Annotated in this window: 55 protein-coding genes, 2 tRNA genes and 1 riboswitch (1 of these 58 running past the window's edge); of the genes, 21 read left to right on the plus strand and 36 right to left on the minus strand. The window is 32.2% G+C overall.

The window, feature by feature from the left end; translation table 11 throughout:
* Window positions 1–304: 304 nt before the first annotated feature.
* Window positions 305–1,462 (plus strand): MFS transporter, encoded by a 1,158-nt coding sequence (locus CBR30_04915; GenBank protein PMQ01530.1) that lies wholly within the window; start codon window positions 305–307, stop codon window positions 1,460–1,462.
* Between the two features lie 24 nt (window positions 1,463–1,486).
* Entirely contained in the window at window positions 1,487–2,356 is an 870-nt protein-coding gene (locus tag CBR30_04920; protein PMQ01531.1) for an MBL fold metallo-hydrolase, read from the plus strand.
* 49 nt (window positions 2,357–2,405) lie between these two features.
* On the opposite strand, the gene CBR30_04925 is transcribed toward CBR30_04920, so the two are convergent.
* Window positions 2,406–3,398, minus strand: a complete 993-nt coding sequence (locus CBR30_04925; protein ID PMQ01532.1) for an aldo/keto reductase — start codon at window positions 3,396–3,398, stop codon at window positions 2,406–2,408.
* Window positions 3,399–3,516: 118 nt separating this feature from the next.
* Here CBR30_04925 and CBR30_04930 point away from each other — a divergent pair, with 118 nt between their 5' ends.
* The gene (locus CBR30_04930) at window positions 3,517–4,875 is read left to right on the plus strand and encodes a beta-glucosidase (GenBank protein PMQ01533.1); all 1,359 of its coding nucleotides are present in this window, start codon (window positions 3,517–3,519) and stop codon (window positions 4,873–4,875) included.
* Window positions 4,876–4,888: 13 nt separating this feature from the next.
* Here the strand turns inward: CBR30_04930 and CBR30_04935 are convergent, their stop codons facing one another.
* Together CBR30_04935 and CBR30_04940 are read right to left on the minus strand one after the other, a co-directional pair.
* Window positions 4,889–5,668, minus strand: coding sequence for a hypothetical protein (locus tag CBR30_04935; protein ID PMQ01534.1), 780 nt, complete (start codon window positions 5,666–5,668; stop codon window positions 4,889–4,891).
* 252 nt (window positions 5,669–5,920) lie between these two features.
* On the minus strand, window positions 5,921–7,108 hold the full coding sequence (locus CBR30_04940; GenBank protein PMQ01535.1) for a transcriptional regulator: 1,188 nt from the start codon (window positions 7,106–7,108) through the stop codon (window positions 5,921–5,923).
* Window positions 7,109–7,246: 138 nt separating this feature from the next.
* On the opposite strand from CBR30_04940, the gene CBR30_04945 reads away from it, so the two are divergent.
* The 6 genes from CBR30_04945 (at window position 7,247) to CBR30_04970 (ending at window position 13,300) form a co-directional block, all read left to right on the plus strand.
* Window positions 7,247–7,321: transfer RNA gene (locus CBR30_04945), tRNA-Ala, on the plus strand.
* Window positions 7,322–7,398: 77 nt separating this feature from the next.
* Entirely contained in the window at window positions 7,399–8,505 is a 1,107-nt protein-coding gene (gene dprA / locus CBR30_04950) for a DNA-protecting protein DprA (GenBank protein PMQ01536.1), read from the plus strand.
* Window positions 8,498–10,594 carry a DNA topoisomerase I gene (locus CBR30_04955; GenBank protein PMQ01537.1) on the plus strand — a complete coding sequence of 699 codons (2,097 nt, stop codon included), beginning with the start codon at window positions 8,498–8,500 and terminating at the stop codon, window positions 10,592–10,594. Before dprA ends, CBR30_04955 begins: the two co-directional genes overlap by 8 nt.
* On the plus strand, window positions 10,582–11,898 hold the full coding sequence (locus CBR30_04960) for a methylenetetrahydrofolate--tRNA-(uracil(54)-C(5))-methyltransferase (FADH(2)-oxidizing) TrmFO (GenBank protein PMQ01538.1): 1,317 nt from the start codon (window positions 10,582–10,584) through the stop codon (window positions 11,896–11,898). The genes CBR30_04955 and CBR30_04960 overlap by 13 nt, the downstream gene beginning before the upstream one ends.
* A gap of 5 nt (window positions 11,899–11,903) precedes the next feature.
* Window positions 11,904–12,791 (plus strand): recombinase, encoded by an 888-nt coding sequence (locus CBR30_04965; protein ID PMQ01539.1) that lies wholly within the window; start codon window positions 11,904–11,906, stop codon window positions 12,789–12,791.
* 17 nt (window positions 12,792–12,808) lie between these two features.
* Window positions 12,809–13,300: a hypothetical protein gene (locus tag CBR30_04970; GenBank protein ID PMQ01540.1), complete on the plus strand. Its 492-nt coding sequence runs from the start codon at window positions 12,809–12,811 to the stop codon at window positions 13,298–13,300.
* Here CBR30_04970 and CBR30_04975 read toward each other — a convergent pair.
* The 14 genes from CBR30_04975 to amrB all read right to left on the minus strand — a co-directional run bounded on the left by CBR30_04975 (window position 13,288) and on the right by amrB (window position 28,284).
* Window positions 13,288–13,986: a hypothetical protein gene (locus CBR30_04975; GenBank protein PMQ01541.1), complete on the minus strand. Its 699-nt coding sequence runs from the start codon at window positions 13,984–13,986 to the stop codon at window positions 13,288–13,290. The two genes, CBR30_04970 and CBR30_04975, sit on opposite strands and share 13 nt — an antisense overlap.
* Window positions 13,958–15,358, minus strand: a complete 1,401-nt coding sequence (locus CBR30_04980; protein PMQ01542.1) for a poly-A polymerase — start codon at window positions 15,356–15,358, stop codon at window positions 13,958–13,960. Before CBR30_04980 ends, CBR30_04975 begins: the two co-directional genes overlap by 29 nt.
* Entirely contained in the window at window positions 15,334–16,290 is a 957-nt protein-coding gene (locus CBR30_04985; GenBank protein ID PMQ01543.1) for a radical SAM protein, read from the minus strand. Before CBR30_04985 ends, CBR30_04980 begins: the two co-directional genes overlap by 25 nt.
* On the minus strand, window positions 16,287–17,087 hold the full coding sequence (locus CBR30_04990; GenBank protein PMQ01544.1) for a radical SAM protein: 801 nt from the start codon (window positions 17,085–17,087) through the stop codon (window positions 16,287–16,289). Before CBR30_04990 ends, CBR30_04985 begins: the two co-directional genes overlap by 4 nt.
* Window positions 17,078–18,514, minus strand: a complete 1,437-nt coding sequence (locus tag CBR30_04995) for a glycine dehydrogenase (aminomethyl-transferring) (GenBank protein PMQ01545.1) — start codon at window positions 18,512–18,514, stop codon at window positions 17,078–17,080. The genes CBR30_04990 and CBR30_04995 overlap by 10 nt, the downstream gene beginning before the upstream one ends.
* Window positions 18,511–19,860, minus strand: coding sequence for a glycine dehydrogenase (aminomethyl-transferring) (locus CBR30_05000; GenBank protein ID PMQ01546.1), 1,350 nt, complete (start codon window positions 19,858–19,860; stop codon window positions 18,511–18,513). Before CBR30_05000 ends, CBR30_04995 begins: the two co-directional genes overlap by 4 nt.
* Before the next feature lies 1 nt (window position 19,861).
* On the minus strand, window positions 19,862–20,239 hold the full coding sequence (gene gcvH / locus CBR30_05005) for a glycine cleavage system protein H (protein ID PMQ01547.1): 378 nt from the start codon (window positions 20,237–20,239) through the stop codon (window positions 19,862–19,864).
* A gap of 1 nt (window position 20,240) precedes the next feature.
* Window positions 20,241–21,323 carry a glycine cleavage system protein T gene (gene gcvT / locus CBR30_05010; protein PMQ01548.1) on the minus strand — a complete coding sequence of 361 codons (1,083 nt, stop codon included), beginning with the start codon at window positions 21,321–21,323 and terminating at the stop codon, window positions 20,241–20,243.
* Window positions 21,324–21,380: 57 nt separating this feature from the next.
* Entirely contained in the window at window positions 21,381–21,656 is a 276-nt protein-coding gene (locus CBR30_05015; protein ID PMQ01549.1) for an integration host factor subunit alpha, read from the minus strand.
* On the minus strand, window positions 21,653–22,444 hold the full coding sequence (locus tag CBR30_05020) for a nucleoside triphosphate pyrophosphohydrolase (GenBank protein PMQ01550.1): 792 nt from the start codon (window positions 22,442–22,444) through the stop codon (window positions 21,653–21,655). The genes CBR30_05015 and CBR30_05020 overlap by 4 nt, the downstream gene beginning before the upstream one ends.
* Window positions 22,445–22,609: 165 nt before the next feature.
* Window positions 22,610–23,680, minus strand: a complete 1,071-nt coding sequence (locus tag CBR30_05025; protein PMQ01551.1) for a foldase — start codon at window positions 23,678–23,680, stop codon at window positions 22,610–22,612.
* Between the two features lie 58 nt (window positions 23,681–23,738).
* The gene (gene mfd, locus CBR30_05030) at window positions 23,739–26,921 is read right to left on the minus strand and encodes a transcription-repair coupling factor (GenBank protein PMQ01552.1); all 3,183 of its coding nucleotides are present in this window, start codon (window positions 26,919–26,921) and stop codon (window positions 23,739–23,741) included.
* Complete coding sequence (locus tag CBR30_05035; GenBank protein PMQ01620.1) at window positions 26,909–27,487, minus strand: aminoacyl-tRNA hydrolase; 579 nt, start codon at window positions 27,485–27,487, stop codon at window positions 26,909–26,911. Before CBR30_05035 ends, mfd begins: the two co-directional genes overlap by 13 nt.
* 2 nt (window positions 27,488–27,489) lie before the next feature.
* Window positions 27,490–28,284 carry an AmmeMemoRadiSam system protein B gene (gene amrB, locus CBR30_05040; GenBank protein PMQ01553.1) on the minus strand — a complete coding sequence of 265 codons (795 nt, stop codon included), beginning with the start codon at window positions 28,282–28,284 and terminating at the stop codon, window positions 27,490–27,492.
* A 115-nt stretch (window positions 28,285–28,399) separates the two neighbouring features.
* On the opposite strand from amrB, the gene rpmB reads away from it, so the two are divergent.
* Genes rpmB through alr form a run of 11 tightly spaced genes read left to right on the plus strand, consistent with a single transcriptional unit; the run spans window position 28,400 to window position 38,009 of the window.
* A complete protein-coding gene (gene rpmB / locus CBR30_05045; GenBank protein ID PMQ01554.1) occupies window positions 28,400–28,591 on the plus strand; it encodes a 50S ribosomal protein L28 in 192 nt (63 codons plus the stop codon).
* A gap of 3 nt (window positions 28,592–28,594) precedes the next feature.
* Window positions 28,595–28,912, plus strand: a complete 318-nt coding sequence (locus CBR30_05050; protein PMQ01555.1) for a hypothetical protein — start codon at window positions 28,595–28,597, stop codon at window positions 28,910–28,912.
* Between the two features lie 2 nt (window positions 28,913–28,914).
* Window positions 28,915–30,870, plus strand: coding sequence for an ATPase (locus CBR30_05055; GenBank protein PMQ01556.1), 1,956 nt, complete (start codon window positions 28,915–28,917; stop codon window positions 30,868–30,870).
* Window positions 30,871–30,885: 15 nt separating this feature from the next.
* A complete protein-coding gene (locus CBR30_05060; protein PMQ01557.1) occupies window positions 30,886–31,359 on the plus strand; it encodes a permease in 474 nt (157 codons plus the stop codon).
* A gap of 2 nt (window positions 31,360–31,361) precedes the next feature.
* Window positions 31,362–31,922, plus strand: a complete 561-nt coding sequence (locus tag CBR30_05065) for a V-type proton ATPase subunit E (protein ID PMQ01558.1) — start codon at window positions 31,362–31,364, stop codon at window positions 31,920–31,922.
* 2 nt (window positions 31,923–31,924) lie between these two features.
* Complete coding sequence (locus CBR30_05070) at window positions 31,925–32,836, plus strand: hypothetical protein (protein PMQ01559.1); 912 nt, start codon at window positions 31,925–31,927, stop codon at window positions 32,834–32,836.
* Window positions 32,829–33,158 carry a V-type ATP synthase subunit F gene (locus tag CBR30_05075; GenBank protein ID PMQ01560.1) on the plus strand — a complete coding sequence of 110 codons (330 nt, stop codon included), beginning with the start codon at window positions 32,829–32,831 and terminating at the stop codon, window positions 33,156–33,158. The genes CBR30_05070 and CBR30_05075 overlap by 8 nt, the downstream gene beginning before the upstream one ends.
* Window positions 33,139–34,905, plus strand: a complete 1,767-nt coding sequence (locus CBR30_05080; protein ID PMQ01561.1) for a V-type ATP synthase subunit A — start codon at window positions 33,139–33,141, stop codon at window positions 34,903–34,905. The genes CBR30_05075 and CBR30_05080 overlap by 20 nt, the downstream gene beginning before the upstream one ends.
* On the plus strand, window positions 34,898–36,271 hold the full coding sequence (locus CBR30_05085; GenBank protein ID PMQ01562.1) for a V-type ATP synthase subunit B: 1,374 nt from the start codon (window positions 34,898–34,900) through the stop codon (window positions 36,269–36,271). The genes CBR30_05080 and CBR30_05085 overlap by 8 nt, the downstream gene beginning before the upstream one ends.
* On the plus strand, window positions 36,271–36,879 hold the full coding sequence (locus CBR30_05090; GenBank protein PMQ01563.1) for a V-type ATP synthase subunit D: 609 nt from the start codon (window positions 36,271–36,273) through the stop codon (window positions 36,877–36,879). Before CBR30_05085 ends, CBR30_05090 begins: the two co-directional genes overlap by 1 nt.
* On the plus strand, window positions 36,876–38,009 hold the full coding sequence (alr, locus tag CBR30_05095; protein ID PMQ01564.1) for an alanine racemase: 1,134 nt from the start codon (window positions 36,876–36,878) through the stop codon (window positions 38,007–38,009). Before CBR30_05090 ends, alr begins: the two co-directional genes overlap by 4 nt.
* Here alr and CBR30_05100 read toward each other — a convergent pair.
* The 19 genes from CBR30_05100 to cysE form a co-directional block, all read right to left on the minus strand.
* Window positions 37,969–40,488, minus strand: coding sequence for a poly(A) polymerase (locus tag CBR30_05100; protein PMQ01565.1), 2,520 nt, complete (start codon window positions 40,486–40,488; stop codon window positions 37,969–37,971). The two genes, alr and CBR30_05100, sit on opposite strands and share 41 nt — an antisense overlap.
* Window positions 40,479–41,474, minus strand: a complete 996-nt coding sequence (locus CBR30_05105) for a tRNA 4-thiouridine(8) synthase ThiI (GenBank protein PMQ01566.1) — start codon at window positions 41,472–41,474, stop codon at window positions 40,479–40,481. Before CBR30_05105 ends, CBR30_05100 begins: the two co-directional genes overlap by 10 nt.
* The gene (locus CBR30_05110; protein PMQ01567.1) at window positions 41,471–42,535 is read right to left on the minus strand and encodes a peptidase M28; all 1,065 of its coding nucleotides are present in this window, start codon (window positions 42,533–42,535) and stop codon (window positions 41,471–41,473) included. Before CBR30_05110 ends, CBR30_05105 begins: the two co-directional genes overlap by 4 nt.
* A gap of 2 nt (window positions 42,536–42,537) precedes the next feature.
* Complete coding sequence (locus tag CBR30_05115) at window positions 42,538–43,746, minus strand: threonine ammonia-lyase (GenBank protein PMQ01568.1); 1,209 nt, start codon at window positions 43,744–43,746, stop codon at window positions 42,538–42,540.
* A gap of 3 nt (window positions 43,747–43,749) precedes the next feature.
* A complete protein-coding gene (gene ispE / locus CBR30_05120; GenBank protein PMQ01569.1) occupies window positions 43,750–44,616 on the minus strand; it encodes a 4-(cytidine 5'-diphospho)-2-C-methyl-D-erythritol kinase in 867 nt (288 codons plus the stop codon).
* The gene (rsmA, locus tag CBR30_05125) at window positions 44,606–45,442 is read right to left on the minus strand and encodes a ribosomal RNA small subunit methyltransferase A (protein ID PMQ01570.1); all 837 of its coding nucleotides are present in this window, start codon (window positions 45,440–45,442) and stop codon (window positions 44,606–44,608) included. The genes ispE and rsmA overlap by 11 nt, the downstream gene beginning before the upstream one ends.
* Before the next feature lies 1 nt (window position 45,443).
* Entirely contained in the window at window positions 45,444–46,289 is an 846-nt protein-coding gene (locus tag CBR30_05130; protein ID PMQ01571.1) for a hypothetical protein, read from the minus strand.
* Window positions 46,286–47,500, minus strand: a complete 1,215-nt coding sequence (locus tag CBR30_05135; protein PMQ01621.1) for a tyrosine--tRNA ligase — start codon at window positions 47,498–47,500, stop codon at window positions 46,286–46,288. The genes CBR30_05130 and CBR30_05135 overlap by 4 nt, the downstream gene beginning before the upstream one ends.
* The gene (locus tag CBR30_05140; GenBank protein ID PMQ01572.1) at window positions 47,500–47,985 is read right to left on the minus strand and encodes a hypothetical protein; all 486 of its coding nucleotides are present in this window, start codon (window positions 47,983–47,985) and stop codon (window positions 47,500–47,502) included. The genes CBR30_05135 and CBR30_05140 overlap by 1 nt, the downstream gene beginning before the upstream one ends.
* On the minus strand, window positions 47,976–48,329 hold the full coding sequence (locus CBR30_05145; GenBank protein ID PMQ01573.1) for a hypothetical protein: 354 nt from the start codon (window positions 48,327–48,329) through the stop codon (window positions 47,976–47,978). The genes CBR30_05140 and CBR30_05145 overlap by 10 nt, the downstream gene beginning before the upstream one ends.
* Before the next feature lie 10 nt (window positions 48,330–48,339).
* The gene (locus CBR30_05150) at window positions 48,340–48,891 is read right to left on the minus strand and encodes a phosphohydrolase (GenBank protein PMQ01574.1); all 552 of its coding nucleotides are present in this window, start codon (window positions 48,889–48,891) and stop codon (window positions 48,340–48,342) included.
* A 19-nt stretch (window positions 48,892–48,910) separates the two neighbouring features.
* Window positions 48,911–49,549 carry an MBL fold metallo-hydrolase gene (locus CBR30_05155; protein ID PMQ01575.1) on the minus strand — a complete coding sequence of 213 codons (639 nt, stop codon included), beginning with the start codon at window positions 49,547–49,549 and terminating at the stop codon, window positions 48,911–48,913.
* A 19-nt stretch (window positions 49,550–49,568) separates the two neighbouring features.
* On the minus strand, window positions 49,569–51,218 hold the full coding sequence (locus tag CBR30_05160; GenBank protein ID PMQ01622.1) for an arginine--tRNA ligase: 1,650 nt from the start codon (window positions 51,216–51,218) through the stop codon (window positions 49,569–49,571).
* A gap of 114 nt (window positions 51,219–51,332) precedes the next feature.
* Entirely contained in the window at window positions 51,333–52,337 is a 1,005-nt protein-coding gene (locus tag CBR30_05165) for a GTP-binding protein (protein ID PMQ01576.1), read from the minus strand.
* A 2-nt stretch (window positions 52,338–52,339) separates the two neighbouring features.
* Complete coding sequence (locus CBR30_05170) at window positions 52,340–52,756, minus strand: protein archease (GenBank protein PMQ01577.1); 417 nt, start codon at window positions 52,754–52,756, stop codon at window positions 52,340–52,342.
* Window positions 52,743–55,178 carry a DNA gyrase subunit A gene (locus tag CBR30_05175; GenBank protein PMQ01578.1) on the minus strand — a complete coding sequence of 812 codons (2,436 nt, stop codon included), beginning with the start codon at window positions 55,176–55,178 and terminating at the stop codon, window positions 52,743–52,745. Before CBR30_05175 ends, CBR30_05170 begins: the two co-directional genes overlap by 14 nt.
* Before the next feature lie 6 nt (window positions 55,179–55,184).
* Window positions 55,185–55,826, minus strand: a complete 642-nt coding sequence (locus CBR30_05180) for a thiamine diphosphokinase (protein ID PMQ01579.1) — start codon at window positions 55,824–55,826, stop codon at window positions 55,185–55,187.
* On the minus strand, window positions 55,823–56,632 hold the full coding sequence (locus CBR30_05185; GenBank protein ID PMQ01580.1) for a thiamine transporter: 810 nt from the start codon (window positions 56,630–56,632) through the stop codon (window positions 55,823–55,825). The genes CBR30_05180 and CBR30_05185 overlap by 4 nt, the downstream gene beginning before the upstream one ends.
* 52 nt (window positions 56,633–56,684) lie before the next feature.
* Window positions 56,685–56,794: riboswitch (TPP riboswitch) on the minus strand.
* Window positions 56,795–56,835: 41 nt separating this feature from the next.
* Window positions 56,836–57,510, minus strand: coding sequence for a serine O-acetyltransferase (cysE, locus tag CBR30_05190; protein PMQ01581.1), 675 nt, complete (start codon window positions 57,508–57,510; stop codon window positions 56,836–56,838).
* A gap of 113 nt (window positions 57,511–57,623) precedes the next feature.
* On the opposite strand from cysE, the gene CBR30_05195 reads away from it, so the two are divergent.
* Window positions 57,624–57,671: transfer RNA gene (locus tag CBR30_05195), tRNA-Met, on the plus strand; it runs 27 nt beyond the window's last position.

Below are 57,671 nucleotides of genomic sequence, written 5' to 3' on the forward strand. Positions count from 1 at the left end.
CTTTTATTAAACTCATTATTAACACAATTAAAATTTCTTTTATCTTTTTTCTTAAAGAAAAATCTGGTAGAATATTAATGACCATAGTTTTCACCTCCCGGGGTTTGGATGTTATCTCTTTCTAATCTAATTCTAACCCTGGGAGGTTTTTCTTTTCAAAAACTGATTACAGGTCAGTATCACCTAATTATTGACTTGGAGTTTACTCTAAGAGTTATATTTTTAATGTTAATTTTTCCTTAAGGGAGGAAGAGATTATGAAGAAGAAATTTACTGCTGGGAGAGATGCGTTAGGAGGAGATTTATGAAGAGGGTAAGAAATAATGAGCTATTATTGTTAAAAATATTTCTTTTTGTTTATTACGCTAATTGGACTTTTATCTTTTTCTTCGTTCCAGTATATTTGAGAGAGGTCAAGAATTTTTCCATTGGGATGATAGGAACTCTTGGTGCAATTTCTGCCTTTTTGGGAGCTATCTCCCAGATTTTTGTGGGGTATTTGTCTGATCGAATAAAGAAAAGAAAGCCCTTTTTAATATTAAGTGCATTAGGACTTCTCTTTCTTTATCTTTTTATATTTCCTAAATTAAATTCTTTTATCGCTTTTATTCTTGTTTATGCTTTTATAGGTATTTTTATGAATACTTTAACCACTTTATCTAATGTATTAACTTTTGATTACTCTTCTTCAGAAGGAACAGGAAAGTCTTTTGCCAGTGTGAGGGTTTGGGCCCCAATTGGGTTTTTAACAATGATGCTCACCATAGGCTTTTATCCAAAACTGGCTGAGCCAAACATCATGTTTACATTAATTCCTTTGATATTTTTATTAAATTTAATTGTAATACTTCTTTTAAAAGAGCCTGAGTTAAAAACAGGTATAAAAACAATTGAATTAAGAGATTTGCAAAGATTTATTTCACAACCTAAGGTAAGAAAGTTTTTATTATTTTATATGTTTTACTTATTTGCTATGTCAGGAGCTGCAGGGAATGTAAATCTTTTGATTAGATATCTTGGTGGTTCTAATAGTGATATTAGCTGGGCTCTTTCTGTATGCTCTATTACTGAAATACCTACCACCTTTTTGTGGGGATATTTGGCAGATAAAATTGGAAGATTGCCTCTGCTAATGTTTACTTCAATTGTTTTACCTATAAGAGTTTTTCTTTATTCATTAACAAGTAAAGCATTAGATGTAATCCTTATTCAACTTTTTACTCATGGATTAACTTTTGCTATAATGATTACAGTTTCTGCAGTATATATAAATGATTTGGTCTCGGAAGAGGAGAGGGCAAGTGCACAAGGAACTTTGAGCATGGCAGGTGCCTTTTCTCAAACCTTATCCGCATTAGTATCTGGTAATGTGGCGGATATGGTAGGTCTAAAAGGTATGTATGTTTTTCTAACCTTTATAGCTCTAATTTCCACATTTTTGGGATTGAGATTAAAAAAGTAGAAGATTAAAAGGAGAGTAAATAAAATGGATACATTAGATAGTCTTTCAGTTAGAGTGATCGTTGAGAATTCAGTGATGCAGGGGAGTTCCTTTTGGGGACTTCATGGAATTTCCTTCTATGTAACTGCAATAAAAGATAATTTTGAAAAACATTTTTTAATAGATGTGGGTCAGAGTCATGAAGTGCTTCTTCATAATATGAAACTTATGGAGATAGATCCAAATAAAATAGATGCGATCATTCTCACTCATTGCCATTACGATCATACTAATGGTTTAGCAGGATTACTTAAAGAGATTGGGAAAAGCAATATTCCTATTATTGCTCATCCTGATCTTTTCAGGATTAATTTTGCTGACAAGCCTTATTTAAGATACATAGGAATGTCAACAGAAAATGCAGAATTAAATCTGGAAAAACTTGGTGCAACTTTTTTCCTTACATCAGATTCACTACAGCTTATGCCAGGACTTATAACTACTGGATATGTACCACGCATAACAGATTTTGAAGAGGGTACATCTTTTAAAACAATTGATATGTCAAATCGTATTGTACAGGATTATATGAATGATGATATATCAGTTGTTGGGGCTATAAAGGGGAAAGGGTTGGTTATTCTTACTGGATGTGGTCATGCTGGCATAGTAAATATAGTAAAGCATGCTATTGAGCTAACTGGTATATCTAAGGTAGTTTCAATTATTGGAGGCTTACATCTTGTTGATGCATCTATGGAAAGAATTATGAAAACTGTAGATACTCTTTATTCCTTAGGAGTTGAATCTATATATGCTGGTCATTGTACTGGGTTTAATGCTCAGGTAGAACTAAGGAAAAAGTTTGGAACACAATTTATGCCTTTACAGGTAGGAAACTATTTTAAATTTTAAAAAAGTATTTATTTGGATGCCCTCCCTATATAGGGAGGGCATAAATATATTACTGTGGGGGAAGTAGGGGTCCTACGATAGGATGAGGAATATAAGGCTCTTCTAAATATTTAATCTCTTCTTCTGTTAATTCAATATCTACTGCTTTTACAGCATCTTCAAGCTGTTCTAATTTTGTTACTCCTACAATGGGAGCCACGACAGGTTCTTTATAAAGAAGCCAGGCTAAGGCAACCTGAGCTCTACTAATACCGCGATTTTTAGCAATCTCACCAACTCTGTCGATTATTGCCTTATCAACATCTTTCATGGAATCGTATTTACCTTTTGCAATTTCGTCGGTCTCATAACGTATAGTATCTCCCTCCCATGCTCTTGCTAATCTTCCTGCAGCAAGTGGGCTATATGGAGTAAGTCCTATACCCTCTTCCTTACATAGAGGGATAAGTTCCCTTTCATCTTCCCTATAAATCAGGTTATAGTGATTTTGCATAGATATAAATCTTGTCCAGCCGTGTTTTTCTGCTACGTAGAGGGCTTTTTGAAATTGCCATGCAAACATGGCGGATGCTCCTATGTATCTTACTTTTCCAGACTTAACAAGGTCATGAAGGGTTTCCATAGTTTCTTCAATAGGAGTATTATAATCCCAGCGGTGAATAATGTATAAATCTATGTAGTCAGTTCCAAGTCTTTTTAAACTTTGGTCTACCTGACTCATAATATGTTTACGGGAAAGTCCTGCACCGTTTGGACCTTCAAACATACGAGAAAAAACTTTTGTTGCGATGACCACTTCATCTCTTTTTGCAAAATCTTTTAATGCTCTTCCCAAGATCTCTTCACTTCTTCCCAGAGAGTATACATTGGCGGTATCAAAGAAGTTAATTCCAAGTTCAAGTGCTCTTTTAATTATGGGGCGACTATTTTCTTCGTCTAAAACCCATTTATGAAGCCAGACATTTCTATCTCCAAAACTCATACATCCAAGACATATTCTTGATACTTCTAAGCCTGATCTTCCCAATTTCATGTATTTCATCTTTATTCACCTCCAAATTTTTTTATAGTTTAAATTTTAGAGTAAACTCTAAGTCAATGCTTTTATAAGTTGAAAAATTTTTATATTCTAAATAAAATAATCTGTATTTAATTTTAAGATGGAGGTGATTTTTTTGGGAAAGCTGGTTTTTCCAGATGGTTTTCTTTGGGGTACTGCTACGGCATCCTATCAAATTGAAGGAGCAGTGGATGAGGATGGAAAGGGCGAAACTGTATGGGATAGGTTCTCTCATACTCCAGGAGCAATTTTTGAGTCACAAAATGGTGATATAGCTTGTGATCATTATCATTTATGGAGAGAAGATGTTGAACTTATGAAATTTATTGGTCTAAAAGGTTATAGATTTTCAATTTCATGGGCAAGAATCTTTCCAGAAGGAAAGGGACCTGTTAATTATAAAGGGTTGAATTTTTATCGCCAGTTAATTGATACTCTTATAAAAAACAATATAAAGCCTGTGATAACTCTATATCACTGGGATTTACCACAAGCATTAGAAGATAAAGGTGGATGGTTGAATAGAGATACTGCGAAGTATTTTGCAGAGTATGCCAACTTTATTTTTAAAGTATTTGGTAACAGGGACATAATATGGATTACTCTAAATGAGCCTTGGGTTAATGCTTTTCTTGGATATGGGTTTGGGGTTCATGCTCCTGGAAAAAAAGATATGAAGGGAGCCTTTATTGCATCTCATAATCTTTTATTAGCGCATGGATTGGCAGTGCAAGCCTTTTATGATAATGGAGTAAAAGGAGAAATAGGAATAGCTTTAAACCTGAGTCCAGTATATCCTGCATCAGATTCTGAAGAAGATTTAGAGTGTGCAAAGTTGCAAGATGCGTATACCAATAGGTGGTTTTTAGATCCATTATTTAAAGGCAAATATCCAGAAGAGGTAGAAAATCTTCTTCCAAAATTTAGATGGAACTTCAATTATGATCCAGAGGACTTCAAGATTATAACCACTCCAATAGATTTTGTGGGAGTAAATTATTATACAAGAACAATAGTAAAGTATGATCCATCCAATCCTTTCCTCCCATTGAAACATGTTGAGGGACCAAATGAAAAAACGGAAATGAATTGGGAAGTATATCCAGAAGGCTTATACTATCTTCTTTTTAGATTATCAAAGGATTATATTAACAACATAATAATTACCGAAAATGGAGCAGCCTTTAAAGATGAACTAAAAGATGGTAGAGTAGAGGATCAAAAGAGAATTGATTATTTAAGAGAACATATTTATCAATGTTACAGGGCTATTAAAGATGGAGTTAATTTAAGAGGCTATTTTATCTGGACTCTCATGGATAATTTTGAATGGGCTTTTGGTACCAGTAAAAGGTTTGGAATAATATATACAGATTACTCAACTCAGAAGAGGATATTAAAGGATAGTGCATATTTCTATAAAAAGGTGATTGAAGAAAATGGTATAGAGGGGAGATAAGCTCCCCTCTCTTCTAATTTATAGATACATCTCCCATCTTGCAAAAGATCTCTATTTTACTTTCTTCTTCATTCCCAAATACATATTTTTTATCTTTAAATCTATAGCCTTCTTTTGAGATACTTAAGTCTCCTAAAGAAATGTGTGGGATAATGGTCCCATTATAATTTTCTGGTAAGTTTATACTTAAATCTCCCATATTACAATTCAATGTGGCATTTTTTGGACTTTTCAAAAATTTTATATCCATGTCTCCCATGTTTACCACTCCATTTAGATCATCACAACTAATGTTGAGATCCACATCTCCTGCATTTAGTATAATCTCTATTTTTTCACAAGATACACTTCCATCTAAATCTCCTGCACTTACTAATATTCTTAGTTTTTTAAGATCAGAGGGAAGAGTTATAGAAAAGTCTCCTCCTGCAAGTTTAATTTTTCCTTCCTCTAAATGGAATTTACCTTTCCCTTCAATATTTATCTCATTTGTATTCTCCTCAGTTTTTATATCTAAGTCACCGCCAGAAAGAGAAATTTCAAGTAGTTCATCTTTATTCCATTCTATTTTTTCTCTTATTTCTTTTGAGGAAGGTGTAAAGACACTTTCTAAAATAGAAGGTACAATTGAAAGAGCAGAGGAAACTGATTCTCCAATAATTTTACCTAAACTATCTATGTTTTTTATTTTTGATCTCCTTTCTTCTAAAGCATTTATTAGTCTTTCCGCTTCTTCTGCATTTATTTTTCCTTCTTCCAACATTTTTAAAATTTTTCTTATTTCCTCTTCCATTTTATTTAACCTCCCTTTATAAATTATAAACTATATTTTTATAAAAGTATAATTCATATATTAATTTTTGGCAATATCTTTCTAAAAATTAGAAAAATAGCTTTGTAAAAAAGTTGGAGTAAATGTACTCACATAGGAACCAATACAGATAGTATATGCGGGGAAAACGCATTCAAGGTAGAATGAAATAGGTTCATAATGGAGTGATAAACTTTAGTTTACTGAATAGTGGATAGAAAGGATATATTTATATTAAACTGTTGATAAGACGGGACCTTCAAAGATATCCCAAAATGCCCAGATCCCAGCACCTAAGAGTTCTGCAGGATATTTTAAGAAGGAGGTTAGTTCTATCCTAACTTCCCCTGCCTCCTTAGTAATACTGAATTTTCTTACTTGTTTTATAACTTCTTTTCTTACATCATCCCAAAAGTTTGTGTTTGCACCAGTAACTAATGGACCACCAAGTATAATAACATCTGGGTTTAATCCATTCACAATATTAATGATTCCAAAGGCTATTTCGTTTGCAAATTCTTTGATTAATTCCTTGTTCTCTACATAAATTTCTTCCTTATTTATATCAATTCCCATCTCTTTTGCGATAGGACTGGAAAGAGATGCATATCTTTCCCAACATCCTTTCTTTCCACATTTACATAGTATTCCATCCTTAGAAATAGTCATATGACCAAATTCACCTGCTGTATTTTTCTTTCCTCTATATAGTTTTCCTTCTAAGATCAAGCCTGTTCCAATTCCTTCTCCAATATATACATAAACTATATTTGAATCTTCGAGTCCAATCCTTTCTCCTAACATCCCTTCTGCAACTACCGCCAAATTAGCCTCATTATCCAATTTTACAGGTATGTTAATATTGAATTTGCTTTTTATTTTTCTATTGAGTAAAGTAGCTAATGGTATATCCTTCCACTTTAAGTTTGGAGCTATTACTATCTTTTTGAAAGTACTATTAACAATCCCTGGAACACCGATTCCAACAGCATGTATTTTTTCTTTTCCAGTTGGGAATAATTTTTCTATGCCTTCTGCCACCTTTTCTATGAATTCTTCATGATTTTCAGGAGTATGAAAATCAATACATTCCTCAATTCTCATGGCGAAATTTACTTTTGCAATGGTAGATATAGTAACTCCTATTTTTATTGCCATAGCCTTTTTATATTCTGGATTTAGGCTTAAAATGACAGCTTTTCTTCCTAAACCTTTTGAATAACTACCAACCTCTATGAGAACTCCTTCCTCTAAAAATTGGGTTACAAGGCGTGTGACTGTGCTTTTGCTTAAGTTAAATTTCCTTGCAATATCTGCCCTTGATATATTTTTATATCTTAAAAATCCATTTAAAATTATTGTCTTGTTAATCTCTCTTTGTTGAGTGACCTTACCAGTTTTTCCCGTTTTTATAAATACCATAATTATACCTCGTTGGATAATATTATTTCTTTAAGAAATAAAATTTATAATTAATTTTAGGATTTTAGTTTAAACATGTCAATATTAAAATTTGACATGGAGCTTAAGTATGAAGTAAACTATCATATAGTTGAAGGTGGGGGCGTAGCTCAGTGGGAGAGCGCTTGCTTCGCATGCAAGAGGTCGTGGGTTCAAATCCCATCGCCTCCACCAAGAGAATAAAATTAAACCAAATTCTATTTTCAACCACAATATGATTTTCTAATCAATTTTATGGTAAAATACCAAGAGTGTTTAATAATAGTTTTAATTTTTTAAAAGAGGATAAGCCATATTTGTATGCACTAAGTCATTTCCCTCCACTATTTAGAAGATGGAGGGAATGGATAAATTTTATTAATGTAAAAGATTTATTTTTACTATCAGACAGTGATTTGCTTCATGCTTTTTCAAACTCTTCAATTATTCAAGAATTCATATTATTTAGAAGAAAAAATTCTTGGGAGAAATTTTGGGAAGATCTTATAAAAAAGGGAATTGATATGGTTGTAATTGGGGAAGAAAATTATCCCCCTCTTTTAGCAGAGATTAAAAATCCTCCTTTATTCTTATTATATAAGGGAAGATTAGAAGGAGATTTGTTTATTTCTATAGTAGGAACAAGAAAGCCTACAAGTTATGGAATAAAGATGGCTTTTGAATTTTCTAAAGAATTGGCAAGTTTAGGATTTGTAATAGTGAGTGGACTTGCTTATGGTATAGATACATATGCCCATAAAGGAGCTTTGGAAGTAAAAGGTAAGACCTGGGCTGTTATAGGGTCAGGTTTTGATCATATATATCCTAAGGAGAATATAGGTTTGGCGGAGGATATTGTTGAAAATGGTGGTGCAATCATTTCTGAGTATCCTTTGAATACAAAGCCAGCCTATTATACATTTCCTCAAAGAAATAGAATAATTAGTGGAATATCAAGAGCAGTTTTGGTTGTAGAGGCAGGAGAAAAAAGTGGAGCATTAATTACTGCAGGCTTGGCTTTGGATCAAGGGAGAGATGTATATGCTATACCGGGAAGAATTATTGATGGAAAAAGTAAGGGAACAAATAGACTAATTCAAGATGGAGCCAAGATGATTTTGGATATTAGAGATATATTAGATGATTATGGTTTATCATATGAAAAAAGTAAGAGAGAAGAAATTAAATTAAGTGAAGAGGAAGAGAAATTACTTAGGTTCCTTTCCTTTGAGCCTAAGTTTATAGATGAGATAGCGGAGGAAAGTAATATACATGTTTCAAGATTAATTTTTTTATTAATATCTCTTCAGAGTAAGGATATAATAGAGGAATATCCAGGACAAAGATATGCAATAAAAAGGAGTGTTTGGAATGAGTAAGGAATTGAAATTAGTCATAGTAGAGTCACCTGCAAAGGCAAAAACAATTGAAAAAATTTTGGGAAAGGATTTTAAAGTAGTAGCTTCTTATGGTCATATAAGGGATTTGCCAGAAAAAGAGATGGGAGTAGATGTGGATGATAATTTTAAGCCAAAGTATAAAGTCTTACCTGGAAAAGAAAAAGTTATAAAAGAATTAAAGACTTTATCGAAATCTGCAACCCATCTATACTTAGCAACAGACCCTGATAGAGAAGGAGAAGCAATAGCTTGGCATATAGTAGAGACTTTAAAATTGGATAGTGACGAATATTCAAGGATTGAATTTCATGAGATTACTCCAAGAGCTATAAAACTTGCTTTGCAGTCACCAAGAAAGTTAGATTGGAATAAGATAAAAGCTCAGCAAACGAGAAGAATCTTAGATAGATTAGTTGGTTATGAGTTGAGCCCATTCTTATGGGATAAGGTAAGAAAGGGACTTTCTGCAGGAAGGGTACAGTCTGTTGCTTTAAGATTGATTTGTGAAAGAGAAAAAGAAATAGAATCTTTTGTCCCAGAAGAATACTGGGAAATTTATGCCTATCTCACTAATAGTGATAAGAAGAAGGAAATAAAGGCAAAGCTTTTTTCATATAAAGGGAAAGAAGTAAATATAAAGGATGAAGAAACTGCCTTAAAGATAATAGAAGAAATTAAAAATGAGCATTTTATAGTAAAAAGTCTAACACCAAAGGAGGAGAAAAAATCTCCACCACTGCCTTTTATTACGAGTACACTTCAGCAATCTGCAAGCAAATTATTGGGCTTTCCGGTAGAGAAGACAATGCGTATTGCCCAAAAGCTTTATGAGGGTGTGGATATAGGTTCTGAGAGAGTAGGTTTAATAACCTATATGAGAACAGATTCTACTCGAATTGCAGAAGAAGCCAGGCAGGAAGCGGAAAATTATATAAAGGAACATTTTGGTAAGGATTATGTGGGAAAGGAAAGAAAAGAAAAGAAAAAATTAGGTGTACAAGGAGCTCACGAGGCTATACGTCCCACTTCTGTATTAAGGGAACCCGAAAGTGTCAAAAATTATTTAACCTTAGATGAGTTTAAGCTTTATAACTTGATATGGCATAGATTTTTAGCAAGTCAAATGTCAAATGCTATATATGATGTTTTGGATGTAGAAATTTCAGCAGGAGATTACATTTTTAAAGTAAGAGGTAGAAGTTTGAAGTTTCCAGGGTATTTGATTTTATATAAAGAGGAAGAAGAAGAAAATGAAGAAAATGTTATGTTTCCATTTCCTCTTAAGGAAGATCAGGAATTAATCTTAAAAAATTTGGAGCCAAAACAATTCTTTACACAACCACCAGCAAGATATACAGAAGCAACCTTAGTGAGAACTTTGGAAAAATACGGAATAGGAAGACCAAGTACTTATGCTGTGATTATATCAACATTAAAAGAGAGAAAGTATGTAGTATTAAATAATAAGTACTTAGTACCTACAACCTTAGGAAAAACAGTGAACGATCTTCTTATAAATAAATTTCCCTCTTTAATAAATATAAAGTTTACTGCTCATATGGAGAAAGATTTAGATGAGATAGAGGAAGGGAAAAAAGATAGTGAGGAGGTTTTAAAAGAGTTTTATCCTACTTTTAAAAAAGAATTAGATAAAGCTTATAACGAGACAAAAAAAGTTGAAGTTGCTGAAAAAACGGATAAAGTTTGTCCAAAATGTGGAAGCCCCTTACTGCTAAAGGAGAATAAATTTGGCAAATACTATGCATGTTCGAAATATCCAGAGTGTAGTTATACAGAGCCTATTTATGAATATGCAGAAGGGAAATGTCCAATTTGTGGTGGAGATGTGGTAAAGAGATTTTCAAGGAAGAATAAAGAAAAGCCAAAGGCTTTTTGGGGCTGTATTAACTATCCAAATTGCAATTTTACCTCCTCTTTAGAACCATTGAATGAGAAGTGTCCAAAGTGTGGTAACATTCTTTTGAAAGGGAAGGGATATAAAAAGTGTAGTAATAAAGAATGTGATTATATTGAATGGAATAGGAGGAGTAAAAAGTGGAAAAAGTAATAATTATAGGAGGAGGACTTGCTGGGTGCGAATCCGCCTGGCAGATTGCCAAGAGAAAAATTCCCGTAGAGATATATGAAATGAGACCTAAGGTTATGACTCCTGTACATAAAACAGGTTACTTAGCAGAGCTTGTTTGTAGTAATTCACTAAAATCGAAGGAAATTACAAATGCAAGTGGTTTATTAAAAGAGGAAATGCGACTTCTTGATTCTTTAATTTTAAGAGTAGCTGAAGAGACCCAAATTCCTGCAGGAACCTCTTTGGCAGTAGATAGAGAGCTTTTTGCAAGAAGAGTAGAAGAGATTCTTTCAAGTAACCCTTATGTATCAATAATTAGAGAAGAGATCAAAGAAATACCAAAAGAAGGAATAGTTATAGTTGCTACTGGTCCTCTAACATCTGATGAATTTGCAAAACATCTCCAAGACTTGTTAGATACAGACTTTTTATATTTCTACGATGCAGTATCTCCAATAGTATTAGCTGAATCCTTAGACATGAGGAAGCTTTATTTTGCAAACAGATATGGAAAAGGAGAAGAGGAAGTATATCTAAATGCTCCTATGAGTAGAGAAGAATATTATAGATTTGTAGAGGAATTAATAAAAGCGGATACTGTAGAATCCCATTTCCCAGATGAGGAAAGATATTTTGAAGGATGTTTACCCATTGAGGTTATGGCAAAGAGAGGAGTTGATACCCTTAGATTTGGTCCTATGAGACCTGTTGGTCTTCCAGACCCTCGTACAGGAAAAGAGCCTTTTGCTGTTGTTCAACTACGTCCAGAAAACAAGTATAAGACAATGTATAGTCTTGTTGGTTTTCAAACAAGATTAAAATGGTTAGAACAAAAGAGAATTTTTAGAATGATACCTGGATTAGAGAATGCGGAGTTTGCAAGATATGGAGTTATGCATAGAAATACATATTTTTATTCTCCAAGATTTCTTGAGCCAACTTTACAGTTTAAGAAGGATAAAAGAATATTTTTCGCAGGGCAAATTATTGGAGTAGAAGGATATATGGAATCTGCAAGTACTGGAATTATTGCTGGAATCAATGCATACCGTCTTATAACAGGAAAACCATTGATAACACTGCCCCCAGAAACAATGATAGGAGCATTAATAGGCTATGTTACTTCTCCTATTTCTGTAAAGGATTTCCAGCCTATGAATGCTAATTGGGGGTTAATGCCACCCATTGAAAAGAGAGTAAAAGATAAGAAACTTAGAAATGAGATTTATGCAAAAAGATCTTTAAATACTTTATCAGAAATTATAAAAAGGTTTAATATTTAAAAGCTATGAATGTACATGAGGAGTTAAAAGAATTCTTAAATTATCTAAGGTTTGAAAAAAACTACTCAGAAAATACTGTGAGAAGCTATAAGGCGGATCTTATTGATTTTGCTGAGTATTGTGAAAAATCTGGTCTCTATTTTGCGGATAGGAAAACAATTAGAAGTTTTCTCCACTACTTAGCAGAGAAGGAGTATAAAAAATCAACTTTAGCAAGGAAAATAATAAGTCTTAGAAATTTTATGCTTTACCTTTTAAAAGAGGAAAAAATTAATGAGGATCTTACAATATTTTTATCTACCCCAAAGGTAGATAAAAAGCTTCCAAATTTTTTATCTCAGGAGGAAGTAATAAGGCTTTTAGAAATACCTTCTTTAGATAATTTATTGGAGATTAGAGATAGAGCTATTATAGAGACCTTATATGCTACAGGAATTAGAGTGGGAGAGCTTATTAACATGAAGGATAAAGATATAAATTGGGAGCTTGGAGAGATTAGGGTTTTTGGAAAAAGATCAAGGGAGAGGATAGTAATAATAGGAGAACAAACTCTCAATATTCTCAAGCTATACTTTGATAAAGTAAGACCAAAACTTATTAAAAAGCCAACTGATAGGTTCTTTTTAAATGCCAAAGGAGGACCTCTTACAGATAGAGGGGTAAGATTAATAATTGAAAAATACTCTAAAAAGTTGAATAAGAAATTTACTCCTCACACCTTAAGACACACCTTTGCTACCCATCTCTTAGAGGGAGGGGCAGATTTGAGAGCTGTTCAAGAACTGCTTGGACATGTCAGAATCGCTACAACCCAAATTTACACCCATGTTACAAGAGAACAGATTCAAAAGATATATCTAAAAGCACACCCAAGAGCTAAGAAGGATTCATAAAAAAGGAGGTTTGGAAAATGAAAAAAGGGATTATTATTTTAATTCTAATGTTAATTATAATCAATTTAGGACTTGCAAAGGAAACTTATATCATAGACTTTTCAAAGAAGAGTCCTACTGGAAACCTTGTATATGAATTAGGTAAGGGGACAAGGTTGGAAAGTGAGGATGGTTCTTATCATTTATCTCTCTATAGACCAGAAAGCTATATTAGAGTTTACACTCCTGTAACAAAGGATGAATTACCTTTTAGAGTTATATTGAAACTTTATGCTCTTTCTTTGCAGATTCCTTATTTAGAAACATGGAATCCTTTAGAAATATCTGTAAATGATAAGTTACTTATAAAGGGATGGGACATTGGGGCTGGAATATATGTATCATCCTCTTTTGATATAACATCCCTTTGGCTTAAAGGGGAGACCAACAAAATAGAGATTAGATTAGGTAAAGATGCAAATGGTGAGGTTTGGATTAGGGTTATTGAACTTGGTATCTACAATAAATAAAAGATTATTTCAAAGTCTTTAATTTCAAAAGAATCTTTATCCATAGAAGTGATATAAACCACATTGGAGGGGAGAAAAATCTCATAATTCTCCTCTCCAATGGGATATCCTGTTAAACCAATAAGTATATTTGCTATATCATTTTTATATAATTCCAGAGAGTAACGTTCTTTAGGGGAAAATTTGTGGGTTTTTGATAAAAGACTTAATTCACTATGAATTTTAGGATAGTGGAAAAAATTTATACAAAAGGTTATGGTTTTAATTATTTTTAGATACCAAGATAAAATCTCCCATAGAAAATTTTCCTCTCCTAATTCTTGAAGAGATGGGAAATTAATGCTTTTGGGAATAGGAATATTTTGTAGAAAGATGTACTCTTCTAAATCTTTTGCTATTTTTAGCAAATAGCTTTTAATCTCTATACTATTCGTTAGAAGTTCTTTTCTAAAATCTTTAATTTTATTTATAAGTGATATAAAAGTAAAAAAATCTCTTTTGTTGTTTTTGATCCATTCCTGGAATATTCTTATTTCCATTTGTTCCTTAGAAATTAACGCTTCTTCTCCCTTTTGGAAATAATAAAGATAATACAGAGTCTCTTTTCCCCATTCAAAGGGAAATTCTAAGATATCTATTTTGGGCTTTAAAAATTTTTCAATTATCTTTTTCTCTAAAGCTTTCATCCTTCATTATTTTTTCTAAGTAATCTATAGCTTCTTCTTTACTTTTTACTATTCCCTTCTGCTGAGCCATTAATAATTTATCCTTTAAATAACCAATGAGAGGAGAAGGTTTTAAGTTAAATATCTCCATAATTTCATTTCCTGAAAGGATAGGTTTTAAATCTTTCTTCTCTAAATATATTCTTATTACACTCTTTGCAAAATCCAAAACCTCTATATTCTTATGTATAGATAAATGATCTGCTAAAAATAGAAGTATTAAGCTTATAGTATCCTCTTTCATTTTATTAACAATTTTCAATTTTTCTCCGTTATCTCTAAAAATGAAGGCAGGATATAGATGATATTTTACCAATTTTTTAAGAAGGTCTTTCTCCTTACCACTCAATCTCCATCTTTCTGCTATATTTTCTATCATTAGACTTCCAAGATTTTCGTGCCCATAATAATGAACTTTATTTTTTTCATCTATAAAATATTTTTCCTTTCCTATGTCGTGAAGAAGGACTGCAATCTTTATTAATTCTCTTCTCGTAAACTCATCGTATACTTTTTCATTTAAATGCTCTCGAATCTTATCAGAGTATTCCTCAAAGATTTCATCCAAGTAATAATATAAAAATTCCAGGATGCCTAAGGAAGAAAAGGTATGAATTAGAGGGTTTGTAGAGTGGGGAGGACTCCATGGGATGTTCTCTAAATTGGATAGCTCAGGAAGAATTACTTTTAATACTTTTAATTCATGCATTTTCAGCCATATATAGCTTGTAAAGGGTCCCTTTAAAATTTTGTAAATCTCATTATGGATTCTTTCTCCTTTTACTTTATTTAAATATATGGCATTCTTTGAAATTTCTTTCTGGGTTTGATGATTGATTTTAAAACCTAAGTTGGATGAAAATCTAAATGCCCTAAGTATTCTCAAGGGGTCTTCAATAAGGCTTTTTGATGTACATACATTAATATTTCCCTCTAAGAGATCTTTGATGCCCCTTAATGGATCTATTATTTTGAAGTTATCAAGAAATATTGTTATTGTATTTATTGTAAAATCTCTTCTAATGATTTCTTTTATTAGATTATTCTCAATAGGTGGGGTAAAATCTAATGAATACTCCTCATCATCAATGCCAACATTTATTCTGATATATTTCCTTTCTTCATCTAAAAAGAATATTTTTCCATTAATAACTTTTGAAAACTCTTGTAGTTTAATAAAGTCAAAGGGATAGATGATAAAATCTAAGTCATTGTTTTTTCTACCTAAGAATAGATCTCTAACAAATCCACCTATTAGATATATTCCATCGTTATAGAAATGTTCTCTAATTTTCCAAATAATAAACTTTACCTTTTCGTCAAGGTAGAGCATTGATTGTTTCTTATTAGTTCCAAGATCTCTTTTATTTCATTTTCTTTTAGGGGTCTTGGAAAGTTGTAAGGAGTAATTCTGGGACTTTCATTATAATAAGGTCTATTGCAGTTTGGACAGCCAGAAGTAGTAAAGATTTTTTCAAAGAAGAGAGATGCCTTTTTTATTAGATCTTCCTCAATTATCAGTTTGTCATTATCGAAGGTTAAATCTTCAAATTTTACTAATCTCTCTTTCAAGAGAAATGTTATTAGTTGAATTTTTCTATATGTTAGATAGTCTGGTGGAGATTGATTTTCAAGCCTTGTTCCTGGAATAGGAGTGAATGCAAATAGGGCTATAGTGATATTATTTTGTATGAGTTCATTTATAATCTCAATAGCCTCTTTCTCCTTTTCTCCCAATCCTATAATTATATGAGTAGTGATTTTATGGGGAAATTTTTGGGAAGATTCTATTATAAAAGATAGTCTTTTTGTAAAGCTTTCCCCTTTATACTCTTCAAATTTATTTTTGTTTATAACATCTAAGGAAAGGTTTATCTTGTCTACTCCTAAATTTAAAAACCTTTCTATAGTGTTGAAATCTTCAATAGGAGAGGATATAGATATGGGAATATTAAATTTCTGTAAATTCTTGATTAAATATTCAATAGTATCTTCCCAGTGCACATTTTTTGTGCTTTGAATACATATTCTTTTAAAGGGATTTCTTTTCTCTAAGAGATTAATTAGATAGTCAACTTCTACTGGCGGCCAGGAAATTCTTGAGAGTAAAATTCCACTGCTTTTGCTATCTCTTGCTTGGGTGCAAAAGGCACAATTGTTCAAACATTTTCCAGGGGTAAGAAGATATAGTGTGGTAGGGGAGTCCTCTTTTAATATTCCTTCTTCTAATAATTTCAAACTACCATAAGAAACCCCTATTTTCATACCAGGGCACAGCACTCCTCAAAATATGATTCAATTTTATCTTCCCTTTTTAAAAGTTCTAAGGTGTTTGGGTGAGGTTTTACAATGACCTTAAATCCATATTTAATCGCTAATAGGTCCAATTTTTCTCTATATTCACCTTTTGGACGGACACATCCCATGTAAAACTCTGTATTTTTTAGTTTTTCCCTAGCAAAACCTAAAAATTGATCAATACTTTCAAGGGAAGGTGGACTTACCTTTTCCATAGGTGTACCTTTTATAGGAGTAAATACGATAAAGATTAATTTTTTGATCGTAAAATTTTGCAAATAATCTACTATTTCATACTCATCATCTATGATTCCATTGTTTATTCCTATTATTATATGGGGACTTACTGAAAAATTATCAATAAGTAGTTCAAAGGCTTTTTTATAGTCTTCTTTATCTTTATTTAGATGAAAGATATTATGTATTACATCATTACTAAGCACAATATCAAAGGATACCTCATCTATTAATCCTTTTAGTTTTTCAATATCCTTCTCATCCACAAGTCCTAAATGGGCGTTTATTCTAAATCCTCTCTCCTTTAATTTCTTTATATAATCTACAGGAATATTAATAAGCTTACCTTCACTATCAAATCCTCCACTGATCAAAACGCTTTTATATTTCTGATTATTGTAATTATTACTTGGAGAATGCATGAACTTTAGGAAATGACCTTTACAGTGATCACATTGAAGACTACAATATTCTCCTGATGTACTTATAGTCAGGGTTTTTAAGGGATTTACAACTACTATTCCCATTTTACCTTTAGCTGTTTTGCAGCAAGTGCCTCATCCAATCTTCCAACAGGTGTATTATGAGGAGCATTTTTAACAGTTTCAGGATCCTTTTTGCTTTCTTCATCTATCTTTTTTAGAATCTCTATGAATTCATCAAGTACATACTTGGGCTCTGTTTCTGTTGGTTCTATCATAAGGGTTTCCTCAACAATTAGAGGGAAATAAATGGTAGGTGGATGTACTCCAAAGTCTAAAATCCTTTTTGCAATATCTAAGGTTTTAACTCCTCTTTCTTTTTGTTTTTTTCCAGATAATACAAACTCATGCTTACAAATATCTGGATAGGGGAGATGGTAAAATTCTTTTAACTTTTCCTTCAAATAATTTGCATTTAAAACTGCCATCTCGGTTGTTTTTTTCAATCCCTCATGCCCTAAAAGTCTTATGTATATATATGCTTTTAATAGAACTGAGAAGTTGCCATAGAAAGTTCTTACTCTTCCTATACTTTTAGGTATATTGTAGTTTAGAAAGTATCTTTCTCCATCAAAATCTACCGTTGGTTTTGGTAGGAAGTTTGCAAGGTGTTTTTTAACTCCTACAGGACCAGCTCCAGGTCCTCCACCTCCATGGGGAGTAGAGAAGGTCTTATGCAGATTTAGATGTACCACATCAAATCCCATATCTCCAGGTCTTGCGTATCCCATTATTCCATTAAGATTTGCCCCATCATAGTATAATAATGAACCATTCTCGTGCATAATTTCTGCTATTTCCAAAATATCCCTTTCAAATAATCCTAAGGTATTTGGATTTGTTAACATTAGTACGGCGGTATCTTTATTTACATACTTTTTAAGTATTTTAGGATTTACAAGTCCCCTCTCATCGGATGGAATTTCAATAGTTTCGAAGCCTGCCATAGAAGCACTTGCAGGATTTGTCCCATGGGCAGAGTCTGGAACAAGGACTATATGTCTATCTTCCCCTTTATCCTCTAAATAGGCTTTTATAATTAAAAGTCCAGTAAGCTCTCCATGGGCACCAGCGGATGGCTGAAAGGTGAACCTTTCCATCCCTGTAATTTTGCAAAGTAACTGTTCTAATTGATAAATAATTTTTAAAGAGCCTTGACTAAGTTTCTCAGGAGTGTAAGGATGAAGTTCTGTAAATCCATTAAGTCTTGCTAATTCCTCATTTATTTTGGGATTATACTTCATTGTACAGGAGCCTAATGGGTAAAATCCTATATCTACCCCATAATTTCTTAATGCTAAGTTTGAAAAATGTCTTATTACTTCAACCTCACTAATTTGGGGAAGAGGTAGATCTTCTCTAAGGAGTTCTTTAGGTAATTCCTCATCAGGCTTAAAATCAACATCTTCAGGTAAATTTATAGTCTCTCGATCTTCATTGGATAATTCCTTTATTAAAGGAACTTCTCTCATCTTAATACCTCTCTTAGTTTATTTACAAAGTAATTTATTTCTTCTTTTGAATTCATCTCAGTAAAAGCTAAAAGTATTTCTTTTTCCCTTACTGGGTAGAAGTTGGAAAGCAAGACTCCGGGTAGTATTTTTATATTCATAAGCTCTTCGTATACATCCTTTGCACTTTTATTTAGTCGGATTACAAATTCATTAAAGAAATAGCCTGAATATGGGAAATCAATTCCAGGAATCTCAGAAAGTTTTTTATGGGCATAATGGGCTCTATCAAAACAAATTTCTGCTATTCTTTTTAGTCCCTTTTTCCCTAATAAAGAAAGATAAACAGTACTTGCTAAAGCTGTTAAGGCTTCGTTACTACATATGTTTGAGGTTGCCTTTGCTCTTCTTATGTGTTGCTCTCTTGCTTGTAAGGTTAATACAAAACCTCTTTTTCCATTCTTATCAATGGTTTCCCCTACAATTCTACCTGGTATCTGTCTTATAAATTCCTTTTTTGTAGCAAAAATCCCTAAATAGGGTCCTCCAAAGTTTAGACTATTACCAAGAGCTTGACCTTCTCCTACCACTACATCTGCATTATAATCCTTTGGGGGTTTTAGAATACCAAGTGATATAGGATATACTATTGAAATGAGCAGAGAATTATTTTCGTGGACAATACCAGAAATTTTATCTATATCCTTTTCTATGACTCCAAAAAAATTGGGATTTTGAATAATAACAGATGAGGTGTTTTCGTTTAATATTTCTTTTAGCTTATTAAGATCAGTTTCTCCTCTTTCGTTGAGTGGAATTTCTTTAATATTTAGTTTTAACGATTTTAAATAAGTTCTTAGTACCTCTTTATATTCTGGATGAACCCCTTCTGAGATAATCACATCTTTTCTTCCATTAATTCTATAAGCCATTAATGCAGATTCTGCAGTACCTGAACCAGCCTCGTAAAGGGATGCATTTGCAACATCCATTCCTGTTAAATCACATATTAGGCTTTGATATTCAAACATTGCCTGCAAAAATCCCTGACTTATCTCAGGTTGATACGGTGTATAGGATGTATAGAAAGAAGGATATGAAATTATCTCTTTAACAACAGGTGGAATATAATGGTTATAGGCTCCTCCACCTATAAAGGAGATAAAATCAGTTTTATTTTCCTGAGAAATATTAAGGATTTCTTTTTTTAGCTCAATTTCTGATATAGGTGGAGGAAGCAGAAAGTTTTTATTTGCAAGCTCTCTTATTTCTTCTGGAATGTCTAAGAAAAGTTCCTCAATACTTTCTACTCCAATTTCTTTTAGCATTTCTTCAATTTCTTTTTTCGTGTGAGGAAAGTATGTCATCTTACTCCCCTATAAAGGATTTATACTCCTCCGCAGATAATAAAGTTTCATACTCACTTGGATTTGATAGCTCAATTACTGCTATCCATCCCTTTTCATAAGGATCTTCGTTTAAAAGTTCGGGCTTTGTTTTTAGCTCCTCGTTAACTTTTACTACCTTTCCTGATAATGGTGAGTAAACCTCAGAAGCAGTCTTTACAGATTCTACCGTTGCTAAAATATCACCTTGTTTTACCTCTTTTCCAATGGAGGGAAGATCAACATAAACTACATCTCCTAACTCATTTTGAGCATGATAGGTTATACCAATGATAGCATTATTCCCGTCCAATTTTGCCCATTCATGCTCCTTTGAATATTTTCTATCCTCTGGATACATTTTATTTCACTCCTTTCTTTATTGATGTATTTTTTACAAAAGGTAATTTAACTAAGTTTATTTTAACTCTTTTATTTCTTATTTCAACTATCATATCTTCTTTAATCTCTTTTACATATCCTATTGCTATTCCTTTCTTTAATATGGGAGAATATGAGCCACTTGTTACATATCCAATTTTCTCATCATTATAAAATATTCCATAATTTTGTCTTGGTATTCCCTCATCTACATAAAAGGCAATCTGCCTTTTACTTGGACTATCCTTTAATTGTAAAAGAGAAGTTTTTCCAATGAAATCTATGTCCTTATCTAATTTAACCACAAAGGATAGATTTGCTTCCCAAGGAGTAGTATTTTCATCTATTTCATGCCCGTATAAAGGATAACCCATCTCAAGCCTCAGTGTATCTCTTGCTCCTAAACCACAAGGCTTTATATTTTCTTCATAAATAAATTTCTTCCAAAGCTCTTGAGCCAATGAAATAGGTATCAGTAATTCAAATCCATCCTCACCGGTATATCCTGTGCGAGAGATTATGATATCTGACTCATAGTATTTGAAGAATGTAAAGTGATAGTATTTTAAAGTAGATAAATCAATATTAAAAATTTTTTGGGTGATTTCTTCTGCTTTTGGACCCTGAATAGCAAAAAGAACAGTTTTATGAGTAATATCTTCAATATTAACCTTATAAGAATTATTTGAATAAAGCCAATTTAATATTTTTTCTCTGTTTCCTGCGTTTACAATTAAAAGGAATTCGTAAGAGCTTACCATGAAAACCAAAATATCATCTAAAATGGTACCATTTGGGGAAAGAATAAGAGAATATTGAGCTTTTCCAGGATAAAGTTTTTTAACATCATTTGAGGTTACAAATTGGAGGAAATCTAAAACCTTTTCTCCTGAAACCTTTAATCTCCCCATATGGGAGATGTCAAAGATGCCTACATTGGTTCTAACCTCTAAGTGCTCCTCTATAACGCCTTTGTATTCTAAAGGCATCCACCATCCGCCAAACTCAAAAAAGCGCGCATTTAACTTTTTATGCTCCTCTTCTAATGGAAGTTTGTTTAACATAATTCACTCCTTTGTGAATTTAAATTATTAGGCTGGGGTTTCCCCCAGCCCTCACATTTATTTCTTTACTGCTTCTCTTAACTCTTTTCCTGGACGGAATACAGGAACTTTTGTGGCTGGGATTTTGATTGGTTGTTGAGTACGAGGATTTCTTCCTTCTCTTGCTGATCTCTTTCTGACAGAGAAGGTACCAAATCCTACAAATTGAACTGGCTCTCCCTTTGATAGAGCCTCAGTGATGGATTCTAATACAGCATTAACTACTTTAGTGGCTTCCTTCTTTGTGATTTTTGCCTTCTCCGCTACTTTGGCAATAAATTCTGCCTTTTTCATTCCTTTTCACCCCCTTTCTGGGCAGTCTTAGATATTTCCCACCATTTATCCATATCTTCTAAGGTTAACTCTTCCCACCTTTTGTTTTCTTCTTTTACCTTTTCCTCAATAAATCTGAATCTTTCTATGAATTTCTCGTTTGTCTCTTTTAATGCAGTTTCTGGATTTACATCTAAATGGCGGGAAAGATTTACTATGGTAAAAAGAAGATCACCTATCTCTTCTCTAATATTTTCTTTATCCCCTTCCTTAATGGCATTCTCAAGCTCTAATAATTCTTCTCTTAATTTCGGTAAAATTTCTTCTGCATTTTTCCAATCAAAACCTACATGGGATACTTTTTCTTGAATTCTTAATGAGGCAAGAAGAGAGGGTAAAATTTTTGGAATACCATCTAAAATACCTTTACTATTTTCCTTTTCCTCCTTTTTAATACTTTCCCAGTTTAAAAGAACCTCTTCTTCATTTTCAAGCTTTGTGTTTCCAAAAACATGAGGATGTCTTAAGATAAGTTTATTGCTAACATTTCTTAATACATCTTCCAAATTAAAGCTTTTTCTTTCCTCCGCCATAATGCTTTGCATTACTATGTGAATGAGTACATCACCTAATTCTTCCTTTATTCCTTCCTCATTCTCATTCTCTATAGCTTCTACTAATTCATAGCTTTCTTCCATAAAATATTGTACCAAGGACTTGGGAGTTTGCTTTCTATCCCAAGGACATTCATTTCTTACCTTTTTGAGAATATTTACAAATTCTATGAATTCTTTACATAAATCTTCCATTCGACTACACCTTACTTTTTAATCCCTAAAATACCCCTGATTTTTTCTATAATTATAGCATTAGTTTTTAAAAAAGCAAGAGCAAGCCACAATTTTTAATAGATAAATTCATTAAACATTGCAGTTCTCTATATTATTTAGCTACGATTTTTTCTATATTTTTAATTACATCTCATCGGTAGTTGGCAATGGAGTTTTTGCATCTTTTCTATAGAAAATTTGTTGAAATTCTACGAGTTTTCTCCATATTATCATCCAAATGTCTTTATCAGAAAAGTCTTTTTCAATTTTTGCCTTCTTATATTGTTCATCAAGCCATTTATTGAAGACTTTGCTTCTTTTGTCATTTAGAATTCTTTGTTCAATCTCTGGTTTTGCCTGTATGTATGGAGTAGTATAAGCCTCTTTTATGTCAGTTATAGTAGTGATGTAATAACCTTTATCGGTTTTTATTGGGTTGCTTACCTGGTTTATAGAGAGAGAAAAAGTTGCTTTTTCTACTTCAGAGGGCAGATCTCCCTGGGTTATATATCCTAAGTCACCACCTTTATCTTTTGTACTTGTATCCTCAGAGTATTTTTTAGCTGCATCTGCAAAAGATATCTTCTTATCCTTTATCTCCTTTGCAACCTCTTTTGCCTTCTTTTCATCTTTTATTAGAATGATAGAAACTTTATATTGCTTTGGATTTTCAAATAGATATATATTATCTTTATAATATTTTTTCATCTCATCTTCAGTTACCTTTTCATCTTTTCCAATTTCAGCCATCAATTTATTTGTTATTAGGCTCTTTCTTATTTGTTCTTTGAAGGATTGAGGATCCAAACCATATTGGGATAAAGCCAGCTCAAATTGTAAGGGATTTGCAAATTGTCCTTGTATTTCTTTGTATTTTTCCTCAATTTCATTATTTGATACACTAATACCTCTTTTTTTAGCCTCTGCTTCAATAATTTTCCATTGGGCAAGACTTTTTATAGTCTCTTCTTTTACATTATTTAGCATTTTCTTTCCGTCTGTTGTGGTAAAGTCCACTCCGAACATTATAGCGTATTGATCCTTCATGGTTTTAAATTCTTTTTGATATTCGCTTCTTGAGACAGGAATGTTATTAACTTTTATTACTGGATAACTTTTCATTTGATGGTATACAAAAGCAACAGCAATACCTACTAATACTCCTATAATTACAAGGATAATAAAAATTGTTTGGAAAATCTTTTTTAAGCTCATCTTTCTATCACCTCATCACTATAATTTTTTTATCTTTGGGATTATAGCACGCTTTTTTTTAGTAAACCAGAGATATTTCTTTTAAAAAGTTAGCAATAAATTTTCCTTGTTTAATAAAATCTCCTTTTGGAAGTGAAATCTCTCTTTTTCCATTTGTATAGTGTAATATTACAGAATCTTGTAAAATTTCAACTTTAATTATTCCCATTCTTTCTGCTCTATACTTTATTTCTGCTAATATAAATAGGTTTTCAACATCTCTTGGAATTTTTCCATACATATCTTCCATTTCTTTTCTAATATTCTCTAACTCCTCTAAATTTTCTAAACCTATTAGCCTTTGATAGAAATAAATTCTATCATTGGGATTCTCTATATATGTTTCAGGTATGGCAATCGCATAAGGAACTATTATTTTACAATTTATTTTTACCTCCTTTCTCTCCTGTTTTATTTCCTTTATAGCTTCCTCAAGAAGTTGCATGTATAGGTAAAATCCCACCTCCTCCATATGACCATGTTGCTCCTTACCTAATAGATTACCAGCTCCTCTTATTTCTAAATCTCTTAATGCTAATCTTAGACCAGAACCAAGGGAGGAAAATTCCTTGAGGGCTTCTAATCTTTTTATACTCTCTGGAGATAAACTTTTCCATGGAGCATGCATAAAGTATGCATAAGCTTGCCTATTGGAGCGTCCTATTCTACCTCTTAATTGGTAGAGCTGGGCAAGTCCCATATGCTCCGCATTTTCAATGAATAAAGTATTAGCATTAGGTACATCTAATCCCGACTCTATTATTGTGGTTGCAACTAAAACATCTATTTTCCCTTCATAAAAATCAGACATTACCTTAGTTATCTTTTCTTCGTCCATTTTTCCGTGTACTATTCCTACTCTTGCATAAGGAACTAAGCTTGTTATCATTTCTGCTATTGATTCTAATCGGGATATATCATTACATACATAATATACTTGACCATTTCTCTCTAATTCTCTTATTATTCCCTCTTTTATAATCTGCTGATTGAATTCTACAACAAAGGTTTCAATAGGTAGCCTATTTTGTGGGGGAGTTTCCAGTATAGAGAATTGTCTAATGCCACTTAATACCATAGACAGGGTTCTTGGTATAGGAGTGGCGGAAAGATAAAGAATATCTACATGAGGATACTTCTTTTTGAAACCTTCCTTTTGAAATACTCCGAATCTATGCTCCTCATCTACAATGATTAAACCTAAATCTTTAAATTCTACGTCTTTTTGAAGAATTCTATGGGTACCAATTATTATATCTATTTCTCCTCTTTTTAATTGTTCTAAAATTCTTTTTTGTTCTTGTGCGGGTTTTAGTCTACTTAAGACTTCAACTTTTACTGGGAAAACATCCAATCTATCTTTAAAAACTCTCCAGTGTTGGTAGGCAAGTATTGTTGTTGGTACTAAAACTGCAACCTGCTTGCCATCAACAACTGCTTTAAAACTTGCTCTTAATGCAAGTTCTGTTTTTCCAAATCCCACATCACCAATAAGTACCCGTTCCATAGGTTTTTTTGATTCCATATCTCTTTTTATCTCATATAAAGCTTTTAACTGATCCTCAGTTTCTTCATAAGGAAAGCTTGCTTCTAATTCCCTCTGCCATTCAGTATCCTTGGAAAATGCAAATCCTTCTTCTATCTCCCTTCTTGCATACATTTTAATAATTTCTTCCGCAATTTCTTTTACAGATTCTTTTACTCTTCTTTTAGTCTCATCCCATTGTTTTGTTCCTATTTTGCTTAATGAAGGAGGCTGTCCACTTGGGGAAATGTATTTTTGAATAAGGTGCATTTCTTCCAATGGGATATAAACATAAGTTTGATTTGCATATTCTAATTGTATATATTCCTTAGTTTTTCCTTCGATGGTTAGTTTTTTTAAACCTAAGAATTTACCTATTCCATAATTTATATGTACAATGTAATCACCTATTTCAAAATTGCTTAAGTCAATTAATTTCTTTTCTTTTCTCTGGACTCTTACAATTCTTCTCCTTTTGATTCCAAAGATTTCTTTATCAGTGAGAAAAAGAATTTTAGGATTTTCCCAAATGAAGCCACTTTTTATATCATAATGAATAAATTTAATATCTTTTAAAATTTTCTTTATTCTTTCCTCTACAATCTCTCTATAATCTGTCTGGATAAATATTTTATAACCACTTTTTATATAGGTTTCCAGCTCTTTTTCTAATATTTCTCCCTTTCCTTTAAAGGTTGGAAGAGAATAAAAGGAGAAGAAGATATTTGGATTTTGTGAATTCATAACAATCCTTTTGAAATTTTTTATGTATGATTCAAACATATCTTTTGTGAGATATAAGTCCTTTGGAATTTTTTCTTTAAAATTAATTCTTTTCTCATAATTTTCATATCCCTTTTTATCCCATTTTTCTAAGGTAGATAAAGTCTTGTCGAAATCTTCTAATATTATTAATAGATTTTTGTCCAAATAGTCAAATATATAACTTCTCTCATTATTTTTTAAAAATACTTTCTCCTCATCCTTTTCTCCTAATAGTTCATTAATAGGGGATAAAATGATGCTGTCTATCAGTTCGATAGATCTTTGGGTTTCAACATCAAAATATCTTATGGATTCTATTTCATCGCCTATAAATTCAATTCTTACAGGATAATTATAAGCTGGAGAAAAAATATCTATAATACCACCTTTGATACAGAATTGTCCTACTCTTTCTACTCTATCACTTCTTTCATAAGAATTTTCCATTAGGTAGTTTAATATCTTTTCTCTTTCTAATTCTATGCCCTTTTTGAGAAAAATAAAGTTGTTTTTCATTTTTTCTGGTGGGTATAAAGGATAAATTAAAGATTTAACTGATGCTAATATAAAGACTTTTTCTCCACTAAGCAATTTCTCTAAAACTTTTATTCTTTTACTTTCTGTGATATTTGATCTTAATGGTTTTTCATAAGGAAGATGTACAAAAGGTGGAAATATATAAAAGTTATTTATAATTTGGGATAGAAAATTCCAATCTTCTAAATTATCTACTTGGTTTACTATCCAAAGGATGGAGCCATTATATTCTTTGAAAAGGATATAAAAAAGAAAGAAGATAGCACCTTCTGGAATTTCAGGGATACTAATCTCCTTTTCTTTTTTAACACCTTTTAAAAAGAGCTTTAAATCCTTATCCTCACTAAGATATTTTTCTAATTCTAAATTATACATTTTCTATTATATAGGTTTTGTGCCTTTTCCCATCCTTCCTCTAATATGGTCATTAAAATATTGGGAGAAAGCTTAATAATTTTATCTATTACTTCTTTTTCTTGAGAGGTGAAATTAGAAAGTACATATTCTACAACTTCTTCCTTTGAACTTGGTTTGTCAATACCTATTCTTAGTCTATAAAATTCCTGAGATCCTGTTTCTATAACTATAGATCTTATCCCTTTATGACCTCCATCTTTCCCATCATATTTTATTCTTATCCTCCCAACTTCTAAGTCCAAATCATCATGAACTACTAATATGTTGTGTAGATCAAAGGAATAATCTGTTAAAAAGTTTTTAACTCCAATACCACTAAGATTCATATATGTTGTGGGTTTTACTAAGTAGATATCTCTACCTAATATTTTTTTAAAGGATAAGTCATAGGAGGGCTTTTTTGTCCATTTTGGGAAGTTAAAGCTTGAATGTAAAAAGTCTACAACCATAAATCCAACATTATGGCGAGTTTCAGAATATTCGAATCCAGGATTTCCTAAACCAACAATGGCTAATGTTTCAATCATTAGTAGAATATTATTCCTGCGTATCCTACTACACTGGTATAATCCCTTGTTACATCTCCAGATGTTTTGTAATCTATTAGTTTTGCGTTTTTAATTCCTAATTTCTTCATAACCATTAATAGTACTGTTATAGGAGCATATCCACATATGCTAAGATTTTTACTGACCACTCTATTATAGAACTCAAAGGGATCAATATTTAAAATAGACTCTATAGCATAATAATCAACTTTTTTAGCTATTTCGTGAGGAATATAGTGAGAAAAATCAGAACTTGCAATGACAATGGTTTCGTCATCCATGTTTTTATAAATACTCTCTGCTAAATCCTCTATGACTTCGAGACTGTCATCCGACATTGTAATAGGTACTATCTTTATTTGTGGGTTTATATATTGAAGAAATGGTATTTGTACTTCTAAGGAGTGCTCTGGAATATGAGCAGAGAAGTCTTCTTTTAAGTATTTTGAGGCTTGCAATATTTTATGTGCGAGGGCTTCATTAATTTGAGCTTCCCCTAAAGGGGTTTTGAAAGAGCCCTCAGGATATATGGCAGAAGGATATCCAAGACCACGGTGATTTGGTCCTATTAATATGGCTGTTTCTGGAATTTTAATGGAGGAATATACTTTTCCCGCAACTTCTCCAGAGTAAATATAACCTGCATGAGGAGAGATGCATCCAAAAGCCTTTATTGGATGCTCATCCCTTTTTATAACCTTACTTAAAAATCTTATTAACTCTTCCTTACTTCTTGGATAAAAATATCCTGCAACTACTGCTTCTCTTTTCATAGCTAATATTATACTACAAACAACATAGGATTTAAAACATCTTTAAAACTTTATCATAAAATTTGTGATATAATTGACAACGTATAAAAATAAATTTTGGAAGGGAGGAAAAACTATGTCAAGAAGGTGCGATATATGCGGAAAGGGTCCATGGACAGGATTGCAAGTGAGTCACTCTCATAGAAGAACAAAAAGAAGATGGCTTCCTAATTTACAAAAGGTAAAAGCAGTGGTTGATGGAAAGGTAAAGACTATAAGAGTTTGTACTCGTTGTTTAAAGGCAGGAAAAGTAGTGAGGGCGTTATAGGTTATGAATGAGATCAAGGATGTTTTATCTTTTGTAATAGAAAAGGAGAAGGAATTAGAAAAAAGTATTGAAGAGGCTAAACTTTATTGGAATAAGTGGCTTGAGGAGCAGATTGCTTTATTTGAAAAGGAATTGGAAAAAGAAAAGAAAGATTACGAAAATTCATTAGAACTTTATAAAAAAGAGAAACTTTCTAATTTAGAAAAAGAATTAGAAAGAATAGAGAAGGAAAATAGCAGTAAGCTTGAGGAGTATAAAAAGAGACTTGAGAGTAATTTTTCAAAGGCATTGGAATTTATCTGGAATAAGATAGGAGAATAATTATGGCAATTGTTCCTCTTAGGAGATTCTGGATTGTAGTGCCTAAAAATGATGAAGAGAGATTAGTAAATCTATTAAAAGAATTTTCTATTGTACATTGGGAGGACCTATCTCCTGAGGACAGTTTTTCTGATCAGACCTACACTCAGATTTTGGATAAAATAGATGAAGTAATTAAGATTTTAATTAGAATATTCCCTGAAAAGAAAGGATTTTTAGAGGGATTTTTTGCAGGTAGACCTGAGATAACAAAAGAAGAGTTAGAAAGATTAAGGAAGGATATTTATTGGGAAGAACTATACAAAAAAGCTAACGCTTTAGAAAGATCCTTAAATCTATTGGAAGAAAAAGAAAAAACCCTTCAAAATCTGTTAGAAGAGGTCTCTTATTGGATTGATTTGGATGAAAGCTTAGATTTTCCAAGAGTTTTTAAGAGATTTAATTTATACTCAGGTAGCTTTTCTAAGGATAACATTGGAAGTTTTTTAGAGGATGCAAAAAACATCCTTGAGAAGGGTTATATTAAGTATTGGGAAGCTAATAACGAAGTAAAATGTATTATTTTAGTTCCAAAGGAAGATGTGGATGTTTTTGAGGAGTTCCTTCAAAAATACAAGTTTACTCCTCATAGAATTCCTTATTTAAAAGGAAAGCCAGCTGATAATATTGAGAGAATAAAGAGACATCTGCAAAAACTAAGGAATGATTTAAATAATTTGATTATTTCTGCAAAAGAGCTTTATGAGAGAAGATATAATTTGTGGGCATGGTACGACTATTTTTATATAAAGGTCCAAGAAAAAGGCTTTAGAAACCTTAGTTTTAATAGTAAATATTTTGTAATTTATTCTGGATGGATCCCAACTCGAGATAAAGAGAAGTTTTTAAAAGAGTTAAGAAGTAAATTTCAAGAATTTACTTGGGAAGATAGGGATCCACTACCTGAGGAAGAACCTCCAGTATTATTGGATAATCCTAAGATTTTTAAACCTTTTGAGTTTTTAACAAAGCTTTACGGCGTTCCATCTTATAGATTCATTGATCCTACTCCTTTTACTGCTCCTTTTTATTTGTTATTTTTTGGTATATGTCTTGGGGATTTTGGTTATGGACTTTTGCTCCTACTTTTAACATGGTGGATTAAGAGGAGATATAAGCCAGAAGGATCTGCAAGGGAACTTATGGATCTTTTACAAGTACTAAGTATACCTACAATGGTTGTTGGAATAATTACTTGGAGTTTCTTTGGTAATCAAATATTTTTAGGACCAGATGGCAAATTCCTTGGTATTTTCCCTATAATTAATCCTTCTGTGGATCTGATTAATGCCCTTGGTATAGCCTTAATTATTGGAATATTATCTCAATTTTATGCTTTGATCCTTAAGTTTATTTCTTCATGGAAGAGTAAAGATTATCAATCAGCAATTTTTGATGGTCTTTTATGGCTTTTCTTTTTGTCCTCCATATTATTCTATATTTTTACCTCTCTTCAAAATTTAACAAGATTTGATTTCTTGAAATACTTTGTTCTAATAGGACTTGTTGGTTTGATTTTAACTCAGGGGAGAGAATACAAAGGTATAGCAAGATTTATTGTAGGATTAATAAGTATTTATGGTATTTTAGGGGGGTATGGATTAACATCTTTTATAGGAGATATTTTATCTTATTCCCGCTTATTCGCTCTAAATCTTGTGAGTTCCATATTTGGATTTGTTGTTACTCAGCTTGCAAATATGGTAAAAGACTTTCCTATCATAGGATGGATACTTTATAGTACTATATGGGTATTTGGACAGCTTCTTAATTTTGTGCTCAGTGTATTAGGTGCCTTTGTACACTCAACAAGATTACAATTTTTAGAAATTTTTGGTAGATTTTACTCTGCTGGTGGAAAAATATTTACCGCTTTTAAAGTAGATGGAAAATATTTTAGATTAAAAGATTCAAGATAGGAGGTTAGATAGGTTATGTTAGGATTAGCAATTGCTTTGATAGGTGCTGCTCTTGGTGCTGCTCTTGCAGCTGCTGGTTCAGGAAAGGGAGTTGGTATTGCTGGGGAAGCTGCAGCAGGAGTACTTGCTGAGAAGCCAGAAATGTTTGGAACAGTATTAATTCTTCAGGCTTTACCAGGAACTCAAGGCTTTTATGGGTTCATTTCTTCCTTCTTAATCTTAATGCGTCTTGGAATTCTTGGGGGTAAACTACCATCTCTCACAATTGAACAAGGTTTAATGGTGTTTGCAGTAAGTATCCCTATAATGTTTGGAGAATTTATAAGTGCTGTATGGCAGGGTAGGGCAAGTGCTGCAGCACTACAAATGGTAGCTCAAAAACCAGAGGCTTCCGGACAAGCAATAATTATACCTGCATTGGTTGAGACCTATGCAATTCTCTCTTTAATTACTTCCATAATATTCTTATTCTTTGGAGTGAAGATTTAAAAATGAGTGTGGAGAATATTATTAAAAGACTTGAAGAAGAAAAAGAGGAAAAAATCTCTGAGATTAAAGATAAAGTTCGGAAGGAGTTAGAAAAGTATAAGGAGAAGAGGATAAAAGAAACTGAAGAATGGAAGCAGGACACGAAGAAAAAGCTGGAAGAGGATATTGCAAGGGAGGAGAGTATAGAGATTGCAAAGAAGAATTTAGAATTCAAAGAAAAGATTGCTTCTTTAGAAAATATGGCAATAGAAAAGCTAAAGAATGAGATCTTTAATAGATTTTTGGCGTTAGAAAAGGAAGAATATCAGAGATTTTGGGAGAGAATGCTTGAGAAGATGGAGATAAAGGGTGGGGAATTGGTATTAGCAAGAGATGAGAATAAGTTGGATGTAAGTAGCCTTTGTAAGAAGTTTAACCTTACCTTTAATAATAAGAGATATGATGCAAAGTTAGGGTTTATTATAGAAAAGGAGAATGTAGTTTTTGATTTAACTTTAGAGGAATTAATTGAGAATATTATAAATGAAAATTTACTTGATATAGCAAAAATATTAAGAGGCTGAATATGGGATATCAGGAATACTTATTTATTTCTACTAATTTAAAGGCAAAATTTGATAAATTTATTGCTCCTGATGAATGGAAGAGGCTAAAGGATTTATCATATGAGGAGTTGGAAGAGTGGCTTAAAAATTCCTCATACAGCTTTCTTCTTGAAAGTGAAGATTGGTATAAGAGTTCATGGAATGTGTTGAAAAAGGATTTGGAAGAAGTTAAGAGAAGTGTAAGGAATGAAGAAGTGTATAATATTCTTTTGTGGGATTTCTATTTTAGAAATCTCAGAATTCAGGTACACAGTATAAAAGAAGAAAGAGTAGAACTATATCCCATTCCTCTTACTAAGGATTTCAATAAAATATTTAAATCTGTTTACGATAAAGCTATTGAATTATGGGAAAAGACTAATAACATTTTTTTAGTGTATCTTTTTTTAGATCTTCAAAATATTATTATTTCCCAGAAGTTTTTTGAGAGTATAGCGAATAATAATATAAAAGAATTTTATCGCTTTAAGAATAATCTGCTCCTAATTAAGGTATTGTATAGAACAAAAAGGTTGAATATACAGTGGGACCTATTAAAGGATGCAGGAATTGAAAGAGTTAAAACAACAATTGACTTGAGAAATATTTTTAATTCTTCATTAAATTTGTGGAACAATTATTTCTATGGTATTTATTCAAGATTTGTAGGGGATTTAATTGATAAGAACGAGGATATAGAATATCTTTATAGATCATACATTTTTGAATTTATTAGGAAATTTACTTCTATTGTTAGTGGACCTGAAGTTGTATTGTTTTATTTTTATAATAAATACTTTGAGATGGATGAATTAATAACTCTTTTTAAGGTTAAAAGAAATAAAATTTCAAAAAATATTTGGGAAAAGAGGCTGTTGAAGATAAATGGCTGAGGGAAAGATAGCTATAATAGGAATTTCAGATTTGATAGAGATTTTTAAAATATTTGGTATAGATGCTTTTGGTGTGGCAAATGATGAGCAAGCCTTAGAGGTATTTAATAATCTTTCAAATAAAGATTATAAATTAATCATTGTTTTAGAAAGTGTATCAGGGAAAATTCTTGAGGAAAAAACAAAAAATAAAATATTGATACTTCCTGATACCTATTCTCATGGGAATATTGGTATGGAAATGATTAGAAAACAAATAGAGAAGGCTCTTGGAGTAGATATTTTAGAAGGAGAGGGATATTATGAAAGGAAAAATTATTAGAGTTGCAGGACCTTTGGTTATAGCAAAGGGATTAGAGGTTAAGATGTATGAAATGGTAAGAGTTGGAAACCTGGAACTGTTTGGAGAAGTTATAGGACTTGATAGGGATACATGTGCAATTCAGGTATATGAAGAGACTCAAGGAATAGGTCCTGGAGAACCTGTATATGCTTTAGGAGAACCTTTAAGTGTAGAATTGGGACCTGGAATTATTGGTCAGATTTATGATGGTATTCAAAGACCCTTAAGCCAATTGGCTGTTAAAACAGGAGATTTTTTAAGTAGAGGTATTGCTCTCCCTGCTTTAGATAGAGAGAAGAAATGGGATTTTGAGGCAAGAGTAAAAGTAGGAGATTATGTAGAAGGCGGAGATATATTAGGAGTGGTTCAAGAGACTTCAGCTTTTGAGCATAGGATTCTTTTACCACCAAATCTAAAGGGTAAGATTGTAGAGATTAAATCGAGTAGCTTCACAGTAGAAGAGACTATTGGTATTTTAGAGGATGAAAGAGGAGAGAGAATAAATTTGAAATTAATGCAAAAATGGCCAGTAAGATATCCACGACCAATTAAAGAAAAACAGCCTCCACTAATTCCACTAATAACAGGACAGAGAGTTTTAGATACTTTCTTTCCATTAGTAAAAGGTGGAACAGCTTGTGTTCCTGGTCCTTTTGGTAGTGGTAAGACAATCATTCAACATCAGTTGGCAAAATGGGCAGATACTGAGCTTGTTGTTTATGTGGGATGTGGGGAAAGAGGAAATGAAATGACAGAAGTTTTGATAGAATTTCCTGAATTAAAGGACCCAAGAACTGGCAAACCTTTAATGGAAAGGACTGTATTAATAGCTAACACTTCTAATATGCCTGTTGCTGCAAGAGAAGCATCTGTGTTTACAGGAATTACTATTGCAGAGTATTTTAGAGATATGGGATACCATGTATCTCTAATGGCAGATTCTACATCTCGATGGGCAGAAGCCATGAGAGAGATCTCAGGAAGATTAGGAGAAATGCCTGGTGAAGAAGGATATCCTGCATATTTGGCATCAAGAATTGCAAGTTTTTATGAGAGAGCAGGTCTTGTAAAGTGCTTAGGAAAAGATGGAAGAATGGGCTCTGTAAGTATAATTGGTGCTGTTTCTCCTCCTGGAGGCGATTTATCGGATCCAGTGGTACAAGCCACATTAAGAGTAACAAAAGTTTTCTGGGGACTTGATGCAAGACTTGCCTTTGCAAGACATTTTCCTGCTGTTGATTGGCTGATTAGTTATTCTCTTTATGTGGATCAAGTAGCAAATTATTGGAAAGAAAATGTGGCAGAAGATTTATATAATTTGAGACAAAGAGCAATGGCTATATTACAAAGAGAAGCAGAGTTGCAAGATATTGTAAGATTAGTTGGTATGGAAGCTTTGTCTTCTCAGGATAGGTTAATTCTCGAAACTGCAAGATCTATTAGAGAGGATTTTCTCCATCAGAATGCCCTTCACGAAGTAGATACTTATACCTCTCCTAAGAAACAATATTTAATGTTGAAAAATATAATTAATTTCTATGATAAAGCCCTTTCCGCTCTTAATAAAGGAGTGGATCTTGAAAGTATATTAAGAATACCAGAAAGAGAACAAATTGCCCAAATGAAATACGTTCCAGAAACTAATATACATGTGTTGGAAGAGTTACTGGATAAAGTAGAGAGAAGGATGCAAGAGCTAAAGGGAGGCGTAAGTCAATATGCTTAAGGAATATACATCGGTTTCAAGAATTAGTGGACCGTTAATTCTTGTAGAAAATATTGAGAATGTTAAATATGGTGAATTGGTAGAGGTAAAGCTAAGTAATGGAGAAGTAAGACAAGGTCAGGTACTTGAGGCAATGGAAGAGGCAGCCTTAGTACAAATGTTTACTACTACTCAGGATTTGTCAATTAAAGGAATGAGGGTAAAGTTTTTGGGGCATGTTTTAGAGATCAATCTTTCTCCAGCTATTTTAGGAAGGACTTTTGATGGACTTGGGAGACCAAGGGATGGCGGACCAGCTATAATACCAGAAAAGAAAATGGATATAAATGGAAGTCCTATAAATCCTTATTCAAGAGCATATCCTTCTGAGTTTATCCAAACAGGAATATCCGCTATTGATGGGATGAATACATTAGTAAGAGGGCAAAAATTGCCTATCTTTTCAGGGGCTGGACTTCCTCATGCTGTATTAGCAGCTCAGATTGCAAGACAGGCAAGACTACTTAATGAGGAAGAAAAATTTGCAGTGGTTTTTGCTGCTCTTGGCATTACCTTTGAAGAGGCAAACTATTTTATTGAGGAGTTTAGAAGAACAGGCGCATTAGAAAGGTCTGTCTTATTTATAAATCTTGCAGATGATCCAGTAATTGAGAGAATTGCAACACCAAGATTTGCATTAAGCTGTGCTGAGTATTTAGCTTTTGATTTAGATATGCATGTACTTGTTATTATGAGTGATATGACAAACTATGCAGAAGCCTTAAGAGAGATCTCATCTGCAAGAAAAGAGGTTCCAGGAAGAAGAGGATATCCTGGCTATTTATATACCGATTTAGCTACTTTGTATGAGAGAGCAGGTAGGATTAAGGGGAAGAAAGGATCTATCACTCTAATTCCAATCCTTACAATGCCTGAAGATGATAGAACTCATCCTATTCCTGACCTGACAGGCTATATTACTGAAGGACAAATATTTTTAAGCAGAGAACTTCATAGGAGAGGTATATATCCACCCATTGATGTACTTCAATCTCTTTCCCGATTGATGAGAGGTGGAATAGGGGAAGGAAGAACAAGAAAGGATCATGGAGATTTATCAAACCAGCTTTATGCAGCATATTCAAGAGGATTAGAAGCTAAAGAACTTGCAGTAGTATTAGGGGAAGCAGCACTAACAGAAGAAGATTTACTCTTCTTAAATTTTGCTCAAGAATTTGAAGAGAAGTTCGTTAAACAAGGAGAATACGAGAATAGAAGTATATTTGAAACCTTAGATTTAGGATGGAAATTATTAAGATTGTTACCTAAGAGTTCACTAAAGAGAATTAGACCAGAATATATTGAAGAGTTCTGGGGGAAAGAATAATGCCATTGAAAGTTAATCCTAATAGAATGGAATTGTTAAGATTAAGGAAGAGGCTTGCTGTTGCCCGTCGTGGGCATAAGCTGTTAGAAGATAAATTAGAAGGTTTAATCCAAAAATTTATGGAAGAGGTTAAAAATTATAAAGTATTACGGGAAGAAGCGGTTAATAAATTTTTGGACTTTATTAACTTGGGTGCTTTTGCATATTTTACTATTGATCCTTACCAATGGGATGATTTGCTTACTATAAATGATGGAGAAACTATTGTAAAAGAAGAAATTATAAAAGAAATGAATATACCTATTTCAAAGATTGAAATACTAAACTCTTATAAGCCTAATTATAGTCTCATTACATCCTCAGATGTATTAGATGATTTGGTTTTACTGTGGGATGATCTTCTTAACTCTTTAATAAGTTTGGCAAATAAGGAGAGAGAACTTTTAGCTCTTGCGGAAGAGATAGAAAAAACTAAGAGAAGGGTAAATGCTTTGGAATATAAGCTTATTCCTCAGATAGAAGAAACAGTTAAGTTTATAACTACAAAATTAGAAGAGTTAGAAAGAGCTAACTTTACAAGACTTCTAAGATTAAAGGAAATTGTATGATTAAGAAGTTGGCTTGGAAAGAAATTGATTTATCATCTTTGCTTCATAACTTATCTGTAATTAAGGATAATGTTGGAGATAATGTGGAAATAATTCCTGTAGTAAAGGCGGATGCATATGGACATGGAGCAATTATAATTAGTAGATTCTTATCGAAGTATGGTATTAAGAGATTTGCAGTTGCTCTGTTAGAGGAGGGAATTGAGTTAAGAAAAGCTGGTATAAAAGAGCAAATTTTGGTTTTAACCCCTCAATTTAAAGATGCTATACCGTATTTAATTAAATATAATTTAACTCCTGTTATTTCTTCAATTGATTTTTTTGAAGAGCTTGGTAGGTTTACATACAGAAGAAATATTCCTTTTTCTTTTCATGTTAGTGTTGATACTGGAATGGGAAGAGAAGGACTATTGGAAGAAGATTTAGATTCTTTTATAACCATATGGAGAAAATATTCTCATTTGACTCTTGAAGGACTTTCTTCTCATCTATCCAGCTCCGAAAATAAGGAAGATAAATACAATGAGAAGCAGTTGAAGATTTTTGATAGAGTTTATTCTAAATTAAGAGAGATGGGATGGGAAGGTATATCTCATGTGGCAAATTCGGGAGGCATATGGAATTTTCCAAAAGCCTTTTATAATGCAGTAAGACCTGGAATTGCTTTATATGGTTATGGGATGGAGGACTTAAAGCCCGTTATGTCAGTACATGCAAAGATTACACTTATAAAAAGACTGCCAGAGGGATGGGGGGTCGGTTATAATCATACTTATACTACTACTAAAGAAACCTTGATCGCCTTAATACCTGTAGGTTATGCGGATGGCTACAGAAGAGAGCTTTCTAACAAATCCTTTGTGATAATAAAAAACAAAAAATTTCCAGTAATTGGAAGAATATCAATGGATCAAACAATCATAGATATTTCTTCTGACCCCTATATAAGAGTGGGTGATGAGGTAATTGTTATGGGAAGATCAGAAAGTCACAATATTGATGCTGAGGTCATTGCAAAGATGGTAGGAACTATTCCTTACGAGATACTAACAGGTTTTGGTATGGCTAAGAGACTTGGAAATATTTATGTTAATGACTCATCTCTTGTGCTATCTTCAAGGCAAGGTTAATCTCATCTTCCTTAGTTGATATATTCCCTTTTAAATGTTCCATAAAAATTTCTTTTAGCACATCTCCTATTATTCTTCCTTCTTTAAAACCAAGTTTTAATAGATCTCTTCCCTTCAGATATGGTATATGCTTCTCTTTGAGAGCAATTAATCTTTCTAAAATTTGTCTTTCATGGTTTTCTTTAAATAATGCTAAGAAGAAGGTTAGTTCTTTTGGCAAATCTATCAGTTTTTTTATCAAATCATCATTTATCTTCTCATTTTTAAGTTGATGGAAATTGATTAATAGATAAATTATGTTTTTAGAAAAATGGTATTCTTTCAACCAATTAACGGCTTTTTGTAAGGAGACATCTCTTAATAGATTTATAATTTGAAGAGATGTAATGTCCATATCCTTTCTTTTTCTAATTTCAATATTTATCTCTTCAAACTTCATTGGAAGATTATTTATTGGAAGAAGATAGGGAAGGGCGGAAAGCTCTTCTAATCTTTTAAAAACTTTTTCTGGCTCTGGCTCTCGTAATATTAGTAAAATCTCTTCTTTTATTCTATCTTTACTTAGCTTAGTTAGGAATCCTTGTTCAATAGCCTCTTTTAGTAAATTTAAGGTTTTTTCCTCAAAATTAAAATTTAGCCTTTGTTCTAATCTTATGCCCCTTAATATACGTGATGGATCCTCAATAAAACTTAGATTATGGAGTACTCTTAGTTCTTTCCTAACTAAGTCTTCTAAGCCTCCATAAAAGTCTATAATCTCAAGCCAATTATCTTTATTTAATGATAGAGCAAGAGTATTTATTGTAAAATCTCTTCTTTTTAAATCTAACCAGAAGGACCCTTTTTCAACTTTAGGAAGTGCACCAGGTTCAGGGTAATATTCAATTCTTGTGGTCGCTATATCAATTCTTTTATTCCCCTCAAGCAGAATTTCTGCAGTCCCAAATTCTTCATGGACTTTTAATTCACCTTTTAATTTTCCAATCAATTGATTTAAAAACAATTTAACATCACCTTCTACAGTAATATCAAGATCCATATTTGGATAATTTAATAATAGATCTCTGACAAAGCCTCCAATTGCATACACAGATGTATTTAGCTCTTCCGCAATATCTCTGATTATTAATAAAATCTCCCACCATGGCGTCCTTTTTACTAAATCTTCATTTATCTTAGATACACTTCCTAAAGGTGGGGATATGTGATTTTTGATAAAATGAAATTTTAATACATCTTGACGGGTTATTATCCCTAAAATTTTGTCATCTTTTACCACTGGAACTCTACCAATATCTTTTTCTATGAAAATTCTTTCTACTTGCGATAAAGAGGTTTCTGGATCAACAGTGATAACTGGTTTAGACATAAATGATTTTACTTTTCTTTTATAAAGGCGCAAATTTATTGCTTTTTCTACATCCCTTCTGCTTATAATTCCTACTAATTTATTGTTTTCAACAACACACAAACCCCCATAACCTAATCGAGTCATAATTTTATGGGCTTCAGAAATTGTTGTTTCTGGTGAAATAGTTTCTACTGGATATGACATAATATTTTTAGCCACAAGATTATATGGGAGTATTCTTTTTAATCTATCCCTTAAATATTCTTCCAACTCTTTTAAATCCCTATTTGTCAATACTACTGTAGATGCGGATGGATGTCCACCAGGATCAAAATCTTCTAATACATGTAGTAGATTGATTTTGGGGGTTCTTGTTCTCCCCATTAAATACACTTTGTCCTTTATCTTTAACATTATAAATAAAGCATCTGCTTCTTTTTCATCAAGTAGCATATGGGCAAGGATTGAAAGCCCCTCTACATATTTATCCCTTTCTAAGGGAGCCCAGACTATCTTAAATCCTCTTATCTCTTCTTCTTTAGAACTTTGAATTAGCTCTGCTAAAAGATTCTTTTGTTCATCAGACAATTTTTCTTTAATATAATAGTTTATAATGCTAATATTGGCGCCTCTTTCTAATAATAAAGACGCTACTTTTAAATCTCTCGCTGTGGTAGAAGAAAATGTAAAATTTCCTGTATCTTGATATATTCCTAAAGCAAAGAGAGTTGCCTCCACAGGATCTATTGGTATGTTATTTTTTATGATCAGCTCTAATAATATGGTAGTGGTAGCACCTACTTCCTCTATAAACTCCTTATCTCCTTTTATATCTCCACTTTTATGATGATCATAAATTTCGATGACAGGATTATTTTTAAATAACTCCTGATATTCTTTATCAATTCTATTTAGCCAATGATTATCAACGAGTATTATTTTTTCTACTTTATCAGGTGGTTTATCATGAAATTTTAAAAAATCCTTGTATAATGAATAAAATTCATAAACTTTTCTCTCCATACTTTTACTGGGTAGCACTATTGCCTGAGGATAGAGCTTCTTAGCTGCATATAATGATGAAAGAGCATCAAAATCTAAATAATTATGAGAAAGAATTACCTGCATGTTATATTATAAATAGATGGATTAAAATCCCCTTCAAGCTTATTGATTACAATTTTTTCCTCTTTATTGTGAGTTTTATATAAAACAGGAACATCATTTTCTTCTTTATGATCGCTATAATAAACAGCTATTTTAGCAATAAGTACTTTGTCTTTTTCTTCTTCTACAATTTTATCAGGTATGAGGAGAACTGCGCTTGGATCTTTTGCCTTAAATAATGTGTCTTTTTCTCCAAATAAATTTATTAATTTCTCGTTTTCTTCTTTTTGTCTTCCCACAATAACCTTAATATCAGGAGATAATCTTAAGTGTCTACCAATCTTTAATAGCTCTAAATCTCTCCTTGTAATATCTTCTTTGTGATTTAAAAGATCCTTTAGCTTTTTTGAGAATTGTGGTTCTGTTAAGAGACATCCACCTGCAGGTGTTGGAATCTCTTTTAACCCTAATTCCTTTGCAAGTTGAAGCTGAACCTTTCGCGATCTTCCCTGTATATTTAAAAGCTCTTCTCTAATTACAAGTCCCTCTCTTTCAGGTTTTGTTGGGGGTAAAAGTTTTGCAGATAATGGACGTAAGATATAATCTTCTGCTCCTGAATATTTTTCAACTAATTTTAAGGAATTTTTGTTCTGTGACATGGGTCTTTCTCCTAAAACCTCTCCTGTGATAATGAAATCTGCAGAAAACTCCTTTAGAAGTTCAAAAGTTTTTCTTATCATAAAGGCGTGGCAATCTATGCAAGGATTCATATTTTTTCCGTATCCATATTTAGGCTTTTTTAAAATTTCTAAGTATTCCTCCGTTATGTCTATTATTTTTAGAGGAATTCCCAAAAATTCTGCAGATTTTTTTGCATTTTCAGGATTAAAAAAGGGGGTATAGAAGAAAATACCAATTACTTCTATACCCTGCCTTTGAATTAGAGAAACTGCTAATAGACTATCCAATCCACCTGATAGTAGTGCTAAAGCCCTTGTTTTACTCATAGTTTGCTTACTGTTTCCTCATCTAATCTCTTAATTACCTCCAAAATTAAATTCTTTGCTAATACAAAGTCATCTACATTAATAATTCCATTATGAGAATGAATATATCTTGCAGGTACGCCTATAACAATAGAGGGGACTCCTTTTGCATTTATATGGATTCTTCCACCATCGGTTCCGCCTCTTTCTAAGGCAGAAAATTGTACAGGAATATTTAGCTTTTCTGCAACCTCAATAAAAAGTGATCTTAAGTTTGAATTTGGAATCATGGTAGCATCGTAAAGAATTATGGAGGGACCTTTCCCAAGAGAAATGATATTATCCTGATTTACTCCTGGCATATCTACCGCTATATCCGATTCTAAGACAATACCAACATCAGGATTTACTATATAGGAGCTTGTAGTTGCACCTCTAAGTCCTACCTCTTCCTGGACTGTAAAGCTTGCAAATACAGTATTTGGATGAGAAATACTCGTTAGATCTTTAAGAATCTCAATAGCTAAGGCACATCCTACCCTATCATCCCAAGCCTTTCCTAATAGAAACTTTGGATTAGCCATAGGCGTAAATTCACTATATGGAACAATAGGATCTCCTGGTCTGATTCCAAGTTCATAAACTTCTTCGTCACTTTTTGCTCCTATATCAATATACATGTCTTTTTTCTCTACTACTTTTTTTCTTTCCTCTTCAGTTAAAATATGAGGTGGTTTTGAACCAATTACTCCTATGAAGTCACCTTTTCTTGATTTTATGATTACCCTCTGAGATAAAAGTACCTGATCAAACCATCCTCCCAAAGGCAGGAATTTTATATAACCATCTTTTGTTATACTTTTAACCATGAATCCAATTTCATCCATATGGGCAGAGAGCATAATTTTAGGCGACTCACTACTACCTTTCTTTTTTATTATTAAGCTTCCTAATCTATCCTCTAAAACATCTCCATATGGACTTGCGTATTTTTTAATAACTTCTCTTATCTCATTTTCATAGCCTGAAACTCCGAATGTTTCGGTAATTTCTTTTAGCATTGTTAAAAATTCCTTTTCCATTTTTATTCTCCTTTCTCAGAAATTTCTACTTTATATCCACGGTTTTTAATTTTATCAAATATTCTGTTTATTTGCTCAAAATTTTTTGTTTCAATTGTAATTTCAACAGTACTTTTCCCTATAGGGAAAAGGGGATTTGCTCTATCTTGATGTATTGAGTTAATATTTGCTTTTTCTTCTGCAATAATCTCTAATATTTCTGCTAATTTTCCAGGGATGTCCAACAATTCTATTTTTAAATGTACTAATCTTCCTGATTGAATTAGACCATATTCTAATATTTTTGATAATAAGCTAACATCTATATTTCCTCCACTTAATATTAATGCAATTTTTTTCTCCTTTATTACATCGCTATATTTTAATAAGGCGGATAAGGTGACGGCGCCAGCTCCCTCCACTAAAGATTTTGCTCTTTCTAATAAATATAAAATACCTTGGGCAATTTCCATTTCATCTACAATAAACATATCATCTATATATTTATCGAGAATTTCCTGTGTTATTTTGCCTGGTTTTTTTACAGCTATACCTTCTGCAATAGTTGATGAGGTTTTATCTGAAATTGTTATTCCTTTAAATCTTTCATAGTAGTATGGAAATGCAAAAGTTTGTACCCCATATATCTTAATGTTTGGATTTTGTTCTTTTATTGCAATACAAACCCCTGATGAAAGCCCTCCACCCCCTATGGGGACAATAATGGCTTGAATATCAGGCATATCGCTTAAAATTTCTAAGCCTACAGTCCCTTGTCCAGCTATTATTTTAGGATCATCAAAGGGGTGAATAAACTCTAACTTTTCTTCTTCTGCAATTTTTAATGCATAGTTATAAGCTTCATCATAATAAGATCCATATAGAATTACTTTTGCGGAGTAACTTTTTGTAGAGGCTACTTTTATGATAGGAGTATTTTCAGGCATAACTATAACTGTGGGAATTGAGAAAATCTTACCTCCATAAGCAACCCCTTGAGCATGATTACCTGCAGATGCTGCAATAATACCGTTCACCTTTTTATCTATTTGCCTTATATAATTGATGGCTCCTCTGATCTTAAAGGATCCAGTTTTTTGTAAGTTCTCAAACTTTAAATAAACATCTTTTTTGGTCATATCACTAAAAGTTTGGGAATAGGAGAGGGGAGTATGATGCACATATGGGGAAATTCTTTCCTGGGCTTCTTTGACCTCTTTTAGGCTTATCATACATTACACTCCTTTTATATAAATTCCTCTATTAACAAACTTACAAGTTTTTATTTTAAAACTATTGGGGAATTTTTCAATAAATTTTTCTCTTGCTTTTTTTAATTGGGTTAAATCATCAAATAAAGCGTAAATAGAAGAGCCAGTTCCGGATAGTGAAACCAAAGGAGTAAAGAGGAGTAAAAATTCCTTTATATCTTTTATAATTCTATATTTTCTAAAAACTATATCTTCAAAAAGGTTGAAGGTGCCAGTTAATTTTTGGTTATTTATGTTTGAAATTACATTTTTCCAATCTAAATGCTCTCCTAAATCCCTTTCCTTTATCTCTCCATATATTTCCTTTGTACTAATACTAAAATTAGGTAATATCAAAAGTACAAAATAGGAAGGAAGGTTCTTAAGCTTAGTGATTTTTTCTCCCTTCTCTTCTGCAAGAGCGGTACCACCGTAGAGAAAAAATGGAACATCAGATCCTAATTGTATAGCAAGTTGAGATAGGTCTTCTTTACTTAATCCAAATTTTGTTATGAAATTAAGAAAGTATAGTATAGAACCAGCGTTAGAACTTCCCCCACCAAGACCTCCCCCTATAGGGATTTTCTTATAATGAAAAATTTCTAAACCAATTGGATATTTAGTTTTTTCAATAAATTTACTGTAAGCTTTATAAATGAGATTTTTTTGTAGAGGAATGTCATAATTACTTTTCAGTATAAAGTAAGGAGATTTTAGAGTCTTTATGAATAGAAGATCGTATAGATCTATGTTCTGAAGAATTATTTTAACATTATGATACCCGTCTGTCCTTTTGCTAATAACATCCAAGAATAATGTAATTTTAGCATAGGAATATATTTTATATACCATACTCTTCCACTAAGTTGCTTATTTTAATATATACATCTATTGGTATATTTTCTGCTCTTTCTTTTAGATTGATATTTAGTTTACTGAATATATCTTCCCAAGGAATATTACGAAATTCGCTCTTAAGATTGTTAATTAGATACTTTCTTCTGAATTTAAAGGCAGATTTTATTAACTTGTAAAAAAGCTCAGGATTTTTTATAGATTGATTTTTAGGATTGTATGAAAATTTTACAAGAAGAGAATCTACTTCTGGAATAGGAAAGAAAAAATGGGCAGGGACTGGAGTTATAATTTCAAAGTCATACATAAGGCTTAGCAAAATAGAGAGAGGACTAAAATTTTTTGTGCCATGTTTAGATGTTATTCTCTCCACCATTTCTTTTTGTAATAGTAGGACCATTGTTTGAGCATAAGGACCTTTCTTAAGGTATTCACCTAAAAATGTACCGGAAATATAATAGGGCAGATTGCCAAATATTTTATATGGTGTAGTTACAATTTTTGATAATTCAATTTTCAAGATATCGTCAAAGATTAATTCCACATTTGAAAATTCTTTTAAACTTTCTTTGAGGATTTCTTCAAATCTTTTATCAATTTCCACTGCAATAACTTTATAGACATATTTTGCTAATTCTCTTGTTAAGGTTCCAATTCCAGCACCTATTTCTAAGACCACATCACTTTTAGTTACATTACCAGCCTCTACAATTTTTTCTATTATTTTTTTATTCACTAAAAAGTTTTGTCCCAAGCTCTTTTTTAAAAAAATCTTATAATTCTTTAAGATTTTTACTAAGGTATCTCTATCTGTTAATTCCATCTCAATTTATTTTCTCTAATATATAAACAGCAACCTTCCTTCTACCGAAGTTATATACTTCCCTTTTAGTAGGTAAAAGAAGGTCTATTCTGTATCTTTTTATTGCTCCCCCTGTATCACCTGCTATTGAAAATCCATAACTTGGTATGTATAAAGGTGTTCTTAGTGGAATAATTCTTGGATCTACTGCTACTATTCCTTTTTCTGCTTTCCATCCCAGGGCTGTTGAATCGTCTACTCCCTTTCCCTCCCATGGGTAGTAGGCTGTTGCGGTCATTGTGTAAACTTTCTTTAGTTTAAAGGTACCCTCAGTTATGTTTAAGCACCTAATTATTGGCGAATTAATTTCTATTATTTCCGGTTCACTTTTTACTAATACTTTTCTTGTTTTTAGAGTTTTTGATTCTAATTTTCCATTCTTATATAAAAGAAGCCATTCTTCATATATTTTCCCACTTTTCCCTCTATTTACTACTTTTTCTTTATATTCCTTGCTGTATTTAACTTTAAATATAATATCGTAAGAAGTTGTTATATAATCTTTTACTGTTTTTTCTTCTATTCTATCTATTCTTATCTCTCTTACATAATTTAAGTTAGCACGAGGATGAGGTGTGATTCTATCTTTTTTGTTAATTTTTATATTATTTTCTTGAAGAACCTCCCATACATAGTTTGCCCTTGTTTTTATTTTCATTACTTTTTTGTTGCCATCAATTATAGTTATATCTTTAGGTTTTTGTAAAATTTTATTGGGGTTAAAATAAAATTCATGAATTACCCCCTTACTATTATTAATTATTAAGTTTAAAGATAATAATGTTAAAATTATTAGTTTTTTTCTCATTGTGGTATGATTTTCTTGAAAAAGTGTTTTCCAACTCTTATTACTATTGGCTTTGTAATCTCTATCTCTAAATTAGGATCAGTAACCTTTTCACCATCAATCTCAACTGCTCCTTGAGAAATGAGTCTCCTTGCAGAACTATTACTATTTACTGCTCCTATCATATTCAACAATTTTACTATCCAAATTTTTCTTTCAGTAATCTTGTATTCCTCTATATTTTCAGGGAGAGATTTTTGTCTATAAACTCTTTCAAATTCCTCTTCCGCCTTTTGGCTTTCTTCCATTCCATGGTACATTCTTACTATTTCCCTTGCAAGTTTTGCTTTCATGTCTCTTGGATGTAAAGTGCCATTTTTTAAACCTTCTTCAATAATCTTTATCTCAGATCTGGGCAGATCAGTAACTAAGTAGAAGTATTTGACTATTAACTCGTCTGGTAAAGACATAACTTTCCCATACATATCCTTTGGAGAATCGTTAAGGGCAATATAATTCCCAAGGCTTTTACTCATCTTTTGTTTTCCATCTAAACCTTCTATTATTGGCATAAGCATTGCAACTTGCGGTTCTTGTCCAAACTCTTTTTGAATCTCTCTTCCAACTAATAGATTAAACTTCTGATCTGTTCCTCCAAGCTCAATATCCGCCTTAATAGCTACAGAATCATAAGCCTGCAAAAGAGGATAGAGAATTTCATGCATAAATATGGGTCTATTTTCCTTCATTCTTAGAGCAAAATCATCTCTTTCTAACATTCTTGCTACTGTATATTTAGACATAAGATTTATAACATCTTCTAATTTCATTTTGCCAAACCATTCTTCCTGATACCTTATTTCTGCTCTTGATATATCTAAGATTTTGCCTACTTGTTCTTGATAAGTCATAGCATTTTTCTTTACCTGTTCTGGCGTTAATGGTTTTCTTGTTTCAGATCTACCAGAAGGATCTCCAATTCTTGCAGTAAAATCGCCAATGATAAATACAACTTGGTGCCCTAAATCTTGAAATTGTTTCATTTTTCTTAAAACAACAGAGTGCCCTAAGTGTAGGTCAGGTGCAGAAGGGTCAGCTCCTAATTTTACTCTTAATGGTCTATTTTCCTCTCTGGCTCTTCTTAATTTTTCCTCTAACTCTTTTTCTGGAATTACCTCCACAGTATTTTCTAATAATATAGAAAGTTCTTCTTCTATACTAAGTTTTCGTATCATCTCTTTGCACCTACTCCCAAGATTTTTTCTTTAATATTTGGATTTTTATCTATGTAAATTAGTATTGGAAGACCTATGAGATATGTGACCACTGCTTCTCCTATTGCGATATAGATAACATTTAGAATATAGGGTAATTTAAAGAAGTAATGAAGATATAAACTTACTCCAAAAGCATTTACAAGTATTGGCGGTATTGGAGCAAGATAAATTTTTGGCATTTTGTATGTTAGATATCCTGCAATTAAGGTGCATAAACTTCCAAAGACTACATCAATCCAGCCAGCCGGGCTGAAAAAATTAGCTATAAAACAACCCAAAAATATTCCAATGATTGAAGTGGGATCTATAAAAGGAAAAACAGTTAAAAACTCTGATATTCTAAATTGAATTGGTCCGTAACTAATCTGACTAAATAATAAAGTTAGAACTAAATATATTGATGCATATAATGCTATTTTTGTTATATTTCTTATAGACAACGAACCACCTCCTTGATTATTTTTTTCATTTTTCTTTTAATAGGCTTACTCACCTTTGATCCACTAATCAAAAGTAACATCATGTCATTTTTCTCGAAATTGAAAATTGAGATTTGATTTTCCTCTCCCTTAATGCATATTTCACGTATTTTATCATTTTTTGTGGATTTTTCAAATAGATTATTGCTTTCTTTATAAATTAATGAAATATATGCAGATAAGATTTCCGATATATCTTCACTTAAACTGCTTTTTAAAACAAGACCCTCTGAAGTTGATAAAATTAGAAAAGACAAATCTTCTTCATTACACTTCGCTTTAAAATCATATTCCGATAAATTCATATTAACCCCCTCACAGATCAAGCATTGCTGATATTTCCTTCATGGCAGATAAACCAATGGATATGAACTCGTTTAAAGGTATGCCAAACTCCTCACAAGACTTTATTTGTTCTCTATTTGCTCCCCTTGCAAAGCTTTTCTCCTTAAACTTTTTTAGAATAAAATCAGTGTCTAATGGGGCTAATTTCTTCTCTGGATGGACTAATGCAGATGCTACTATTAGTCCTGTTAATGGATCTACAGCGTAAAGTACTTTTGCAAGAAGAGTATCTCTTGGCAGTCCATGCATTTCATTATGGGCTTTAATTGCATCAATAACATCTGAGGGTAAATTGTATGGTTTTAGTATTTCTTCCGCTAATAAACTATGTTTTTCAGGTTCTTTTTCTGTTAATTCATAATCTATGTCGTGAAGTAAGCCTGTTATTCCCCATATTTCTTCATCCTCATTAAAATGTCTTGCCATTGCTCTCATTATTGCTTCTACTGCCAACATATGTTTAAATAAGTTTGGATTTTTAATATACTGCTTTACTAATGATAATGCCTCTTCTCTTGTCATTCTTCTTCCTCCTAATTTTTTAGTAATTTAATACCCACACTTCTGTAGAAGATGGCAAGTTTTCCTTTGTTAGCTCTACTTCTTTTTCTGTAAATTTTCTTATAGGATAATTTACTATCGAGAGAAAATTTTCTACAGAGGATAGATCAAACTTTAAGTGTGGCGTCTTATAATGCATTGGTATAACGATTTTAGGAGATAGCTCTTTCACGTTTTGGAGTGCTCCATTAGCATCAACAGTGTAAACTCCTCCTACTGGAACACAAAAAACATCAATGTTCCCTATATTTTTTACATCCTCGCTATTCAAAATGTGTCCTAAATCTCCTGCATGGGCTATTCTTATGCCATCAATTTCAAAGATAAAAATATAGTTTTCTCCTCTTTTTCCTCCCATCTGCTCATCGTGAAATGTTTTGACACTTCTTATTTTTATGCCCTGAATTTCTGTGTCTACTTTTCCTTTCAAAGTAGTAAAGTTGCCTTTTATTAAATTTACTGCGGAGTGATCAAAGTGATCGTGACTTATAGTAACAATATTAGGTTCCACATCAGGCAAAGGATAACCTACAGAGGCATCAAAGGGATCTGTCAAAATCTTAATCCCATTTTGACTTGTAAATAAGAAACATGCATGTCCATACCATCTTATTTTCATATTTATCTCCCTCCCTTAATTACATTTTTTCAGGAGCGGAAATACCTAAAATATTTAGACCATCCTTTATTATAATTCTAACACAATCAACTAAATTTAATCTTGCCAATGTTAGATTATAATCTTGAGAGAGGACTCTACACGAATCATAAAAAGCATGAAAGGCTGTAGCTAAATTAATCAAATAATAGGGTAGTAAATGCATCTCGTAACTTCTCGTAATATCCTCTAATCTTTCAGGGTATCTCATTAATTGAACTAAAAGTTCTCTTTCTTTTTCATCTTGAAGAAGCGTAAGATCCGCATTATCTAAGTCATTTAAATTTATACCTCTTTCTTCTGCTTGTTTTAGGATGCTACAACATCTGGCATGAGCGTATTGTACATAATATACAGGATTTTCAGAAGTTTGTTTTTTGGCAAGCTCAATATCAAAATCTAATTGACTATCTGCACTTCTAAGCAGAAAGAAAAATCTTATTGCATCCTTTCCAACTTCTTCTTGCATTTCCTGTAGAGTTATAAAATCTCCGGTTCTTTTTGATATTTTTACTTCCTCTTTACCTCTTAGAATTCTTACCATTTGAACTAAAATAACCTGTAGAATATCTGGTGAGTATCCTAAGGCTTGGATGGCATTTTTCATCCTTTGAACATGGGCATGATGATCTGCTCCCCAGACATCAATAATAAGATCAAAACCTCTCTCAATTTTATTCAAATGATATGCTATATCTGCTAAAAAGTAAGTTGGAGAACCATCGCTTTTAACTAATACTCTATCTTTTTCATCTTCAAATTTTGCAGAAGCAAACCAAATCGCTCCATCTTTTTTGTAGATATGTCCCTTACTTTCTAAGATATTAAGTACTTCTTGTAATTTTCCTTCTCTATGAAGAGTTCTCTCACTAAACCAATTATCGTACTCAACTCCAAAATTAGATAAGGCTTGACGTATATTTTCTAACATTTTCTTTAAGGCATATTCCTTAAAGAACTCTTTCTTTTCCTTTTCACTTAATTTCTCAATCTTATCTTTTTCCTTTAAAAGTTCTTTTGCTAAATCTTTTAAGTATTCTCCTTGATAACCATCTTTTGGAAATAGATAGTTGACCCCAATTTGCTCTAAATATCTTGCATATAGGGATTCTCCTAAAAGTTCAATTTGATTACCTGCATCATTAATATAGAATTCTTTTTCTGCATACCATCCAACCCTTCTAAAGAGGTTTGCTAAGGAATCTCCAATGACAACTCCTCTTGCATGAGCTATATGCATAGGTCCTGTAGGATTTATGCTTCCAAATTCTAATTGTATCTTATTATATTTCTTTGGTAGACTTACAAAATTATTTAGATTTTTTCTAATCTCTTTTATTATTTTAATAAGTGCTTTGTTGGATATATGAAAATTTATAAATCCTGGTCCTGCTACTTCTATGTTGTCAAATAATTCTTCATCTTTAAGAAATTTTATAATTTGTTGGGCTATCTCTCTTGGTGGTTTATGGGTTTTATTAGAAAGGGTTAATGCAATAGGTGTAGCATATTCTCCAAACTCTTTTTGTTTTGGAGTTTCTATTACTATGTCTATATCATTGATATTTAAACCTTCAGATTCCAGATAGGTAAGGGCATTTTTTAATAAATCTTTTAGTTTTTTTCTTATCATGGCTTTTTGACTCCCTCTTTTTTAGTATGAAATTTAACTTAAAATATACAATAAAATTACTTTTAAAGCAACTTTACTGAATCTTGCAAATATTTAGATTTTATAGGGGTGTTATAAGTGAAATCTGATTAAAAGTACATCTCCATCTTTTACTACGTAATCTTTTTTTTCTACTGAGATCAGTCCTTTTTGATGGGCGTTTTTCCAACTTCCTTCTTCCACTAATTTATCCCATGGTATTACTTCTGCTCTAATAAATCCCCTTGCCAAATCTGAGTGGATTGTCCCTGCTGCGTCTATTGCAGTACTTCCATTTTTAAGTTTCCATGCTCTTACTTCCTTTTCATTTCCTGTAAAGAATGTAATAAGATCAAAGTGTTTAAATATAAGGTCGTAAACTCTCTCAGATAATAAATTTTTTATGCCATATAAGGATAGATATTCTAATGCTTCATCTTTTTCTATAGAAATTACTTCCTCTTCTAAGATACCTGAAAATATGATGTAGTTTTTTTCTTCTTTTTGTAAATAATCAATAATGGAATTTAAATTTTTGTTATCCTCAAAATATTCTGGAGAAACATTTATAGCATAAAAGATTGGTTTAAGGCTTAAGAAGTTCCATGAAATAAGAAGTTTTTCTTCTTCTGGCTTTAAAGTCATTGAGTTTATTAATTTTTCTTCTGATAAATGATTATATATCCTTTCAAGAAAATTCTTCTCTGAAAAGGAAGTTTTTCCTTTAAGTTGCCTCTCACATAATTCTAAATCGTGAATTATTAGCTCACTTTCTTCTTTTTTAATCTCTTCTAATGGATTATACTCTTCTAAAAATGCTGGAATTATATAAATAATCAGGTCAGATTTTTGAATGTATGTTCGTAGATTTGCATCCTTTTTAGAAAAAGTGGCTTCTCCTGGAAAATCAATGAAGTCTGTATGAATTGGGGTTATTGTTTTGCTTTGAAATACGTTAGAAAGTTTGATAAGTCTTTCGTCTTCTTTTGGTACTGCAAATATATTAATATCGTGCTTTATATTAGCCTTTCCCCTAGATAATATATGCAAAAATGTGCTTTTACCTGAACTTTTTCGACCCAAAATTAATACTGACATATCTATATATCAAAAACAACTTGTACACACCATTTTCCATTTTGGTTCTCAATCTTTAACAGATTATAAGTTACTGCCTTTATCTCTCTTTGAAGGGTATGTCTTTTAGGATCAAATTTTTCTCCATAGCAATTACTTATAAGTTGTTCATTTCCAATTAATGTAACCTTAAATTTACAAAATATTAAGCCTTTTACCTCAAAAACATAAAGTAACTCATTTAACCAAGTAACCAAAAGAGATTCTAAATCTTCAGCATCTACTTCAATATCAAATCTTGTTTTTTCTTGAATTTCTTCCAATGGAACTATAAGGTCAAACATTGCTTTTGCACTATTTTCAAAAGCCTCTTCCTTGGTTGCTCCGTAAGTTATTATTCCTATATCTGCAGTGTGATCTAATAATTCATAATTCTTCATTTTTATTCCCATTAATCAAATCAATAGCTATAACACTATCATCAGGTGAAAGAGTAACTAATTTTACTCCTTGAGAATTTCTTCCCTGTACAGGAATGTTGTTTACCGCTATTCTTAAAAATTGTCCCTTTACTGTGCTTATGAGCACCTCATCATTTTCTGAGACACACTTTGCTTGAATAAGACCGCCTGTTTTTTGGGTAATCTTTATAGCCTTTACTCCAATTCCTCCTCTACCTTGTAAATGAAATTCTTCAGCTTTTACCCTTTTTCCAAAACCTTTTTGGGTTATAAATAATATATCTTTATTGGGTTCAACTATTATTCCGCTTATAACCTTATCATCTTCTCTTAATTTAATTCCTCTTACTCCTTGTGCTACTCTTCCCATTTCTCTAATCTCTTTTTCACTAATTCTTATTCCCTGCCCATTGTTAGTAAATATCATAATCTCATCATTTCCAGAAGTTGGAATTACGTTTACTAAGTAATCACCTTCTTCTAAAGATATAGCTATTACTCCACTTCTTCTTATATTTGCAAACTCCTCAAAGGGTGTCTTTTTAATAATCCCCTTAGAAGTAACAAAAAGAAGATACTTATAATTATTCTGAGAGTTAACTGAGATGATCTCAGTTATTTTTTCTCCAGAAGAGAGGTTTATATATTCTCTAAGGGATACACCTTTACTTTGTCGAGAAGTTTCTGCTATCTCATAGGTTTTTATAGAATAAACCTTTCCTAAATTACTAAATAGTAATAGATTGCTTCTTGTAGTAGTTATAGCAAGGTTTGTTATAACATCTTGATTTTGGTTGGCTAAGGTGTTTAACCCTTTTCCTCCTCTCTTTTGAAGTTGATAAGTGGAGAGAGGCAATCTTTTAACATATCCATCTTGAGTTAAGCATACTACTTCTGGATTGTCAGGAATAAGATCTTCAACTGTTAGAATTTCTCTTTCTTCCTCTACTATTTCAGTTCTCCTTTTATCTGCATATTTCTTTTTTATCTCTTTTAGCTCGTCTTCAATCACTTTCCATAAGAGATTCTCATCGGATAGAATGGCTTTTAATTTTTTAATTTCTTCATTTAGTTCTTTGGCTTCCTTCTCTATTTTTTCTCTTTCAAGAGCTGTTAGTTGATGTAATCTCATGTCTAAAATTGCTTGAGCTTGAGTTTGTGTTAACTTTAATTTTAATATAAGACTTTCTCTTGCCTTTTCAACATTTGGCGAACTTCTAATGATTTTTACAACTTCATCTAAATTCTGCATAGCAATTAATAGTCCTTCTAAAATATGAGCCCTGTTTTGAGCCTTTTCCAAATCAAACTTTGTTCTTCTTATAACTACTTCTTTTCTATGATCTAAAAATACTTTTAATAGTTCTAAAAGACTAAATAATTTGGGTTGTCCATTTATAACAGCTAAAAGAATGACTCCAAAGGTGCTTTCTAAAGGAGTATGTTTGTATAATTGGTTAATAATTACGTTAGGATCTGCTTCTTTCTTTAATTCAATTACTATTCTTATTCCATGCTTGTCAGATTCATCTCTTAGATCTTTTATACCCTGTATTTTCTTCTCTTGAACTAACTCTGCAATTTGAGTTAGAAGATTTGCTTTATTTATCTGATATGGGATTTCAGTTACAACGATACTTTTTTCTCCCTTTTTATTTTCCTCTATTTTATATTTGCTTCTAACAATTATTTTACCCTTTCCTGTCCTATAACTTTCTATAATTCCTTTCTTCCCAATAATCGTGGCGCCTGTTGGAAAATCTGGACCTGGAATAAAATTTAATATTTCCTCTAATGTGGCATTTGGATTTTCTATTAGATAAAGTAAAGCATCTATAACTTCTCCTATATTATGAGGAGGTATATTTGTTGCCATTCCAACTGCAATTCCTGATGTACCATTTATTAATAATTGAGGCACTTTTGTAGGTAAAACTGTTGGCTCTTTTAATGAATTATCATAGTTTGGTACAAAATCTACCACATTCTTGTCTATATCTTCTAACATTTCCATTGCAATAGGAGTTAATCTGACCTCAGTATATCGCATTGCAGCAGGCTCATCTCCATCTATAGACCCAAAGTTACCATGTCCATCAACTAAAGGATATCTAAAGGAAAAGTCTTGAGCCATCCTAACTAAAGCATCATATACTGCTGCATCTCCATGAGGATGATATCTACCAAGGACATTTCCTACTACGTGGGCACTTTTTTTATAAGGTTTATTAGGATAAATCCCGGACTCGTACATGGAATAGAGTATTCTTCTTTGGACGGGTTTTAAACCATCCCGGGCATCAGGCAAAGCGCGTCCTAAGATTACGCTCATTGCGTAATCTAAATAGGACGCCTCCATTTCTCTTTCTAATCCAACTAATAGAATCTTACTCTTGTCCATGTCTCTTTATTTTAACATAATTACTATTAAAGTTCCAGACTTTATTTCAATTATTGCTTTTTCCTCAATAAATTCATTACTTATACCACGAGTCAGATTTCTATATAAGGGTTCATTATTGAGAGTATATTTTAAGCCTTTTAAGGTTATTCCCTCAACTGAATCGGAAAGGGGAATAAGGGAGATTATTCCTCCCAAATTCCCCCAAAATTCTTTTTTCTCTGGACCTTTTAAAAGAGTTATATAGATATTTTTATCTATTACTTCTACCTCTATACCTCTGTCTTTTATTCTCTCTAAAAAGAATATATTAGCTAAAGTATGGTCAATTCTTTTTCCAAGAAGTCCTATAAAAGATATTTTTTCAGGATTATATTTTAGAGCGTATTTTACTCCTAATTCTAAATCGGTTTCATCTTTTTCTTTTGGATATATTTTCCATTCTATTTTTTTATCTTTCAAGATCTTTATAACATCTTCAGAAAGTGAGTCCAGATCTCCAATTATTACGTCAGGATAAATACCAAGATTTATTGCATGCGAGGTACCCCCATCTACGCATATTACTAAGTCTACTGGAAATATGCTTGTTATATCTCCTAATTCCAAATTATTATCGCCATTCGCTATTATTAAAATGTTTTTCATTTTTCAACGCCTAAGGATTTTTGAAGTCTTGGATATATTATTAGTACTATTGGTAATGTTATGAATGTGCTTGGAGCAACTACAAAAAAGTTATAGACAAGGGAGTAAAGCCATGGAGGTGTTCCTGGAGGTGCATATTGGGAGAAGAATATTATCCCAGATAGAAAATGGGCAAATAATCTACCTAATCCTCCCAAAGTTATTCCAATCTCTATTGGCTCTATTGTTTTTCTCATGTAAGCTCCTAAAACAAGAAGGAGAAAGCCCAAAATTCCTGCAGCAAGTATGATAATTCTTGATATAGGATACCAATTCAATTTAAATTCCAGATCTTTAATCTCCTTTTGAATGTCTTCCTTTTCTGTACCTTGTGCTGTTTCAAGTTTTGCTTGAAGTTCTGAGAGTTTGCTCTTTGCTTGAGGGAGCTCTGAGGAGATGTTAGCATATAAATAGAAAGTACCTATTAAAATTAATATGGCAATTAAAATAGTGCCAAGCCTTGATAATTTTATTTTTTTAGCTATTCCCGTAAGTCCAATTAATCCAAAGGCTATAGGATAATCTAAAAGATATTGTAACCAATGTACTACATACATATCCTGTAAGGAATGAACAAAACCATAGACTAATCCTACAAACATTCCAGGAATTACTCCCCATCTTAGAGCAAATATAAACAATGGTAGCATTTGAAGACTGATACTTCCACCTTGGGGCATCTCACCTATTTTTAAATACCAGAGTATTAGGGCAAGAGCAATGCTTACTCCTCCTTCTGTTAACATCTGCACTTTACTGTTTTTCATAAAAATCCCTCCTTAATAAAAAATTAAAGTTCCCCACCAGCTAAGGCAAGGAACTTTTTCTCTCTTCCCTCCCTTCGCTGGCATTGCCCAGATCAGGTTCCAAGGGTCGGTAGCTTCCGCTACCCTCTCAGCCCCGGCTTAGGAGCTCCCCTGGGAAAACACCTCTATTCAATTTTTAAATATTATATCACAGTTTATTTTGCTTAGGAATTTTTAATTTTAATCTCCTTTAACTTTCTTTCTAATTCTTCTATCTTGCTTTCAAGATATGTGATTCTTAAATTTAATTCTTCAATAATTTGTGCTTGCGGATCTGGCAAGTTACCATGGTCCAATATATTATTTATCTTTTTACCATCTTGTATGATTATCTTTCCAGGCACACCTACAACAGTACAATTTGGTGGAACAGATTTTAAAACAACAGATCCTGCGCCAATTCTCACATTATCACCTATAGTTATAGGACCTAAGACTTTTGCGCCTGCCCCAATAACCACATTATTTCCAATTGTTGGATGACGTTTACCTTTTTCTTTACCTGTACCGCCAAGAGTTACTCCTTGATATATAAGAACATTATCTCCTATCTCTGTAGTTTCACCAATTACAACTCCCATCCCATGATCTATGAAAAATCCCTTTCCTATTTTGGCTCCAGGATGTATTTCAATTCCTGTTAGAAATCTATTAACATGAGAAATAAGTCTTGGAATTACGGGTATTTTTAATTTCCATAAAAAGTGTGCAACTCTATGGAGTAATATGGCATGAAATCCTGGATAGCATAATATTACTTCTAAAAAATTTCTTGCAGCAGGATCTTTTTCAAATACAGCTTTATAATCTGCCTTTAAAGTTTCCCAAATTTTCTTCATAATACACCCCACTTTTAAGAATTTATACTTATTTAGTGCAAATTATTTTATCATAATACCTCTTGTCATTCAATAGAAAATATTTTATAATTCAATCTGAAAGTTGATTGTGTGGGCCCGTAGCTCAACGGCAGAGCAGCCGGCTCATAACCGGTTGGTTC

Source organism: Dictyoglomus sp. NZ13-RE01, assembly GCA_002878375.1.
Classification (GTDB): domain Bacteria; phylum Dictyoglomota; class Dictyoglomia; order Dictyoglomales; family Dictyoglomaceae; genus NZ13-RE01.

What these genes read in the sequence shown, in the direction of transcription:
- CBR30_04995 (PMQ01545.1), bottom strand. Translation starts at nt 18,514, where the DNA reads ATGAGAGAAGTTCCTTTAATAAAGGAATTATCCAATGAAGATCGAGAG.
- CBR30_05015 (PMQ01549.1), bottom strand. Translation starts at nt 21,656, where the DNA reads ATGAAAAAGGCAGAATTTATTGCCAAAGTAGCGGAGAAGGCAAAAATC.
- CBR30_05025 (PMQ01551.1), bottom strand. Translation starts at nt 23,680, where the DNA reads ATGAGCTTAAAAAAGATTTTCCAAACAATTTTTATTATCCTTGTAATT.
- CBR30_04915 (PMQ01530.1), top strand. Translation starts at nt 305, where the DNA reads ATGAAGAGGGTAAGAAATAATGAGCTATTATTGTTAAAAATATTTCTT.
- CBR30_04990 (PMQ01544.1), bottom strand. Translation starts at nt 17,087, where the DNA reads ATGGGAATAGTAGTTGTAAATCCCTTAAAAACCCTGACTATAAGTACA.
- CBR30_04940 (PMQ01535.1), bottom strand. Translation starts at nt 7,108, where the DNA reads ATGGTATTTATAAAAACGGGAAAAACTGGTAAGGTCACTCAACAAAGA.
- CBR30_05185 (PMQ01580.1), bottom strand. Translation starts at nt 56,632, where the DNA reads ATGAAAAACAGTAAAGTGCAGATGTTAACAGAAGGAGGAGTAAGCATT.
- rpmB (PMQ01554.1), top strand. Translation starts at nt 28,400, where the DNA reads ATGTCAAGAAGGTGCGATATATGCGGAAAGGGTCCATGGACAGGATTG.
- CBR30_05105 (PMQ01566.1), bottom strand. Translation starts at nt 41,474, where the DNA reads ATGAGTAAAACAAGGGCTTTAGCACTACTATCAGGTGGATTGGATAGT.
- ispE (PMQ01569.1), bottom strand. Translation starts at nt 44,616, where the DNA reads ATGGTATATAAAATATATTCCTATGCTAAAATTACATTATTCTTGGAT.
- CBR30_04925 (PMQ01532.1), bottom strand. Translation starts at nt 3,398, where the DNA reads ATGAAATACATGAAATTGGGAAGATCAGGCTTAGAAGTATCAAGAATA.
- CBR30_04965 (PMQ01539.1), top strand. Translation starts at nt 11,904, where the DNA reads ATGAATGTACATGAGGAGTTAAAAGAATTCTTAAATTATCTAAGGTTT.
- CBR30_05110 (PMQ01567.1), bottom strand. Translation starts at nt 42,535, where the DNA reads ATGGAAAAGGAATTTTTAACAATGCTAAAAGAAATTACCGAAACATTC.
- CBR30_05090 (PMQ01563.1), top strand. Translation starts at nt 36,271, where the DNA reads ATGCCATTGAAAGTTAATCCTAATAGAATGGAATTGTTAAGATTAAGG.
- CBR30_05130 (PMQ01571.1), bottom strand. Translation starts at nt 46,289, where the DNA reads ATGAGAAAAAAACTAATAATTTTAACATTATTATCTTTAAACTTAATA.
- gcvH (PMQ01547.1), bottom strand. Translation starts at nt 20,239, where the DNA reads ATGTATCCAGAGGATAGAAAATATTCAAAGGAGCATGAATGGGCAAAA.
- mfd (PMQ01552.1), bottom strand. Translation starts at nt 26,921, where the DNA reads ATGTATAATTTAGAATTAGAAAAATATCTTAGTGAGGATAAGGATTTA.
- CBR30_05155 (PMQ01575.1), bottom strand. Translation starts at nt 49,549, where the DNA reads ATGAAAATAAGATGGTATGGACATGCATGTTTCTTATTTACAAGTCAA.
- alr (PMQ01564.1), top strand. Translation starts at nt 36,876, where the DNA reads ATGATTAAGAAGTTGGCTTGGAAAGAAATTGATTTATCATCTTTGCTT.
- CBR30_05050 (PMQ01555.1), top strand. Translation starts at nt 28,595, where the DNA reads ATGAATGAGATCAAGGATGTTTTATCTTTTGTAATAGAAAAGGAGAAG.
- CBR30_05100 (PMQ01565.1), bottom strand. Translation starts at nt 40,488, where the DNA reads ATGCAGGTAATTCTTTCTCATAATTATTTAGATTTTGATGCTCTTTCA.
- rsmA (PMQ01570.1), bottom strand. Translation starts at nt 45,442, where the DNA reads ATGGAATTAACAGATAGAGATACCTTAGTAAAAATCTTAAAGAATTAT.
- amrB (PMQ01553.1), bottom strand. Translation starts at nt 28,284, where the DNA reads ATGAAAAGAGAAGCAGTAGTTGCAGGATATTTTTATCCAAGAAGTAAG.
- CBR30_05080 (PMQ01561.1), top strand. Translation starts at nt 33,139, where the DNA reads ATGAAAGGAAAAATTATTAGAGTTGCAGGACCTTTGGTTATAGCAAAG.
- CBR30_05000 (PMQ01546.1), bottom strand. Translation starts at nt 19,860, where the DNA reads ATGACATACTTTCCTCACACGAAAAAAGAAATTGAAGAAATGCTAAAA.
- CBR30_04985 (PMQ01543.1), bottom strand. Translation starts at nt 16,290, where the DNA reads ATGAAAATAGGGGTTTCTTATGGTAGTTTGAAATTATTAGAAGAAGGA.
- CBR30_05020 (PMQ01550.1), bottom strand. Translation starts at nt 22,444, where the DNA reads ATGGAAGATTTATGTAAAGAATTCATAGAATTTGTAAATATTCTCAAA.
- CBR30_05115 (PMQ01568.1), bottom strand. Translation starts at nt 43,746, where the DNA reads ATGATAAGCCTAAAAGAGGTCAAAGAAGCCCAGGAAAGAATTTCCCCA.
- CBR30_05170 (PMQ01577.1), bottom strand. Translation starts at nt 52,756, where the DNA reads ATGAAGAATTATGAATTATTAGATCACACTGCAGATATAGGAATAATA.
- CBR30_04980 (PMQ01542.1), bottom strand. Translation starts at nt 15,358, where the DNA reads ATGCTCTACCTTGACGAAAAGGTAAAGTTTATTATTTGGAAAATTAGA.
- CBR30_04935 (PMQ01534.1), bottom strand. Translation starts at nt 5,668, where the DNA reads ATGGAAGAGGAAATAAGAAAAATTTTAAAAATGTTGGAAGAAGGAAAA.
- CBR30_04920 (PMQ01531.1), top strand. Translation starts at nt 1,487, where the DNA reads ATGGATACATTAGATAGTCTTTCAGTTAGAGTGATCGTTGAGAATTCA.
- cysE (PMQ01581.1), bottom strand. Translation starts at nt 57,510, where the DNA reads ATGAAGAAAATTTGGGAAACTTTAAAGGCAGATTATAAAGCTGTATTT.
- CBR30_04955 (PMQ01537.1), top strand. Translation starts at nt 8,498, where the DNA reads ATGAGTAAGGAATTGAAATTAGTCATAGTAGAGTCACCTGCAAAGGCA.
- CBR30_04970 (PMQ01540.1), top strand. Translation starts at nt 12,809, where the DNA reads ATGAAAAAAGGGATTATTATTTTAATTCTAATGTTAATTATAATCAAT.
- CBR30_05165 (PMQ01576.1), bottom strand. Translation starts at nt 52,337, where the DNA reads ATGTCAGTATTAATTTTGGGTCGAAAAAGTTCAGGTAAAAGCACATTT.
- CBR30_05145 (PMQ01573.1), bottom strand. Translation starts at nt 48,329, where the DNA reads ATGAATTTATCGGAATATGATTTTAAAGCGAAGTGTAATGAAGAAGAT.
- CBR30_05070 (PMQ01559.1), top strand. Translation starts at nt 31,925, where the DNA reads ATGGGATATCAGGAATACTTATTTATTTCTACTAATTTAAAGGCAAAA.
- CBR30_04930 (PMQ01533.1), top strand. Translation starts at nt 3,517, where the DNA reads ATGGAGGTGATTTTTTTGGGAAAGCTGGTTTTTCCAGATGGTTTTCTT.
- gcvT (PMQ01548.1), bottom strand. Translation starts at nt 21,323, where the DNA reads ATGTTAAACAAACTTCCATTAGAAGAGGAGCATAAAAAGTTAAATGCG.
- CBR30_05060 (PMQ01557.1), top strand. Translation starts at nt 30,886, where the DNA reads ATGTTAGGATTAGCAATTGCTTTGATAGGTGCTGCTCTTGGTGCTGCT.
- CBR30_05150 (PMQ01574.1), bottom strand. Translation starts at nt 48,891, where the DNA reads ATGACAAGAGAAGAGGCATTATCATTAGTAAAGCAGTATATTAAAAAT.
- CBR30_05055 (PMQ01556.1), top strand. Translation starts at nt 28,915, where the DNA reads ATGGCAATTGTTCCTCTTAGGAGATTCTGGATTGTAGTGCCTAAAAAT.
- CBR30_05065 (PMQ01558.1), top strand. Translation starts at nt 31,362, where the DNA reads ATGAGTGTGGAGAATATTATTAAAAGACTTGAAGAAGAAAAAGAGGAA.
- CBR30_05085 (PMQ01562.1), top strand. Translation starts at nt 34,898, where the DNA reads ATGCTTAAGGAATATACATCGGTTTCAAGAATTAGTGGACCGTTAATT.
- CBR30_05180 (PMQ01579.1), bottom strand. Translation starts at nt 55,826, where the DNA reads ATGAAAAACATTTTAATAATAGCGAATGGCGATAATAATTTGGAATTA.
- CBR30_05075 (PMQ01560.1), top strand. Translation starts at nt 32,829, where the DNA reads ATGGCTGAGGGAAAGATAGCTATAATAGGAATTTCAGATTTGATAGAG.
- CBR30_04975 (PMQ01541.1), bottom strand. Translation starts at nt 13,986, where the DNA reads ATGAAAGCTTTAGAGAAAAAGATAATTGAAAAATTTTTAAAGCCCAAA.
- CBR30_05175 (PMQ01578.1), bottom strand. Translation starts at nt 55,178, where the DNA reads ATGGACAAGAGTAAGATTCTATTAGTTGGATTAGAAAGAGAAATGGAG.